The 57,671-nt window shown below is 69.5% G+C and carries 43 protein-coding genes and 27 tRNA genes (2 of these 70 cut by a window edge); 49 read left to right on the plus strand and 21 right to left on the minus strand.

Translation table 11 applies throughout. The annotated features are described in order from the left end of the window. Positions 1 to 895, minus strand: the 5' portion of a protein-coding gene (locus ACFQ4H_RS00215; RefSeq protein ID WP_377565441.1) for a glycosyltransferase. Its footprint begins 281 nt before the window's first position; only the first 895 of its 1,176 coding nucleotides appear in the window; the start codon lies at positions 893 to 895; its stop codon lies off the left edge, out of view. A gap of 27 nt (positions 896 to 922) precedes the next feature. After that, positions 923 to 1,792, minus strand: a complete 870-nt coding sequence (locus ACFQ4H_RS00220) for a TauD/TfdA dioxygenase family protein (protein WP_377565444.1) — start codon at positions 1,790 to 1,792, stop codon at positions 923 to 925. A 233-nt stretch (positions 1,793 to 2,025) separates the two neighbouring features. Here ACFQ4H_RS00220 and ACFQ4H_RS00225 point away from each other — a divergent pair, with 233 nt between their 5' ends. From ACFQ4H_RS00225 to ACFQ4H_RS00370, 30 genes are all read left to right on the plus strand, one after another. Further along, positions 2,026 to 3,492 (plus strand): methyltransferase, encoded by a 1,467-nt coding sequence (locus tag ACFQ4H_RS00225; protein WP_377565447.1) that lies wholly within the window; start codon positions 2,026 to 2,028, stop codon positions 3,490 to 3,492. Further along, positions 3,477 to 4,682 carry a glycosyltransferase gene (locus ACFQ4H_RS00230; RefSeq protein ID WP_377565450.1) on the plus strand — a complete coding sequence of 402 codons (1,206 nt, stop codon included), beginning with the start codon at positions 3,477 to 3,479 and terminating at the stop codon, positions 4,680 to 4,682. Before ACFQ4H_RS00225 ends, ACFQ4H_RS00230 begins: the two co-directional genes overlap by 16 nt. A gap of 513 nt (positions 4,683 to 5,195) precedes the next feature. Next, a tRNA-Trp gene (locus ACFQ4H_RS00235) sits at positions 5,196 to 5,268 on the plus strand. A 124-nt stretch (positions 5,269 to 5,392) separates the two neighbouring features. After that, a tRNA-Ala gene (locus ACFQ4H_RS00240) sits at positions 5,393 to 5,465 on the plus strand. Positions 5,466 to 5,603: 138 nt separating this feature from the next. Continuing rightward, positions 5,604 to 5,676: transfer RNA gene (locus tag ACFQ4H_RS00245), tRNA-Glu, on the plus strand. A gap of 5 nt (positions 5,677 to 5,681) precedes the next feature. Continuing rightward, positions 5,682 to 5,758 (plus strand) — tRNA-Gln (locus ACFQ4H_RS00250). A 179-nt stretch (positions 5,759 to 5,937) separates the two neighbouring features. Next, positions 5,938 to 6,014: transfer RNA gene (locus ACFQ4H_RS00255), tRNA-Leu, on the plus strand. A gap of 2 nt (positions 6,015 to 6,016) precedes the next feature. Next, positions 6,017 to 6,091: transfer RNA gene (locus tag ACFQ4H_RS00260), tRNA-Thr, on the plus strand. Positions 6,092 to 6,096: 5 nt separating this feature from the next. Further along, a tRNA-Gly gene (locus ACFQ4H_RS00265) sits at positions 6,097 to 6,167 on the plus strand. Positions 6,168 to 6,203: 36 nt separating this feature from the next. After that, positions 6,204 to 6,647: an HNH endonuclease gene (locus tag ACFQ4H_RS00270; RefSeq protein ID WP_377565453.1), complete on the plus strand. Its 444-nt coding sequence runs from the start codon at positions 6,204 to 6,206 to the stop codon at positions 6,645 to 6,647. A gap of 41 nt (positions 6,648 to 6,688) precedes the next feature. Next, positions 6,689 to 6,759: transfer RNA gene (locus ACFQ4H_RS00275), tRNA-Gln, on the plus strand. A 6-nt stretch (positions 6,760 to 6,765) separates the two neighbouring features. After that, positions 6,766 to 6,842: transfer RNA gene (locus ACFQ4H_RS00280), tRNA-Thr, on the plus strand. 78 nt (positions 6,843 to 6,920) lie between these two features. Beyond that, a tRNA-Met gene (locus tag ACFQ4H_RS00285) sits at positions 6,921 to 6,993 on the plus strand. Positions 6,994 to 7,202: 209 nt separating this feature from the next. Beyond that, positions 7,203 to 7,277 (plus strand) — tRNA-Leu (locus ACFQ4H_RS00290). Positions 7,278 to 7,291: 14 nt separating this feature from the next. After that, a tRNA-Ala gene (locus ACFQ4H_RS00295) sits at positions 7,292 to 7,364 on the plus strand. A 107-nt stretch (positions 7,365 to 7,471) separates the two neighbouring features. Continuing rightward, positions 7,472 to 7,545, plus strand: a tRNA-Arg gene (locus tag ACFQ4H_RS00300). Positions 7,546 to 7,550: 5 nt separating this feature from the next. Next, positions 7,551 to 7,627, plus strand: a tRNA-Pro gene (locus ACFQ4H_RS00305). A 1-nt stretch (position 7,628) separates the two neighbouring features. Further along, positions 7,629 to 7,703, plus strand: a tRNA-Pro gene (locus ACFQ4H_RS00310). 5 nt (positions 7,704 to 7,708) lie between these two features. Beyond that, a tRNA-OTHER gene (locus tag ACFQ4H_RS00315) sits at positions 7,709 to 7,795 on the plus strand. Between the two features lies 1 nt (position 7,796). After that, positions 7,797 to 7,868 (plus strand) — tRNA-Lys (locus ACFQ4H_RS00320). Positions 7,869 to 7,913: 45 nt separating this feature from the next. Then, positions 7,914 to 7,986: transfer RNA gene (locus ACFQ4H_RS00325), tRNA-Lys, on the plus strand. Positions 7,987 to 7,988: 2 nt separating this feature from the next. Continuing rightward, positions 7,989 to 8,067, plus strand: a tRNA-Met gene (locus tag ACFQ4H_RS00330). A gap of 1 nt (position 8,068) precedes the next feature. Beyond that, positions 8,069 to 8,140 (plus strand) — tRNA-Val (locus ACFQ4H_RS00335). Positions 8,141 to 8,153: 13 nt separating this feature from the next. After that, a tRNA-Glu gene (locus tag ACFQ4H_RS00340) sits at positions 8,154 to 8,232 on the plus strand. A gap of 1 nt (position 8,233) precedes the next feature. Next, positions 8,234 to 8,306, plus strand: a tRNA-Asn gene (locus tag ACFQ4H_RS00345). A gap of 4 nt (positions 8,307 to 8,310) precedes the next feature. After that, positions 8,311 to 8,381 (plus strand) — tRNA-Val (locus ACFQ4H_RS00350). Positions 8,382 to 8,403: 22 nt separating this feature from the next. Further along, positions 8,404 to 8,476, plus strand: a tRNA-His gene (locus tag ACFQ4H_RS00355). A gap of 5 nt (positions 8,477 to 8,481) precedes the next feature. Beyond that, positions 8,482 to 8,566, plus strand: a tRNA-Tyr gene (locus tag ACFQ4H_RS00360). A gap of 1 nt (position 8,567) precedes the next feature. After that, positions 8,568 to 8,640 (plus strand) — tRNA-Arg (locus ACFQ4H_RS00365). A gap of 6 nt (positions 8,641 to 8,646) precedes the next feature. Then, positions 8,647 to 8,720, plus strand: a tRNA-Cys gene (locus tag ACFQ4H_RS00370). A gap of 101 nt (positions 8,721 to 8,821) precedes the next feature. On the opposite strand, the gene ACFQ4H_RS00375 is transcribed toward ACFQ4H_RS00370, so the two are convergent. Next, on the minus strand, positions 8,822 to 12,814 hold the full coding sequence (locus ACFQ4H_RS00375; protein ID WP_377565456.1) for an amino acid adenylation domain-containing protein: 3,993 nt from the start codon (positions 12,812 to 12,814) through the stop codon (positions 8,822 to 8,824). Positions 12,815 to 13,472: 658 nt separating this feature from the next. Here ACFQ4H_RS00375 and ACFQ4H_RS00380 point away from each other — a divergent pair. The 7 genes from ACFQ4H_RS00380 (at position 13,473) to ACFQ4H_RS00410 (ending at position 22,451) form a co-directional block, all read left to right on the plus strand. Next, on the plus strand, positions 13,473 to 14,519 hold the full coding sequence (locus ACFQ4H_RS00380) for a UbiA family prenyltransferase (RefSeq protein WP_377565461.1): 1,047 nt from the start codon (positions 13,473 to 13,475) through the stop codon (positions 14,517 to 14,519). A 13-nt stretch (positions 14,520 to 14,532) separates the two neighbouring features. Further along, on the plus strand, positions 14,533 to 16,203 hold the full coding sequence (locus ACFQ4H_RS00385) for a prenyltransferase/squalene oxidase repeat-containing protein (RefSeq protein WP_377565464.1): 1,671 nt from the start codon (positions 14,533 to 14,535) through the stop codon (positions 16,201 to 16,203). Beyond that, positions 16,200 to 17,486, plus strand: a complete 1,287-nt coding sequence (locus ACFQ4H_RS00390) for an FAD-dependent oxidoreductase (RefSeq protein ID WP_377565466.1) — start codon at positions 16,200 to 16,202, stop codon at positions 17,484 to 17,486. The genes ACFQ4H_RS00385 and ACFQ4H_RS00390 overlap by 4 nt, the downstream gene beginning before the upstream one ends. A 41-nt stretch (positions 17,487 to 17,527) precedes the next feature. Continuing rightward, the gene (locus tag ACFQ4H_RS00395; protein WP_377565468.1) at positions 17,528 to 18,523 is read left to right on the plus strand and encodes an aminotransferase class I/II-fold pyridoxal phosphate-dependent enzyme; all 996 of its coding nucleotides are present in this window, start codon (positions 17,528 to 17,530) and stop codon (positions 18,521 to 18,523) included. Next, entirely contained in the window at positions 18,520 to 19,932 is a 1,413-nt protein-coding gene (locus ACFQ4H_RS00400) for a glycosyltransferase family 2 protein (RefSeq protein WP_377565471.1), read from the plus strand. The genes ACFQ4H_RS00395 and ACFQ4H_RS00400 overlap by 4 nt, the downstream gene beginning before the upstream one ends. Before the next feature lie 64 nt (positions 19,933 to 19,996). Next, positions 19,997 to 21,238 (plus strand): nucleotide disphospho-sugar-binding domain-containing protein, encoded by a 1,242-nt coding sequence (locus tag ACFQ4H_RS00405; RefSeq protein WP_377565474.1) that lies wholly within the window; start codon positions 19,997 to 19,999, stop codon positions 21,236 to 21,238. A 22-nt stretch (positions 21,239 to 21,260) separates the two neighbouring features. Beyond that, on the plus strand, positions 21,261 to 22,451 hold the full coding sequence (locus ACFQ4H_RS00410) for a cytochrome P450 (RefSeq protein ID WP_377565477.1): 1,191 nt from the start codon (positions 21,261 to 21,263) through the stop codon (positions 22,449 to 22,451). A gap of 33 nt (positions 22,452 to 22,484) precedes the next feature. On the opposite strand, the gene ACFQ4H_RS00415 is transcribed toward ACFQ4H_RS00410, so the two are convergent. After that, complete coding sequence (locus ACFQ4H_RS00415; protein ID WP_377565479.1) at positions 22,485 to 25,445, minus strand: helix-turn-helix transcriptional regulator; 2,961 nt, start codon at positions 25,443 to 25,445, stop codon at positions 22,485 to 22,487. Positions 25,446 to 25,750: 305 nt separating this feature from the next. Here ACFQ4H_RS00415 and ACFQ4H_RS00420 point away from each other — a divergent pair, with 305 nt between their 5' ends. Continuing rightward, positions 25,751 to 27,769 (plus strand): TOMM precursor leader peptide-binding protein, encoded by a 2,019-nt coding sequence (locus ACFQ4H_RS00420; RefSeq protein ID WP_377565482.1) that lies wholly within the window; start codon positions 25,751 to 25,753, stop codon positions 27,767 to 27,769. A gap of 58 nt (positions 27,770 to 27,827) precedes the next feature. Further along, positions 27,828 to 28,070, plus strand: coding sequence for a hypothetical protein (locus tag ACFQ4H_RS00425; protein ID WP_377565486.1), 243 nt, complete (start codon positions 27,828 to 27,830; stop codon positions 28,068 to 28,070). Between the two features lie 66 nt (positions 28,071 to 28,136). Here ACFQ4H_RS00425 and ACFQ4H_RS00430 read toward each other — a convergent pair whose 3' ends face one another. Beyond that, positions 28,137 to 28,451 carry a hypothetical protein gene (locus ACFQ4H_RS00430; RefSeq protein WP_377565489.1) on the minus strand — a complete coding sequence of 105 codons (315 nt, stop codon included), beginning with the start codon at positions 28,449 to 28,451 and terminating at the stop codon, positions 28,137 to 28,139. A gap of 101 nt (positions 28,452 to 28,552) precedes the next feature. Here ACFQ4H_RS00430 and ACFQ4H_RS00435 point away from each other — a divergent pair, with 101 nt between their 5' ends. Genes ACFQ4H_RS00435 through ACFQ4H_RS00465 form a run of 7 tightly spaced genes read left to right on the plus strand, consistent with a single transcriptional unit; the run spans position 28,553 to position 39,385 of the window. Next, positions 28,553 to 30,436 (plus strand): TOMM precursor leader peptide-binding protein, encoded by a 1,884-nt coding sequence (locus ACFQ4H_RS00435; protein ID WP_377565492.1) that lies wholly within the window; start codon positions 28,553 to 28,555, stop codon positions 30,434 to 30,436. 32 nt (positions 30,437 to 30,468) lie between these two features. Further along, positions 30,469 to 32,262 (plus strand): SagB family peptide dehydrogenase, encoded by a 1,794-nt coding sequence (locus tag ACFQ4H_RS00440; RefSeq protein WP_377565495.1) that lies wholly within the window; start codon positions 30,469 to 30,471, stop codon positions 32,260 to 32,262. Continuing rightward, positions 32,259 to 35,057 (plus strand): lantibiotic dehydratase, encoded by a 2,799-nt coding sequence (locus ACFQ4H_RS00445; protein ID WP_377565498.1) that lies wholly within the window; start codon positions 32,259 to 32,261, stop codon positions 35,055 to 35,057. The genes ACFQ4H_RS00440 and ACFQ4H_RS00445 overlap by 4 nt, the downstream gene beginning before the upstream one ends. A 20-nt stretch (positions 35,058 to 35,077) precedes the next feature. Then, positions 35,078 to 36,202: a thiopeptide-type bacteriocin biosynthesis protein gene (locus ACFQ4H_RS00450; RefSeq protein ID WP_377565501.1), complete on the plus strand. Its 1,125-nt coding sequence runs from the start codon at positions 35,078 to 35,080 to the stop codon at positions 36,200 to 36,202. Next, positions 36,199 to 37,581, plus strand: a complete 1,383-nt coding sequence (locus tag ACFQ4H_RS00455) for a hypothetical protein (protein ID WP_377565504.1) — start codon at positions 36,199 to 36,201, stop codon at positions 37,579 to 37,581. Before ACFQ4H_RS00450 ends, ACFQ4H_RS00455 begins: the two co-directional genes overlap by 4 nt. After that, positions 37,578 to 38,552, plus strand: a complete 975-nt coding sequence (locus ACFQ4H_RS00460; protein WP_377565507.1) for an ABC transporter ATP-binding protein — start codon at positions 37,578 to 37,580, stop codon at positions 38,550 to 38,552. Before ACFQ4H_RS00455 ends, ACFQ4H_RS00460 begins: the two co-directional genes overlap by 4 nt. Positions 38,553 to 38,554: 2 nt before the next feature. Further along, positions 38,555 to 39,385 (plus strand): ABC transporter permease, encoded by an 831-nt coding sequence (locus ACFQ4H_RS00465; RefSeq protein ID WP_377565510.1) that lies wholly within the window; start codon positions 38,555 to 38,557, stop codon positions 39,383 to 39,385. Between the two features lie 114 nt (positions 39,386 to 39,499). Here the strand turns inward: ACFQ4H_RS00465 and ACFQ4H_RS00470 are convergent, their stop codons facing one another. From ACFQ4H_RS00470 to ACFQ4H_RS00490, 5 genes are all read right to left on the minus strand, one after another. Further along, positions 39,500 to 39,760, minus strand: coding sequence for a hypothetical protein (locus tag ACFQ4H_RS00470; RefSeq protein ID WP_377565513.1), 261 nt, complete (start codon positions 39,758 to 39,760; stop codon positions 39,500 to 39,502). A gap of 193 nt (positions 39,761 to 39,953) precedes the next feature. After that, entirely contained in the window at positions 39,954 to 40,862 is a 909-nt protein-coding gene (locus tag ACFQ4H_RS00475; protein WP_377565516.1) for a hypothetical protein, read from the minus strand. Between the two features lie 138 nt (positions 40,863 to 41,000). Beyond that, the gene (locus ACFQ4H_RS00480; protein WP_377565519.1) at positions 41,001 to 41,189 is read right to left on the minus strand and encodes a YbdD/YjiX family protein; all 189 of its coding nucleotides are present in this window, start codon (positions 41,187 to 41,189) and stop codon (positions 41,001 to 41,003) included. Next, positions 41,186 to 43,363, minus strand: coding sequence for a carbon starvation CstA family protein (locus tag ACFQ4H_RS00485; protein WP_377565522.1), 2,178 nt, complete (start codon positions 43,361 to 43,363; stop codon positions 41,186 to 41,188). Before ACFQ4H_RS00485 ends, ACFQ4H_RS00480 begins: the two co-directional genes overlap by 4 nt. Positions 43,364 to 43,492: 129 nt before the next feature. After that, positions 43,493 to 43,723 carry a DUF3311 domain-containing protein gene (locus tag ACFQ4H_RS00490; protein WP_377565524.1) on the minus strand — a complete coding sequence of 77 codons (231 nt, stop codon included), beginning with the start codon at positions 43,721 to 43,723 and terminating at the stop codon, positions 43,493 to 43,495. 148 nt (positions 43,724 to 43,871) lie between these two features. Here ACFQ4H_RS00490 and ACFQ4H_RS00495 point away from each other — a divergent pair, with 148 nt between their 5' ends. The 3 genes from ACFQ4H_RS00495 to ACFQ4H_RS00505 are packed head-to-tail and all read left to right on the plus strand — an operon-like array spanning position 43,872 to position 46,317. Then, entirely contained in the window at positions 43,872 to 45,425 is a 1,554-nt protein-coding gene (locus tag ACFQ4H_RS00495; protein ID WP_377565526.1) for a sodium:solute symporter family protein, read from the plus strand. After that, positions 45,422 to 46,027: a SigE family RNA polymerase sigma factor gene (locus ACFQ4H_RS00500; protein WP_377565529.1), complete on the plus strand. Its 606-nt coding sequence runs from the start codon at positions 45,422 to 45,424 to the stop codon at positions 46,025 to 46,027. The genes ACFQ4H_RS00495 and ACFQ4H_RS00500 overlap by 4 nt, the downstream gene beginning before the upstream one ends. Continuing rightward, entirely contained in the window at positions 46,024 to 46,317 is a 294-nt protein-coding gene (locus ACFQ4H_RS00505) for a hypothetical protein (RefSeq protein ID WP_377565532.1), read from the plus strand. The genes ACFQ4H_RS00500 and ACFQ4H_RS00505 overlap by 4 nt, the downstream gene beginning before the upstream one ends. 537 nt (positions 46,318 to 46,854) lie before the next feature. On the opposite strand, the gene ACFQ4H_RS00510 is transcribed toward ACFQ4H_RS00505, so the two are convergent. The 11 genes from ACFQ4H_RS00510 to iolB all read right to left on the minus strand — a co-directional run. After that, positions 46,855 to 47,124 (minus strand): DUF6289 family protein, encoded by a 270-nt coding sequence (locus tag ACFQ4H_RS00510; RefSeq protein WP_377565535.1) that lies wholly within the window; start codon positions 47,122 to 47,124, stop codon positions 46,855 to 46,857. Between the two features lie 189 nt (positions 47,125 to 47,313). Further along, positions 47,314 to 48,114 carry an HAD family hydrolase gene (locus tag ACFQ4H_RS00515; protein ID WP_377565538.1) on the minus strand — a complete coding sequence of 267 codons (801 nt, stop codon included), beginning with the start codon at positions 48,112 to 48,114 and terminating at the stop codon, positions 47,314 to 47,316. Further along, positions 48,111 to 49,004 carry an inositol monophosphatase family protein gene (locus ACFQ4H_RS00520; RefSeq protein WP_377565541.1) on the minus strand — a complete coding sequence of 298 codons (894 nt, stop codon included), beginning with the start codon at positions 49,002 to 49,004 and terminating at the stop codon, positions 48,111 to 48,113. The genes ACFQ4H_RS00515 and ACFQ4H_RS00520 overlap by 4 nt, the downstream gene beginning before the upstream one ends. Beyond that, complete coding sequence (locus tag ACFQ4H_RS00525; RefSeq protein WP_377565544.1) at positions 49,001 to 49,771, minus strand: HAD family hydrolase; 771 nt, start codon at positions 49,769 to 49,771, stop codon at positions 49,001 to 49,003. Before ACFQ4H_RS00525 ends, ACFQ4H_RS00520 begins: the two co-directional genes overlap by 4 nt. Then, on the minus strand, positions 49,768 to 50,928 hold the full coding sequence (locus tag ACFQ4H_RS00530; protein ID WP_377565547.1) for an ABC transporter ATP-binding protein: 1,161 nt from the start codon (positions 50,926 to 50,928) through the stop codon (positions 49,768 to 49,770). Before ACFQ4H_RS00530 ends, ACFQ4H_RS00525 begins: the two co-directional genes overlap by 4 nt. 2 nt (positions 50,929 to 50,930) lie before the next feature. Next, on the minus strand, positions 50,931 to 52,751 hold the full coding sequence (locus ACFQ4H_RS00535) for an ABC transporter permease (RefSeq protein WP_377565550.1): 1,821 nt from the start codon (positions 52,749 to 52,751) through the stop codon (positions 50,931 to 50,933). Positions 52,752 to 52,788: 37 nt separating this feature from the next. Beyond that, positions 52,789 to 53,985 carry an ABC transporter substrate-binding protein gene (locus tag ACFQ4H_RS00540; RefSeq protein WP_377565553.1) on the minus strand — a complete coding sequence of 399 codons (1,197 nt, stop codon included), beginning with the start codon at positions 53,983 to 53,985 and terminating at the stop codon, positions 52,789 to 52,791. Positions 53,986 to 54,115: 130 nt separating this feature from the next. Next, a complete protein-coding gene (locus ACFQ4H_RS00545; RefSeq protein WP_377565556.1) occupies positions 54,116 to 54,754 on the minus strand; it encodes a DUF47 domain-containing protein in 639 nt (212 codons plus the stop codon). After that, a complete protein-coding gene (locus ACFQ4H_RS00550) occupies positions 54,754 to 55,722 on the minus strand; it encodes an inorganic phosphate transporter (protein ID WP_377565560.1) in 969 nt (322 codons plus the stop codon). Before ACFQ4H_RS00550 ends, ACFQ4H_RS00545 begins: the two co-directional genes overlap by 1 nt. 6 nt (positions 55,723 to 55,728) lie before the next feature. Continuing rightward, complete coding sequence (gene iolD, locus ACFQ4H_RS00555) at positions 55,729 to 57,585, minus strand: 3D-(3,5/4)-trihydroxycyclohexane-1,2-dione acylhydrolase (decyclizing) (protein ID WP_377565563.1); 1,857 nt, start codon at positions 57,583 to 57,585, stop codon at positions 55,729 to 55,731. Then, positions 57,582 to 57,671: the end of a 5-deoxy-glucuronate isomerase gene (gene iolB, locus ACFQ4H_RS00560; RefSeq protein WP_377565566.1), read on the minus strand. Its footprint extends 753 nt past the window's final position; 90 of the gene's 843 nt are visible here — the last part of the coding sequence; the start codon falls outside the window, past its right edge — the gene reads right to left on this strand; the stop codon is at positions 57,582 to 57,584. Before iolB ends, iolD begins: the two co-directional genes overlap by 4 nt.

Genomic DNA, 57,671 nt, shown 5'->3' on the forward strand with positions numbered 1-57,671 from the left:
CCACCCGGGGAGCCACGGCAGGAAACGGCAACCTCGGAAACCAACGTACGTTGGGCGGGAGTGGATCGGGCACCAGTTCCCGGTGCCGTACGGCCAGCAGCGCGGGCCGGTCGAGCAACCGGACCGCCTCGACGGCGGTGCGGTAGAACTCCCGGTGCAGGAGTCGGCCCGTACCGCCGGTGATCAGCAGCGGGGGTACGGCGCCGGCCAGCAACTCGGCCGCCTCCGGCGGCACCGCGTGTTCCTCGTGCTGACCGTCGTCGGCCAGCACGAAGCCGGCCAACTGGACACCGGCCGGTGCCGGTGTTCCAGCCCGGTCGAACCAGTCCGGCCACAGGCCGACGTACCGGTCGGCCGACCACATCCAACCTGGCCAGTCCCGAACCCCCGCCAACCCGACCTCGGCGCGGGCGGCGTCGATCCGGTCGGCCAGCACCTCACCGTAGAGCCAGCCCACCCGGGACAGGGCCTGGAACTGGAACGGAGAGTGCGCCAGGCAGACCAGCGGCGCGCCCGTCGCCTCGGCTGCGATCAGCGCCGACTGACCGGAGATCGGTGCCCCGACCAGCACCGTGTGTCCGGGCCGGTGCCGGCGCAGCAGCTCCCGGCACTCGAAGCGCAGCTGGGCGAAGAGGCCGGTACGGTCGAAGTGGTGGCGGAACTCCCCGATCTCGGTCGCGTCGGCCTGGTCACCCGCGTCGGCGAGGTAGTACTCGTACTCACTGATCGTGTCGATCGGCACGAACCCGATGCCGGCGGCGTCCACCACCGGTCGGTAGTACTCGTGGCTGAGCACCGTCACGTCGTGTCCCCGGGCCCGCAGCGCCCGGCCGACGCGTACGAACGGCAGGACGTCGCCATCCGTACCGTGGATCACCATCAGGACGAGCGCCACGGCCAGGCCCCACCGATCGCCAGCAGGTCAGTACGGTTCAACGGCGTTGACCCGGGTCGGCCAGTAACGCTGGCCCGGGGCGGCCTGGTAGTGCTCCCAACGGGGCGGGTCACCGGTCGGCACGTCCCCCAGTACGGTCACCCGCTGTCCCCGACGGCGTTCGGTGTAGTCGTTGACCGCATAGTGCTGGGTGACCCGGTTGTCCCAGACCGCCACGTCACCGGGACGCCACCGGTAGCGGCACATGAACTGCGGCTGTTCCGAGAAGTCGAACAGGTAGTCCAGCAACGCGTCGCTCTCGTTGCGGCTCAACTGCGGCACGTGTGAGGTGAACAGACGATTGACGTACAGGCTGCGACGGCCGGTCCCGGGGTGCACCCGGACGACGGGATGCTCGGCCCGGCTGCTGAACTCGTCGCCGATCCGGATCACGTGCACGGCGGTCAGCCCGTCGAGCAGGTCCCGCATCGGCGCGGAGAGCTGCTCGTAGACCAGGTACTGGTTGGTCCACATGGTGTCGCCACCGGTGCTCGGGCAGTCGACTAGCTGAAGGATCGACGCGATCGGCGGGCTGGCGTGGAAGGTCATGTCGGTGTGCCAGACGTCCACCTTCCCGCCGTTCTCGGAGTCGATGATCACGATCTCCGGGTGACCGTCGAGTCGGGGCAGGTACGGATGCAGCTCCACCTCACCGAACCGGCGGCCGAACGCGACGTGCGCCCCGGGCGGCAGGCCCTGCTGACCGGCGATGAAGATGACCAGATGCTCCAGGAGCAGGCGGTGCAGCTCGGCGAAGTCCTCGTCGGACAGGTTCGCCAGGTCGACACCGTGCACCTCCGCACCGAGCGCCCCGGACACCGGCCTGACCTCGAACCGGGTGGTGGCGGGAACCGACATCTTCTCCCCCGCTCTCGGCGAATCCTCAACGAAGGTCCTGGTCAAACCGCAACTTGGCGGCCACGCACCAGGGCACTTGGCTTCGGAAGTATTCCAGAGCCGGGGCGGGTCCGACCAGCGCCCTGAACGAGGATTTTCGATGTACCTGGAGCTGTTGACGTGTCCCGGACACGCTGGCAACATCGATCGCGCTCGGAGCCACCGCACTGAGCGCATTGGAGTAATCCGGGCCGATGAGCGGGGTCGCCGTGATCACACTCTGCCTGTACTACGACGACGTCCAGAGCGCATCGGACTGGCTGACGCGGGCGTTCGGGTTCCAGGAACGGGCCCGGCGCGGCACCGCGGGCCAGGTTACCCACGCCGAGACGGAGCTGGCCGGGCTGCGGGTCGTGCTGGAACAGCGCAACCCTGCCGACACCTCCGTACCACCGGCACGGATCCAGCTGACCACCACCGAGCTGGACCTGGTCCATCGGCGCGCGCTCGACGCCGGTGCCACAGTCGTCGAGGCGCTGACCGACAGCCGGGCCCCCGGCGACCGGGGCTTCACCGTCGCCGATCCCGGCGGATACCACTGGACGTTCGTGACACAGCCCGCCGAGCCGACCGGCAACGACGCCACGGCCGGTGCCATCGGTCAGCTCGGGCAGCTCACCGACCTGGCCACCCCGTCCGCCGTACGGGTGCTGGCCACGTTGCGCGTACCCGACCTGATCGACAAGGGCGTCACCGAGCTGACTGCGATCGCCGACGCCTGTGACGCCGACCGCGACGCACTCGGCCGGCTCCTGCGCTACCTGGTCCATCGGCAGGTGCTCACCGAACCGGCCAGCGACGTCTTCGCACTGACCGAGATCGGACGACTGCTGTGTGAGCAGGGGCCTGCCGGACAGCGCGCCTGGCTGGACCTGGACGGTCTGGGCGCCCGGATGGACCTGGCCTACCAGGGGCTGCTCCACTCCGTACGGACCGGGGAGCCGGCCTACGCGACCGTGCACGGCCGTACCTTCTGGGCCGAACTGGACGCCGAGCCCGGCTACCGGCGGTACTTCGACGAACTCATGATGACCCAGCAGCACCTGACCGCCCCGCAGGTCGCCGACCTGTACGACTGGAGCGGGGTCACCCGGGTCTACGACGTCGGTGGCGGCAGTGGTGCCCTGCTGACCCAGTTGCTGCACAGCCATCCCCACCTGCTCGGCACCCTGGTCGACCGGCCCAGCGCGGCGCGGGCCGCTGCGGACCGCATCGCCGCCATCGGCCTGGCTGATCGGGCGGAAACCGTCGCCGGGGACTTCTTCGGGCCACTGCCCACCGGCGGGGACGTGTACGTGGTGTCCCGGGCACTCACCGACTGGAACGACCGGGACGCGACCACCATCCTGCGCCGGTGCGCCGAAGCCGCCGGGGCCCGGGGGCGTGTCCTGATCGTCGAGGTGCTGCCCACCGAGCCGTACGTGCCGCACCTGTCACCGTTCGACCTGCAAATGTTGATCGTGGTCGGTGGCCGGGAACGGGGACTGGCCGACTTCGAGGCGCTGGCCGGACGGGCCGGGCTCGTCATCTCCCAGGTGGTCCGCGGCCGGGACGGGCTCACATTGATCGAGTGTGTTGCCGCCCCGGTGTCCGACGACGTTCCCGAAGCCACCGAAGTGGAACCTGCCACGACGGCAGGCGGCCCGTGCGCATCCTCCTGACCAGCCAGCCCATCTACTCGCACCTCGTACCGGCCCTGCTGCCGTTGGCTCGGACCGCGCAGGCGCTCGGGCACGACGTCGCGGTCGCCACCGCCGCTTCGATGGCCGACGAACTGGCCCGGGCCGGGGTTGCGCACCTGCCGCTGCCGCACGTGCCCGGCCAGACCGAGCTGCGTACCGATCCTCGCCTGGCCGAGCGGTTCGGCCTGCCCCAGCGGTTGATGGCACCCGGTCGGCATACCGTCGAGCCAACGGTGTGGCAGCAGATCGCCCGGGCGTACGCGGGACCGATCGCCGGATGCTTCGCCGCTGACCTGTTGGACGCGGCACGAGACTGGCGGCCGGATGTGATCGTCCGGGAGCCGGCAGAGTACGGCGGCTATCTCGCTGCGGAACGACTCGGCGTTCCACATGCGACGCTGGACATCGCCCCGTTCGCCGCCGAGGACCTACCCCATGTCGTCGACGTCCTCGACGAGCAGCGGGCGGCGCTGGACCTGCCGCCGACGGGCGACGGCTGGCATCCGCATCGCCATCTACGCGCCGGGCTCCTTCCCGAGACGTGGTACCCGCCGTCGCTGCGGCCCGCCTCCGCGCGCTACTACCGGATGCCCGCGTCCGCCGCCGAGCCGGCGCTGGACCCGTGGTACGCCGAACTGCCCGACGACCGGCCACTGGTGCTGGCCAGCCTCGGCTCACTGGTGCTCTCCCTGCCCGGCATGGCCGAGGTGCTGCCCGCCGTAGTGGCCGCATTGGGTGAACTGCGGTGCACGGCAGTGCTTTCCCTGGGGGGCCGTACAGAACTGGCCGAACTGATCGGCAGCCCGCCGAAGAACGTACACCTGACGCCGTTCGTCCCACAGCGGACCGTCCTGGCCACCTGCGATCTGTTCTTCACCCACGCGGGCTTCAGCTCCACCCGGGAGGCCGTCACGGCCGGGGTACCGATGGTGGCGCTGCCGGCCGTCGCCGACCAGCCAGCCAACGCCCACCGGATCGCCGAACTCGGTCTCGGGCTACGGCTGGACCTCGAGGAGCTGACCGTGGCCGGAATCGTCGATGCCTGCCAACGGGTGCTGGTCGAGCCGGCCTACCGCTGGCGGGTACGGGCCATGCAGCGCCAACTGCTGACCGGCCCGGGGTTCGAACAACTCGTCGAGGACCTGGCCGGGCTGGTCGGCCAGCATTGACGCTGGATCCCGCCGGTGACCATCAGCCGACCGGTCGAGTGAGGCATGTTAGACCAACTGGTGCATGGCGGCCGACGCTGCCTTTCCCGACCTGGCCGGAATCGCCGACACGCTGACCTGTCTCGCTGATTCCCTTCCGCCAACACCTTGTCGAACGTCAATAGGTAATCACGTCAGAACTGCCCAACACGGCCAGCCGGGCGCACCGCCGACCACAGTGCCCCCAGGTTCGCCGGGTAGTAGGAAATAAACCCGTTGCCCTGCCACCACCAACCACCTACCGTCATTGGCAACACCAGCACCGAAGGAGCAACCAGCCATGATGCACATCCAGCCCACCACACCGAAGCGACCCACATCGCTCGGTCAATGGTGCGCCATGAGCATGGCCAAAGCCGAAACCTTCGTCGACAACTACAAGCTGGGCAGGTGGCGCGGCTAACGCACCCAACCGCGAAGCCGCCGCCCACCCAACAGGGACCGGGCGGCTTTTTCATTACCCGACAACTGCATGTGGGCGTAGCTCAGAGGCCAGAGCGCCGGTCTCCAAAACCGGATGTCGCAGGTTCAACTCCTGCCGCCCATGCGTAAGCCCCGACTTCGGCCGGCGGCCTTGATGGTTCTCAATTCCACAGCGGATGGCACACACGACGACACCCGGGCCGGCGGCAGCACCACCACGCCGCCGGCCGGGGTGTCGACCACCAAGCGGGCCTGTAGCTCAGTTGGTAGAGCGCCGCCTCGGCAGGGCGGAAGTCGGGGGTTCGACTCCCCCCAGGTCCACGCAGCGGTGCGCCGTGAACAGGTCGGGCTGACCACCCGGCCGGCGACTGTCACCGCCCCGCAACGGCAGGCAGGCAACGCACCTGCACTGCTCACCCTCTCGGCTGAATGGCAGCGCAACCGAGCATCAGATCCGACCGGCCGTTGGAGCAGCGGAACGCTCACCTGGCTCTCAACCAGGAGATCACGGGTTCGATCCCCGTACGGCCGACACCTTCCGGGATGGGCTGCTGGCAGGCCCAACGAGACTTTGGATCTCGGCACAGACGCAGGTTCGATTCCTGCTCCCGGAGCTTCCTGTTCTCCGTTGGCTCACCTGGCAAGAGCGGTGCCGGCCGGTTGACCCCGCGCCGGGCGAGTGCCGCAGACGAGGCCCGACCCAGCGCGCGGCGTAGGGCTGGCCCCGACTGCGGTGCGGAACATCGGGAGACCACGATGCGGGGCTTCAAGTCCCGGCCCGGAAACAGGTCATGCTTCGGTAGCCCAACGGCAGGAGGCAGCGCGCTCAAACCGCGCACAGTGTGCGTTCGAATCGCACCCGAAGCACCACCACCGTCGTGGCTCAGATGGTCAGAGCGCGGTCCTGGTTACGACCGAGGCCCCCGGTTCGAGTCCGGGCGACGGTTGTCATGCGGCTGTAGCACAACGGCAGTGCGGCTGCTTGCCATGCAGCAGACCGGGGTTCGACTCCCCGTAGCCGCTCTCACCCAACGACACCCCCACGAAAGGAGGGACCTGGTGGACGCCGTACTCGTCGTCAACGCCGACCTCGGGCCGCTACACCGGGTCCCGGTCAAACACGCGATCCGGATGCTGTGCCGCCGAGTCGCCGAAATCCACGAGGCAGAACCCGACCGGCTCATCGGCGTCTTCCCGATGCCGCGGGTGGTCCGACTCGTCCGGTACGTCGTCACCAGATGGCGGTACACCAACGGCCCTGCCTGGTCCCGGGCCGGGGTCCTCGCCCGCGACAACCGCCAGTGCGGCTACTGCACCGCGCCCGCGACCACCGTCGACCACATCCTGCCCCGCTCCCGGGGCGGACGGAACACATGGCAGAACACGATCAGCGCCTGCTACGGCTGTAACCAGGCCAAGGGAGACCGGACGCCGGTCGAGGCTGGGATGCCGCTGCGGTTCGCCGTGTCGGTCCCGACCTGGGCCGCGTTGGCGCAGCACTGATCGTCTGGGCCGGCGGATCCACGGGGGTCCGCCGGCCCCTTTCCCGGATCGTCCAACGGCAGGACGTCTGACTCTGACTCAGAAAATCGAGGTTCGAATCCTTGTCCGGGAGCGCAATGCCGGTGAAGCACGACAGGCCGTGCACTCGACTTGTAATCGAGAGGTTAGCGGGTTCGAGTCCCGCCACCGGCTCCAAGCCAGCGCAGCACGACAGGTGGTGCACGCCCTCGTAAGGGCGAGGTAGGCGGTTCGAGACCGCCCGCTGGCTCGCTGGCCGACGTAGCTCAGCAGGTAGAGCATCCGGCTCATAACCGGAAGGTCGCCGGTTCGAGACCGGCCGTCGGCACGTAACAGCACCACTCGCCCGGGTAGCCCAACGAGCGGACGTAAGTAATGTTCCGCTTTACATGTTCGGCTTTCTTCGCCGCCGCTCGCTAACGTTCCTGATCGACATGGGCGTAATAGTAGCGACGGGTTGCCCCGCGATTTTCAGCAGGATCAACATAAGGCACAACCACAGCAGTATCGCCGTTCTCATTCCCAATCCATTCCTATGCCCGGCTAGCCCAATTGGTAGAGGCGTCTGCCTTAGAAGCAGAAATGGTGGGGGTTCGACTCCCTCGCCGGGTACGCAGCAGCACCACGGGCTCGTAGCTCATCTGGTAGAGCACCGCTCTTGCAAAGCGGAGGCAGCCGGTTCGACACCGGCCGAGTCCACTGGCCGCAAGATCGGCCGATGCTGGCGTAGCCCAGCAGCAAGAGCATCCGGTTGTCAGCCGGAGGGTCTGGGGTTCGAGTCCCTCGACCCCTTCCGGCGGGACCACGCCCTGGTAGCTCAGTGGAATAGAGCGCCTGGCTACGAACCAGGAGGCCGCAGGTTCGAATCCTGCTCGGGGCACGTATCGGGATATGGCGCAGTCAGGGAGCGCGCTGCACTGGGGGTGCAGAGGTCGCCGGTTCGAACCCGGCTATCCCGACCAGCGGGTTGTAACTCAGCTTGGTCAGAGTGCGCGGTTTGGGGCCGCGAAGTCGCAGGTTCGAATCCTGTCAACCCGACTTGTGGAAGGTACCGGCCCATGGGGGCCAGCCGGTCTTGAAAACCGGAGGAGGGGTAACGCCCTGGCGTTCGACTCGTCTACCTTCCGCCAAGCCCCCGTAGCTCAGAGGAAGAGCAGCCGACTTTTAACCAGCGGGTCGGGATGTCGGAATTCCCCGGGGGCACTTCGCGGCATGTACGCCAGGTTCGATTTCTGGATGCCGCACCACGCGCCGTTAGCTCAGGGGTCAGAGCAGCCGACTCTTAATCGGCGGGGCGACCGTTCGAATCGGTCACGGCGTACTTGCGGGGTGGAGGAGTTCGGTCGTCCTCGCCGGGCTCATAACCCGGAAATCGCGGGTTCGAATCCCGCTCCCGCCACCAAGCCCCGGTAGCTCAGCGGGAGAGCACCGTCTCGACAAGGCGGGGGCGGCTGGTTCGACACCAGCCCGGGGCACGTAGATCACCTTGGCGCGGTGGACGAACAGGAAGAGTCACCTGCCTTTCAAGCAGGACACGTTGCGGGTTCGAGTCCCGTCCGCGCTGCCATTCCGGTGTCGCCCAGTTGGTAGGGCAAGCGGCTGTTAACCGCCACGGCGCAGGTTCGAATCCTGCCACCGGAGCAATGCCCGTGTAGCTCAGCGGTAGAGCGCCGGTCTTACACACCGGGTGCCCAGGTTCGATCCCTGGTACGGGCACTGGCCCTCATGGGCCGTAGTTGTGGCTGTAGCTCAGCGGTCAGAGCGTCCGGTCGTGGCCCGGAAGGTCGCGGGTTCGAGTCCCGCCAGTCACCCTCGTGCGGGTGCGCCGACGTCGGAGAGTCGGGGCCGGCGGTAACCCGGCCGCACGCGCTGAGGGGGTTCGAATCCCTCCACCCGCACCATGTCCTCGTAGCGCAGCGGATAGCGCACCAGGTTCCGAACCTGGGGGTCGCTGGTTCGAGTCCAGCCGGGGACACGTCACGGTCGTATGCCCGAGTGGTCAGGGAGCGGTCTGCAAAACCGCGTACCGGGGTTCGATTCCCCGTACGGCCCCCAACGTCTGCCATCCTCTGTGGAACGCCCGGACGTCAGGCTCCGGGCTGCGGCGGTGGCCCGCTCCGGCTTCGGCATGCCTTGGTCAGGCTCGGCAGAACGGCTCAGCCCCGGGATCGGGCCTTCCGCCGCCGGCTGGCCAGGATCGGCCCGACCTGCGCGACGACGCCGGGACGCATCATGTGCTCATGCCGGCAGGCGATCTCGCACTCCTCGATATGCCCGCGGACGTGTGGCCGCCACGTCTCGACGGTCTGAAGGTTGACCGGCTGACTCAAGGTCGCCGAGAAGAACAGCAGGTCGCCGCCGAAGGGTTCGGGGCGGTAGCGGCGGCCGGCCGACAGGTTGTTCGCGGTCACCTTCAGCAGGGCGGTAACCCGTTCCTCGCTCCAGTCGGTCAGTGCCCCACCCGCCCGGCGGATGATCTGCACCACCCGCTCGTCGTCCAGTGATTCACCGTCGAGCAGCTTCGGGTCGTACCCGAAATCGGAGAGTACGACGTCGAGCAGGACCCGTCGGTGCTCCTCGGTGTGCAGTTCCGGGTCGCTCGGGTACGCGTCGAGCAGTGCCAGCAGCTCCACCTCCGCGCCCCGGCGTTCCAGCTCGGTGGCGGTGGCGTAGGCGATAATCCCGCCCAGTGACCAGCCGAGCAGGTGGTACGGCCCGCCGGGGTGTAGCGCGATGATCCGGTCGGCATAGCCGGCGGCCATCTCCGCCACGGTTGCGGGCAGCGGTTCCGGGCAGGTCAGACCGGGTGACTGCAGCCCGTAGACGGGATGGTCGGCGTCGATGTGCCGCAGCAGTACCGAATAGCACCAGCTGAGTCCGGTCACCGGCGGCAGGCAGAACAGCGGGACACCGGCACCCCCGCTACGCAGCGGCAGTACCCCGTCCAACGCGCCCGGACCGCTCTGCCGGTCGACCCGGGCGGGTGTGACCGGGCCGGTCCCGGAGCCACCCGGGATGATGTCGCAGCCGGTCAGTCGGCTGGCGAGTCCGGCCACGGTCGGCCACTCGAAGACTGCTCGAAGGTCCAACTCGACCGCGAACACGGTGCGGATCCGGCTGGCCAGGCGGGCCGCATGCAACGAGTGCCCACCCAGGTCGAAGAAGCTGTCGTCCACGCCGACCAGCGGCAGGTCCAGCACCTCGGCGAAGAGCCCACACAGCACCACCTCGTGGCGGGTACGTGGTGCCCGCCCGGACACCGTCGTGGTGACGGCGACGGCCGGCAACTCGCCACGGTTGACCTTGCCGTTCGGCGTCAACGGCAGTGCCGGTAACACCACGAGTGCCGCCGGCACCATGTAGGCGGGCAGCCGGGTGGCCAGGTACGCCCGTACGGCGTTCGGGTCCGGCTCCGGCCCGCCGGCCTCGGGCGCGAGGTAGCCGACGATCCGCTGTTGGTGGCCCTGGTCCGCCCGGACGACCACGGCGGCCTGGGCCACCTCGGGATGCCCGGTCAGCGCCGATTCGATCTCGCCGAGTTCGATCCGGTTGCCCCGGATCTTCACCTGGTCGTCGGTCCGGCCGACGAACACGAACTGCCCGTCGGGCAGCTGACGCATCCGGTCACCGGTGCGGTACATCCGGCTGCCGGCGGGGCCGTACGGGTCGGGAAGGAACTGTCGCGCGGTGAGCCCGGGCCGGTTCAGATAGCCGTGGGCCAACTGCGTACCGGCAAGGTACAGCTCGCCGACCGCCCCGACCGGCACCGGTTGGAGCGCCTGGTCGAGCAGATAGGCCCTGGTGTTCCAGGCCGGCCTGCCGATCGGCACGCCACCGGCCGGATCGCCGGGCTCATCGCCGGCCCAGGCGGTCACCGCGACCGCCGCTTCGGTCGGGCCGTACAGGTTGTGCAGGCCAGGTCCGACAACCTCCGCGTACCGCGCCGCCAACTCGGCGGGCAGCATCTCCCCGATACACAGGGTCCGGCGCAGCGTCGGGCAGCTCGCGGCCCCGGGCTCCTCGAGGAACTCACGCAGCATCGACGGAACGAAGCCGGCGGTGGTGACCGCCCCGTCGCGGATCAGGTCGGCGAGGTAGCGCGGATCCCGGTGTCCGTCCGGCCGGGCCAGCACCGTGCCGGCACCGACCAGCAACGGCCAGAAGAACTCCCACACGGATACGTCGAAACTGGCCGGTGTCTTGATCAGAACCCGGTCCGCCGGGGTGAGTTGGAACCGGTCCTGCATCCACAGCAGATGGTTGACCACCGCCTGGTGCGGGACCACGACGCCCTTGGGTCGTCCGGTGGAGCCGGACGTGTACAGGACGTACACCGGGTGTTCCGGAGCGAGCGGTCGACACCGGTCATCGTCGTCCGGGTCGCTCGTCGGTTGTGCTGCCAGCGCCTGCTCGGTAGTGGCCAGGTCCAACACGATCGGCTGCGGCCCGACTCCGGGCAGCTCGACCATGGCGGCCCGGGTGGTCAGGATCTGCTTCGGACGGGCGTCGTCGAGCAGGAAGGTCTGCCGGTCGGCTGGTTGAGCGAAGTCCAACGGCAGGTAGGCGGCACCGGACTTGAGGGTCGCCAGCAGTGCCACCACCAGCTCGATCGACCGGGGCACCGCGACCGCCACGACATCGCCCGGTCCGGTGCCCCGGTCGATCAACTCGTACGCCAACCGGTTGGCCCGGGCATTCAGCTCGGCGTAGGTCAACGTCACCTCCCCGGACGTGACCGCCGACGCGTCGGGCGAACGCCGTACCTGTGCCGCCAACAGTTCCGGGAGCACCGTACGGGGCACCGGGTGCGTGGTGTCGTTCCAACGTACGAAAATCTGTTCCCGTTCGGTGGGGTCGAGCAGCTCCACCGCATCGATCCTGCTGTCCGGCAGGGCGCACAGCGTCTCCAGTAGTCGAATGAATCGATCCTGGTGCGTGGCGATCCCGGCGAGGTCATAGAGTTCGGGATTGGCGGTGAAGTCGATCCGTACCTGGCCACTGGTCAGATCGCCGTAGACGTCGATCGAAAGGTCGTCGACCGGCCCGGATTCGAGAACGTGCGCCACGGTCGGTAGGCCCGCCATCGGCTGTTGGTAATCGAAGGGCATGAGGTTCACCGACGGTCCGTACAGCCGATGTCCGGTGCCGGTCGCCTTGAGGTCGACCCGTAGATCCTCCAACCGGTAACGCTGGTGCCGCAGCAGTTGGCGGACTTCGCTACCGGTCTGCTCGGTGATCTCCGCAAAGGTCATCGTGGGCGCTACCGGTAGACGCAACGGGAGGATGGTCATCATCATGCCCGGCGTACGTTTGGCCAGTCTGCCCCAGCGCCCGGTCACGGGGAACCCGAGGATCACATCCGATGCCCCGGTAAGCCGGTGCACGTAGACGGCCACCGCAGCGACGACCGCATTGGACCAGGTCCCGGGGGGCAGCGCCGCACGCAACCGTTCGATGCTGGCCGCAGGAAGGTCCACCCGTCGGCGTAGCACGCGGTGCGACGCCGGCGCCTGTCGGCCCGACAGGCCTACCGGTTGCGGCCGGTCGGCGAACCTGGCCAGCCAGAACTCCCGGTCCGCCGCGAACCTCTCCGACGCGCGATACGCCGCTTCCTCCGCCCAGACCTGGGGCAGCGACCCGAGGACGGTCGGTGGACAGGCAGCGCCGGTGAGGGCCGCCGCGTAGATCTGCGTGGTGCGCGCGGTGAAGAGGGAGAACGCGTACGCGTCCAGAATCAGGTGGTGGAAGCGCAGATAGTAGAAGTGCAGATCCTCGGCGATTCGCAACAGGGCGACCTGCAACAGTGGGTCATCGATGAGGCTGACCGGGCGGGCGAGATCGTCGGCCATCCAGGATCGTGCCGCCGCGACCGGGTCGGACTCACCACTCATGTCGATCACGGCTACCGGCAGGTCGACCTGCCGGCCGATCGACTGCCAGGGATCGCCACCCTCCTCGCCGAAAACCAGTCGAGCGGCCTCCGATTCCATGACTGCCCGGCCCGCCGCGCTTTGTAGCAGCGGCAATACGATCGGCCCGTGGATTTCGGTGTAGCCGCCAATGTTGTAGGCCGGATTCGCCGCATCCAACCGTTGACCGAACCAGATACTGGACTGGGCGGTCGACAGGGGCCAACGAGAGTCAGACACGATAATCCACCTCGCGCTCGCGGACACCCCAATTCCCCGAATGCCCGAACGGGTACACGGGGATCCTGTCCATTCGAGAAGTCCGCGTCAACCCCGACCGGCGGCGACGTCACCGACGGGACGGATCAGCCGGCCACCGTACACGCGCCTGTCATGACATTCGCGCCAGCCTCACCACCACAGCAGGTACGTGAACGCTTGCCCAGCGAGACCGAACTGACCGAGTTCGTTCACATATGCGCAGATTGCGTTAATTGGCCACCGACGATGGATGTGCCAACTTTCCAGCGACTGACACCTTTCGACATGACTCACAATGCTGGGCACCAGTTGCCGGAAACAGCCAAGATAGGAATGACCCGACCAGAAAGCAGAAGATCAACCCCGCCAAATGTCATCTTTACCTCGCATGGCCACGCTGGTAACATCCTTGGCATTCGAAAAACGGGCCAACGCCTAAACAATTCTTCAGGCAAGGGCGGTAACAGGTGGCCGTCATTATCGGGTCAGATAATCAGGACCTCACGAAAACCTTGACACAAAGCAATTCGGCTCGCCTGTCCCACAGCAATACAAACCTTTACCGTCCCATTGAATCGGAAACCTCTGCGACAACAATTTGGCCGTCAGGTGGCACCCACGTGTCACCGAGCCGGTGATGGTGCCGCCCCTCCGCCGACACGTCCTGCACGCGCACCTGCGGACGTGGCGGCCGTACACCCTCTGGTACATCGGTCTGGTCGGCCTGGCCGGGGCCGGCGTCACCGCCGGTCGGCACGACTGGTGGCGACTGGTCGCTGCCTGGGCCACCCCGACGATCGGTTGGATCGGCGGCCACTACCTGAGCGACTACTTCGACCGGAACCTGGACGCGATCAGCAAGCCACACCGACCCATCCCGTCCGGGCAGCTCTCGCCCCGGGCCGCACTGATCTGCGGAATCGTCTGCCTGGCCGGGGTGGGTGGGTTGTCCATCGCCGGCTCCTGGTACGCCGTGCTGATCGCCGTGCTGGCCGCCGCCTCGATCGTCGCCTACGGCCGTGGGCTCAAGGCCCGTGGGCTGGCCGGCAACGTCGTCCGGGGGGCACTGGGCACACTGACCCTGCTGTACGGAGCGGCGATGGTCGCCGCACCGGCACAGTGGACGCTGGTGCCCTTCGTGTTGACGTTCTGGGCCCATGACATCTCGTCCAACCTGGTCGGAACCCTGCGGGACGTGACCGGTGACCGGGCGGGTGGCTACCGGACCGTGCCGGTACGACACGGCATCCGGGTCGCCGTCCTCACCGCGCTGGCGTGGTACTGCGTCGCACTACTGGCGGCCACCCTCGGGGGCTGGACCGTCGAACACCAGCCGGCCCGGACGGCGTACCTGGTCGCACTGGTCCCAGCCGTCGCACTGGGCCTGGCCGCCTTCCGGAGCCTGCTGGCACAGCAGCACCGACTGTCGATGCGTACCGCGCTTCGGGCACACGAGTTGCTCGTGTTGGAACGGGTCTGGCTGGCCGCCACGGTGGTCGGCCTGGGACTGGGCATGACCTTGGCCGGGCTGCTGCTGGCACCGGCGTTGGCCATGACCTGGTGGACGCAGTCCAACCTGCGGGCCGGCTACGAATTCGGTCCGGCATCGACCGGGGGGACCCGGGTGCCGACCGAGGAGGCCGCTGTCCGCCGGTCACCGCACCAACCGTCCACTCCCGACTGAGAGGGAAACCGCAATGCCGTCCTTACTCATCGACCGGGTCAGTCGGGCCATCGAGGCTGGTGCCGAGGAACTGCTCCGACACCAGCGGCCGGACGGGGCGTTCGTCGACGACCCACCGGGTTCGATCCTCGGCACGGCCGGCGCGATCACCGCCCTGCACCGGGCCGATCCGGCGGGCTCCTCGACCCTGGTCGGCCAGGGCGCCGCCTGGCTGCGGGCGCACCAACGAGCCGATGGCGGCTGGGGCGGGGTCGTCGGCGCCGACAGTGAGTCGGTCGCCACCGCGTTCGCCACCGCCGCCCTACGGATCACCTCGGCCACCGACAGCGCCGAGGCGGTACGGGCCGGCCGACGAGCGCTGGCCGCGTTCGGTGGAGTCGCTGCGGTAACCGACCTCGCGGTCAACCATCTCTGCCGGCAGTTCCTCTCGCTGGCCGGACTACCCGAGGCGGGACGGCTGCGCCGGCTGCCGCTGGAGATCGTACGGTTCGACGACCTGCGACGCCGACGGATCTCCTTCCGTACCGCACCGTTCGTCGCGTTGGCCCTGATGCAGACCCGCACGCTGCCGGCCGGTCCACTACGGCGGGCCAGCCTCCGTCGCGCCCAGCCGGCAGCACTGCGACTGCTCGAGGCGATCGACGAACACGAGGGACACACCGGGGACTTCAGCGAGGACCCCTGGCCGGCGGCCCTGGTCTGCCTCGGCCTGTCCCACGCGGACCTGGCCCCCCATCTGGTCTCGTCGATCGTCGGCTTCCTGCGGCGGTCGGTACGCCCGGACGGCTCCTGGGACGCGGTCACCAACCTCGACCTGACCCGATCCGCGTTCGCCGCCACCGGCCTGATCGCCGCCGGCTACGGCAACGATCCGCGCCTCGCCCGTACCCGGGAACTCTTCCACCGCTGCCAACAGCAGCAACCGTTCACGGTGCTCGGTGTCCCCGCCGGTGGCTGGAGCTACTGCTGTGCCCGGGGCTGGCCGGTCACCCTCGAATCAGCCGAGATCGTGGCCGCGCTCACCGGCTTTCCCGATCACGGCAACGACCCGGCCCTGCGGCGAGGGGTGGAATGGCTGCTCGACCGGCAGGACCAGCGGGGGTCGTGGAGTCTGTGGGTCCGCGACACCAAACTCGCCAACGACGGTCCCTGTCCCGGCATCACCAGCCAGGGAATCGTGGCACTACGCGACGCCGGGCACGGCCCGGACAGCGCACCGGTCGCAGCCGCCGCCCGGTGGCTGCTCACCCGGCAACGCCCGGACGGGACGTTCGAGAACCTGTGGTACCGGGACTTCACCTCGGGCACCGCCATGGTCCTCGACGCCCTCGCCCACGCCGGCCACGGTGCCCATCCGGTCAGCGTACGGGCCCGCGACTGGCTGTTGCGTACGCAGCTCGACGACGGATCCTGGGGATCCGGCAACTCTCCGGCCGGCTCGGTCGAGGAGACCGCGTGGACGGTCCACGCCTTGCTGGCCTCGGGCTCCACCGCCGCCGACGAACCGATCCAACGCGGCGTCGGCTGGCTGCTGGACACCCAGCAGCCCGACGGTGCGTGGCCGGCCGCCCGGGTGTGCGCCTACATCCGGCAGCACATGCACTATCCGAACGGGGCGATCACCCGTGGGCTCGCGCTACGGGCGCTGTCCGCCTACCGTATCCGCGTCCGGGGTAACGTGTGACCGGCGTCGACGTGGTGGTGTGTGGGGCCGGCGCCGGTGGTCTGGCGGCTGCCCAGGCGCTCGGCCGGCTCGGGCTGGCCGTACTGGTGCTGGACCGCCGGGCGGCCCCGGCCGAGGTGGCCAAGGGCGAACTGCTCCAACCCGAGTCGGTACGCATCCTCGACGAATGGTCGGCCCTGCCCGCGCTGCGGGCCGGTGGTGCCGTCGCCGTGGACCGACTGGCCATCCGGGATCCGGCCGGGACGATGCTGCTCCCCCTGGACTACACCGACCTGCCCGGCGAGTACCACCAGATCCTGTGCACCGAGTATCCGAACCTGCTGCGTGCCCTGGCCGACGGGCTGGCACCGACCGTGGAGGTACGCCGGCCGGCGCTGGTCGAAGGCGCACTACGTGACGAGCAGGGCCGGATCAACGGCGTACGGGTGGTCGAGGCCGGCCGACAACGGGACATCCGGGCCCGGTTGGTGATCGCCGCCGACGGAATGTCCTCCCGGCTACGCAAGGCGGCCGGCATCCCGATGCGTCGGCAGCAGTACGAGCACCGGCTACTCGCCTTCGAGGTACCCGCTGCGCCGGCCGACGCCGAGGTCTGCGCCTACCTCACCGACCGGGGTCTCCGGTTGGTGTACCCGCTGCCCGGTGGCCGCAGTCGGCTCTACGTACAGGTGCGACCGGAGGAGCTGCGGGACGGCACGATGGCGGACCTGACCGGCTGGTGCGACCGGTTGCTGAGCGAGATGCCCGCTCTCGGTCCGCTGGCCGGACCGCTACGGGCCAGCCTGTCCCGACGCCAGACGTTGACGATCTGCCGGTTGCGTACGCCGCAGCTGTCCGCCCCCGGGCTGGCCCTGGTCGGCGAGGCCGCGCACGCGGTCCATCCGATGGCCGCCCAGGGCATCAACAGTTCGCTGGCCGACGCACAGGCCCTGGGCACCCTGATCGGGGCGCTCGACGACACCGGTCCCACCACGCTGGACCGGGCACTCCGGGACTACCAGCGGATCCGGCTGCGCCGGCTCGACCACACCGCGACGGTCAGCCACAACGCGGCACGGATGCTGACCACGACCACGGGCCCGGCCCGGATGCTCGGGCGTCGGATGATGCGGCACACGGCCGCGAACCAGCGCCTGCTGCGGCTGACCGCCGGCAACCTGTCCGGGGTCGACCTGCACCCGCTCAGCGCTGTCGACCGGCTCTATCAGCTCGGTCTGCTGACCGACCGGCGTGCGAACGCGACCCCTTCCCATCCGGCGAGAAACGGCGGTGAACCCAAGTGAGTCCGGCCCCCGACGCGGTGGATCGCGTCAGTGACCTTTCGATGAACGAGACACCCTATCCTCCGCTGCCGAACGTACGGCGGATCGTCGAGGACGGGGCGGGTCGGATCAACCGGTATCCCGACCACGCCACCGGTGCGCTGCTGGCGGCGCTGTCCGCCCGGCTGGAGGTGCCGCAGGCACAGATCGTGGTCGGGCCGGGTTCGGCCGGGCTGTGCCAGCACCTCATCCAGGCGCTCGGTCCGCAGCGCGGGGAGGTCGTACACGCCGCGCTGTCGTTCGAGGCGTACCCCCTGCTCATCGCGAACGCCGGGGCACGTCCGGTGCCGGTGCCGCTGGCCGGCTACCGCCACGACCTGGCAGCAATGGCTGCCGCGGTGACCCCCGACACGCGTTGTGTGCTGTTGTGCAATCCCAACAATCCGACCGGCGCGGTGCTGCACCGAGCCGAGATCGACGAGTTCCTGGACCGGCTGCCACCGGAGGTAATGGTGATCGTCGACGAGGCCTACCGGGAGTTCGTCACCGACCCGGACGTGCCGGACATGGTGCAGCATGCGAAGGGGCGGGAGAACGTCTGCGTGCTGCGTACCTTCTCCAAGGCGTACGGGCTGGCGGCGCTGCGGGTCGGATACGCGGTGGCACCGCCGGGCGTCGCCACCGCAACCCGGATGCTCGGTGGGGTCTTCTTCCCCAACAGCTTCGGCCAGGCGGCGGCGGTCGCCTCACTCGACACGGTCGCCGAGGCCGAACTGGCGACCCGCTGCGCCGAGCTGGCCAGGTACCGGCAGCAGCTGACCGAACGGCTGCTCGGACTGGGCCTGCCGGTGGCGCCCAGCGAGGCGAACTTCGTCTGGCTTCCCCTCGGCACGGACGCGGAGCCGTTCACCGAACGGTGCCGACGGGCGGGCATCCTCGTCCGTGGATATCCCGGACTGGGCGTACGGGTAACCGTCGGGGACACCGGGGCGAACGAACGGCTGTGTGCCGTGGCGAGTAACTTCGTCTCGACCGGCCTGTCGGCGGTGGTGTCGTGACCGACGCCAACATTCCGACCGACGCCAACGTTCCGACCGACGCCAACGTTCCGACCGACGCCAACGTTCGGACGGACGGGCAGCCGGGTGGCCGGCCCCGGCTGAGCGTGACGATCCCGGTGTTCAACAACGGGCACCTGCTGGCGATGGCGCTCGACGCCCTCACCCGGCAGAGCATGCCACGCGACGAGTTCGAGGTGATCCTCGTGGACGACGGCTCCGAGCCGTCGCTCGAGCCGGTGGTCGCCCCGTTCACCGGAACCCTGCCGCTGACCTACCTTCGGCACAGTCCGAACCGGGGCCGGTCGGTCGCCCGCAACCGGGCCATCGCCGAAGCCCGGGGCGACGTGGTGCTCCTCCTCGACGCGGACCACTGCGCGCATCCGGATCTGCTGCGCCGGCACTGGGAGTTCCACGCCGCCCGTGGGCTACGCCCCGGTGTCCTGTTGGGCCGCAGCATCGTCGTCGACTGGGCAGCCATCGACGCACTGAAACAGGGCCGGAATCCGGAGCCGCCCATGCTCGGCGACTACCGTGAGGACGTACGGGACTACCTGTTCGCCTCCCCGCATCGTCGTCGCGACTTCGCCCGCGCCCCGTGGGTGTACGCGCACACCAACAACGCCTCGGTCGACCGGGCCACCCTGTTGGCGGTCGGTGGCTTCGACGAGAACCTGGTCACCTGGGGTGGCGAGGACAACGAGCTGTTCTACCGGCTGTTCCACCACCATGGTCGGGACCCCGACCTGTTCGCGATCGGTGACGACGCGATCACCTACGATCTGCCGCACTTCCGGTCCTGGCGGGTGCTGATGGCCCAGCTCGCCGAGAACGTCAAGCACATCGCCCGCAAGCATCCCCGTTACGACATCGAGTTCTTCGGTTTCCCTGGGCTCTGGTCCAATGCGGTACGACGGATCGCCTGGTTCGAGGACGCGTTGGACGCCTCCCGGGCCCATGGACTGGGTCGGGTCGACCAACTGCCCACCGCCTACCAGCGGGAGCTGGCCGGCAAGAACTGCCTGTTGATCGGGCACGGCGCCAGCAAGCTCGACCTCGGGCCGGACTCGGTCACGTTCGACCACGACGCCCCGGCCGGTGCGGGCAACCTGCACCTGGCCGGCCTGCTGACCCCGTTCGAGGACGCCCGGTTCAGCCGGGTGGTCAGCGTCGACCTGTGGCGCTTCCTCACCCCCGAGGACCTCGGCGGATTCCTGGAGGAGGCGATGCGGCTGGCCGGCCGGGTGGACTTCGTCTGCACCGACCTGGGCATCCCACCGACTGCGATGCTGCCCCTGCCGTTCGTCAGCGACCTCGCCTTCCTGCGTACCACTGTCGAGCCGTATCTCCTGGTCGGGCAGACCAGCGCCGGCGGCTGCGAGATCCTCACCATCGCGGGGACACGCTGATGCCGATGTCGCACCTGGACGGTCCGAGCGGATCGGGCAGGGCGACGGCCCGTTGGGAGCAGCCATGCGGGTGCTGATGGTCACCTGGGGTTGGCCCTCGCACTTCTACCCCCTCGTGCCACTCGGCTGGGCGCTGCGGGCAGCCGGGCACGAGGTACGGGTGGCCGGGCAGCCGGCCCAGGTGCAGGCGATCGTCACCGCTGGCCTGCCCGCCGTACCGGTCGGTGCCGACCTCGACTTCGCGGAGGTGTTCGGCGGTCAGGTCGGCCGGGTCGCCAGCCGATCCGGCGACGCCGGGAGCCGATCTGGCGACGCCGCCAGCCCGGAGACGACCCGGCCCCACTCCGGGATCGACGTCGAGCCCGTGGTGACCCCGGACGGTGGTGTGGTCCGGTTCGCCGACGCCATGCTCGACGACCTGGTGGCGTACGGCCGGCACTTCCAGCCGGATCTGATCGTCTACGAGCCGTTCAACCTGGCCGGTTCGCTGGCCGCCGCCGCACTGGGCGTGCCCGACGTACGGCTGCTGTGGGGGCCGGACTCGAGCATCGAACTCGACCTCGACGAGGACCTGATCCTCGGGCCACGGGCGGCGCGGCTCGGCATCGACCGGGTACGGCTCACCGGGACACTGACCCTCGACCCGTGTCCGGCCCCGATGCAGGTGCCGATCGACGCGCCCACCCATCCGATGCGGTTCGTGCCTTACAACGGCACGGCGGTGGTGCCGGCCTGGTTGCGGGAGCCGGCGACCCGGCCCCGGGTCTGCGTCACCTGGGGCACCATGATGGCGGCCCTCGGCCTGGCCGACCTGGTCGGCGCACCCAGGGTGGTGCATGCGCTCGCCGCGCTGGACATCGAGGTGGTCGTGGCGCTGGCGGCGACACAGGTCGCGGCGCTCGGCGACCTGCCGGCGAACGTACGGGTCGCTCGGTCCCCACTGGCGCTGCACCTGGTGCTGCCGACCTGCCAGGCGCTCGTCCACCAGGGCGGTGCCGGCACGACCATGACCGGCCTGGCCTGTGGTGTCCCGCAGTTGGTGTTACCGCAGGTCAGCGATCAGCATTTCAACGCCGACCGGCTGGCCCGCACCGGCGCCGGCCGGCAACTGGCGGCCGACGAGGCCGAACCGGACGTGATCCGGGACCGGGTGGTGGACCTGTTGGAGCGCGACCAGTGGCGGGACTCGGCCCGGGAGATGCGCCGACGGTTCGAGGCCCGGCCCAGCCCGGCCGACCTGGTTCCGGTACTCGGGCAACTAGCGGAGACCGCCCACGCGGCGGGCGTACCGACCCAGCTCATCTGACACGGCTACTCCGGAGGACCCCATGACCGACCAAGCACCCCTGTCGTATCCGGTCGCGCCCTCACCCTCGATCTACCATCCGTCACCACAGCTGACCGAGCTACGGGAACGGTGCCCGGTGACCCCGGTGGTGATGTCCGACGGGTCGCCGGCGTGGCTGGTCACCCGGTACGCCGACGTCCGCCAGGTGCTCACCGACGCACGCTTCAGCCGGGCGGCGGCGCGGGGCGACGACGCACCGCCCAAGGAACTGGGCGCGTTGGAGACCGAGTCCCTGATCGGCATGGACCCGCCGGAGCACACCCGACTGCGCCGGCTGGTCGCCCGGGCCTTCACCCCCCGGCGGGTCGAGCAGTTACGCCCCTGGGTGGCCGGTCTGGTCGACGAGCTGATCGACCGGATGACGACCCTGCCCCGCCCGGTCGACCTCGTCGAGCACTTCTCGACCCCATTTCCGGTCCAGGTGATCAGCGAGTTGCTCGGCGTACCCGAGGCTGACCGGCAGCACTGCAAGGCCTGGTCGGACACGATGATGGGTGACTGGCAACGCGACCCGGAGGGCACCCAGGCGGCCCTCGACGGCTTCGCGCGCATGATCGCCGCCAAACGCGCCGAGCCGGCCGACGATCTGATCACCGCGCTCATCCAGGCCCGTGACGAGCACGACAAACTGTCCGAGCATGAGCTGGTGTCGGTCTGCGTCGGTGTGCTCATCGGCGGTCACGAGACCACCACCAATCAGATCAACATGTCGCTCCTCACGTTGATGCACCATCCCGACCAGCTCGAACGCCTGCGGGCCGACCCGGATGGGATCACCCCGGCGGTCGAAGAGCTGATCCGGGTCATCCAGCTCGGTGACACCGGCGTGATGCTGCCCCGGATCACCACGGAGGAGGTGGAACTCAGCGGCGTCACCCTGCCCAAGGGCGCCGCGGTACTACCGGCGTTCGTGGCCGCCAACCGGGACCCGGCGGTCTTCCCCGACCCGGACCGGCTGGACCTGTCCCGCCCGAGCAACCCGCACCTGGGGTTCGGTGCCGGAGTCCACCACTGTTTGGGTGCCCAGCTGGCCCGGCTGGAGTTGCAGGAGGCGCTGCGTGGACTACTCACCCGGTTGCCCGGACTGCGGGTCGCGATTCCTGATGCCGAGCTGCGCTTCAAGTCCGGGCTGGCCGTACGTTGCCTGGAGGCGCTGCCGGTGACCTGGTGACCGCTGCGGGCCACCCGGCACCCCGGCAGGTTCCTATTCCTCGACGACACAACCTCTTCGACAGCGACCCGGCTGGGGTGGTTGCCCGCCCGTACCCGCCCCCGGGGACGGCCCGGCCGGGTCGCTGTCCGGCCCGTCCAGGTACAGGCCGACCGCAGCCCGGTTGGGCACCCGCAACTTCGACATGATCCGAGCGACGTGACACTCGACGGTACGTGGACTGACCACCAGCCGGCTGCCGATCTGCTGGTTGGTCAGGCCGATGGCGACCAGCTCGGCGACCTGCCGCTCGCGGCGGGACAACACGCCCGCCCCCGTCGAGCGGGGCAGCTGGGCGGCCAGTCTACGTTGGGCGATTCCGGCCTGCTGGGCCAGCCAACCCGCACCACACCGGGTGAACAGCTGCTTGGCCGTACCGAGCTGCTGACGCGCCGAGGCGGTGTCACCGGTGGCGGCGTACGCCTCGGCCAACTGCAACCGGGCCTGTCCTTCGCGGACCGGGGTGCCCGCCCGGGTGAAATGCTCGACCGCCGGCAGTGCGTGGCCGATCGCGTCCGGCGGTGTACCGGCCCGAAGTGCGAGCCCCGCGCTGGCCAGTTCGACGTACCCGAGCTGGGAGGCGACGTCACCGGCCAGCGTGCGGGCCCGGTCGAGTCGCGGCGGTCCGATGGCCGGCTCACCGGCCACCGCCCGGAGCGCGAAGGTGACCGCGCTGGCCGGGCCGATGGTGGTCTCCGGACCACCGGCCATGTCGGTCAGTACCGACCACCCGCCGGCACCGTCGCCGACCGCCAGGCACGCCTCCGCGACGTGGGTGCCCGCGATCGCCCGGTAGAGCGTCGAGCGGGGCGCGGCAGTGAGTCGCAGTCGGTCCAGCACCTCGGCCACCGCCTTCGGCCCCGACTGCCAAAGCAGCGGTATCAGCCCCACCGCTGTGGCCAGCGACAGGCTCTCCGCGTTCTCCTGCGCGCGGGCCAGCTCCTGTGCCTCGACGGCGTCATCCAGCGCCTCGCCGACCCGGCCCCGGCCGGACTGGACCACGGCCCGAGCGGTCAGCAGGTGCGGCACCAGGTGGGTACGGCCGTACCGTCGCGCGATCCGAAGGCCTCGTTCGGCATGTCGCAACGCCTCCTCCCGCCGGTCCACGAAGTGCTCCACCCAGGCAAGCACCGCGAACACCCCGAGGTCGTCGCGCAGGTCGCCCTCCTCGGCCTCGTCGATGACGGTCGCCGCCGTGGTGATCTCCTCCCGGGCCTGGGCCAGCGGGCCACCGGCCAGGGCGCAGGCGGCCAGCACGGTGTGTGCCGCCGCCAGGATGCCCCGTTCCTGCGCTATCGGGGAACGTACGGCGGTCCGGGCGTGGCTACTGGCCGCCGACCAGATCCCCTCGTGCATCTCGTTGATCGCCAGTTCCAGTGCCAGTTCGGTCCCGTCACGGTCCTCGCCATCCAGTTCGTCGAGTTCCCTGGTCAGCAGGGCCCGGGCCCGAGCGTGCTGGCCGAAGAGGCGTTGCACCCCGGCCAGCTTCCAGATCGCCGCGTACCGGTCGGTCGATCGCTGGTCGGCCAACTCCGACAGGACGGCGCGGGCGTCGTCGAGCTGACCGGACAACCGCAGCGCCTCGGCGTAGCGCAGCCGCAGCTTGGCCCGTAGTTCGACGAGGTCGACGCGGTCCGGCAGCGCCCCGAGCGCAACCCGCAGCCAGCGTGCGCTGGTGGCGGGTGCGGTGCCCAACACCCCGCTGGCCGCCCTGGCCAGGGTTCGCGCACCCGGGACGTCACCGGTCCGGATGCCGTGCACGAGATGATGGGCGAGCTGGACGGGCAGCACCCCGCACCCCTGTAGGTAAGCCGCTGCTCGGGCGTGTGCCCGGATCCGCCAGCCCGGACCGGACAGCCAGTAGGCGGCCATGCGAACCAGCGGATGCCGGAACCCCAGCCGCCCGTCCACCTGTCTGAGCAGGCCCCGGCCGGCCAGCACGTCAAGAGCAGCAGCTGTCCGATGTGTTGGTTGCTCTGCCACGTGGGCGAGCGCGTCCAGACTCAGATTCGGCCCGAGCACTGCCGCTGCCTGCAGTACCTCCCGCTCGACCTGTTCCAGGCAGCACAAATCTGTTTCGATGGCCCGGCGGACCATCGAACCTGGATTCACCTCCGGTAAATCCCCTCCGGCCAGCGCGTCCAGACTCGCCGGGTCGAGATTGTCGAGAATCTCCAGGTAAAGCGGATTCCCGCCGGCAAGCTGCTCCAGCAACCGACTCCGGGCGGCCTCATGTACCTCCAGCCAGGAATCCACATCGGCTGTGGACAGCGGAGACAGCGACAAATGCAGCGGTGGCGGATCGGCTCGGCCGATCGCCTCGGTTAGCCGCTGCGGATACTGCCCGCACCGGACGGTAAGCACAAATACCAGCGGCCCCACCGGTGGATGTCGCAGAATATACGCCAGCAAATCGATGGAGGCGCCGTCGGCCAGGTGCACGTCGTCAAAGAGCAGCACCGCACCGGCGGGCTGAGCCGCCACCGCCAACAGGCTGCATACCCTACGGTGCGTCCGGAACTGCTCGGCGCGGTCGACCGGCCCACGGGAGGCGATTTCCACACAGGTGGTCAACGTGGCCAATGGCCCGATCCCGGGGTCGGTGGCAGCACCCAGCACGTCGAGGAACAGTCCGTACGGGACCTCCCGCTCGAACTCGGTGGCCCGGCCGGCCAGCACCCGCGTTCTGCGTCGACGCGCCCGGTGTGCGTACTCGGTGAGGAGTCGGGTCTTGCCGATGCCCGCGTCCCCGTCGACGACCACCACCCGGGCCGAGCCGCTGGCCGGCCCGAGCAGCTGCGTCATTCGGGCCAACTCTTCGTCACGACCAATCAGTGGTGAATTTCCGCCCGGGCCGGACGTGTCCTGAATTGACCGCACGGCAGGATGAGATGACTCCGACACCAACGAACCTCCGAGAGGGAATGGATGGCGGTGCCGGACAGATAACCCCATTTGCGCCGCGCGCGGTAGATCGAAAGTTCCAGAAGTAGATTACTCCAACGGCTGATTGACAGATGGACACGTATACGCCATCTGCACGCCGCCGGTGACAGCATCCGTAAAACTACGTAATCGCGCCACGACTGCTTGTGCGATTCACCCGGCTCCAGGAAAAGTCTCCGTTGCCGCCGGTCCGTCCCACCGTACGGCTGCTGGGAGGCCCCGATTTCATGAACCAGACGTCTCCGCCATCGACCGCGCTTCAGGCTCGTCCCCGACTCCGGGACGATGTGGTCTGGCTAGAAAATGATCAAGGTGTGTACGTACGTAGCGCCCACGCGTCGATGGTGCTCAGAGGCAGCACCGCATACCAGTTGATGTCGACCGTGAGTCCGCACCTCACCGGTGAGCACACCGTCGCCGAGCTCTGCGACGGGCTGCCGCAACCACAGGCCACCGCGGTGACGAACCTGGTGCAGGCGCTACTGGACCGGGGCATGGCCCGGGACTTCCAACATGAACGGGAAGCCTCCCTACCGGCGGCGGTCACCGCACGGTTCGCCACCCAGATCGCCTTCCTCGGCCACTTCGTGGACGATCCGGTCGCCCGGTTCCGTCGGTTCCGTGCCGCGCGGGTACTGCTGGTCGGCGCCGGCCACGCCCTACATGCACTCGGTACGGGCCTGTTGGACAACGGCCTGGCAACGGTCCGGCTGACCGCGGCGACAGCGGTCGAGTCACAACGGACAGCGCTGGCTGCCGCAGCCGAGCCGCTGGCGGCGATGGTCGTCGTCGCCGACACCGACGACGTCGCCGGCCTGGACCTGGTCGTCTACTGCGCGGACGACGCCGATCTCGCCCAGGTACGGACGTTGGCCGAGCGTTGCCGGCAGGCGGGCGTACGGTTCCTGCCCGCGGTGCTGCGCGGTCGACGGGCGGTCCTCGGCCCGCTGGGTGAACCGGGTCCGGCGGCCTGCTGGCTCTGTGCCCAGCTGAGGATGACCGCCAACGACCCGGTGGAGGTGGCGGCGGACACCTGGCGGGGCATGGCCCTGGGCCGGACCGGCACCGATCCGTCCACGGTGACCGAGGTGGTCGCCCGGATGATGGGCAACGCCGCCGCGTTCGACGCGTTCCGGCAACTTACCGGCGTCGTCGCCCCGGACACCGCAGGTGCGGTCCTGGTACAGGACACCGTCACCCTCGAGTCCAGCATCTCGCCGGTACGGCCCCACCCGCACTGCCCCGTCTGTGCCGGCACCCGTACCGCACCGACACCGGCCGGGGCGGAACCGGACGCCGGAGCCCGGGCGACGGCCAGCGACGAGGAGCACTACCGGAGGCTGAGCACGCTGGTCGACCCGACGGTCGGGGTGTTCGGTCAGTTCACCGACGACGAACTGCGACAGTCACCGCTGCCCACCGCGCGTCTGCGGGTCGGGCCGCCGACCGCGCTGGTCGACGGGGGGCGCGAGTTCGTCGCCTTCGACATCGAGACCGTGCTACAGGCACGCCTGGGTACGTTGCGGACGGCGCTGGGCTTCTACGCCGACCGGATGGCCACCGTCGAGGTCCGGCAACAGCCACCGGCCGGGTCGCAGATCGCACCCGACCGGCTGGACACCTGGGCCGGACTTTCCCTACCGGACAGCGGCTGGATCCGGGGCACGTCCCTGCTGACGAACGAGGACCGGTACGTGCCGGCAGCGGCGGTCTTCCCGTACACCCAGGCCAACCGGGACCGGGCGTACGACCGCACACCGGCCGGTGTCGGCGTCGGTCCGGACACCGATGCGGTGACCACCGCCGGTCTGCGTAGCGCCCTCGCCTACCGGGCGCTGGACGCGCTGGTACGCGGGCAGGTCGGGGTCGCCGCGCTCGATCCCGCCGGGCTCGGTGCGGACGGACGACTGGGTTTCCTGCGCGACTGCCTCGGCCACCTCGGCCACCGGGTGGTACTCCGGCTGGTCGACGGCGACGGTCCTGTTCCGGTGGTGCTGGCCGCCCTGGCGGACACCCCGGGCTGGCACGTCGGCTACGGCGCGAGCCGGTTGGACGCCGCCGGCCAGGCCCTGCGGAATCTCCTGGGCGTCGCCCAGTTCACCGCTGCCGGTGACGGCAGCGCACCGGATCTCGGCGACCCGCTCTTCACCGGGCTACCCCTGGTGATCGAGCCGACCCGGGACGGCGTCCCGGCCGAGCGCGACCCGCTGGACCGGGCAGCCCTGCTCGACGCGGTCGCCGCCACCGGCGATGCGATCTACGTAGCGACCACCCCGTACGACCTGGCCGAGACCAACAGCTACCTGGTCGGCCGGGTCCTGCTGAGCCGGTGAACCGGTGACGGGGCGAGACCACCCAGTGGGGGCATACGGGCCGAGAGGAGGTGAAAACATGCTTACTGGACAGCTGAAGAACGACCTGCTCCAGATCGAGGCCGAGACCTTCGAAATCGTCGACCTCGCCAGCACGGCGCAGGACCTGGCGACCGTGCCGGTCGACGCCGAGATCGGCATCATCGCCGACGGCGAGTACGCCGCTGCGGCGTGCAGCTCTAGCTGCTCCTGCTCGAGCTGCTGCTCCTGCTCGACGTCGAGCTGCTGCAGCACCAGCACCAGCACCTCCAGCTGCGGCTGATCGTGTGACGGGCGGTAGCCGCCGCCCGGCACACCAACCGCACGGTAGGAAGCACCACAACCCCGGTCAGGGAAGCCATGCCCGTATGCCCCCACTGGGTGGCCTGGCCACCGTCCAGTTCGACAACGGTACTGCGGCAGTGATGCCGCGGGAAGGCAGGGATCGGATGGCAATTCTCAAGGAAGAACTGCTAGCGCTGGAGACCAGCACGTTCGAGATCTGCGACGTCGCTGACACCGGAACCGATTTGGCCACCATGGCCGACGCCGTCGTCGCCCCGATCGACGCGGAGTTGGCCGCGGCCTGGTGCAGCTCGAGCTGCTCCTGCTCGAGTTGCTGCTCCTGCTCGACGTCGAGCTGCTGCAGCTCGTCGACGAGCACCGGCTGCGGCGGCTGACCCGGAAAGCCTGCCGGCGTACCACACGGACGCCGGCAGGCCCTTCCCAGCCTTCGCACCGCCGACGACCCGGAAGTAGGTAACCATGAGTTCCAGCACGGCACCGGCACCGGCCACCGCCGGGGTGGTCGCCAGTTATCTGACCGAACGCGTCGGCACGCTGCCGGTCGAGGTCCGGGTCGACGTCGACCACCTCGGGCTGCGCAACCACCTCACCCGGGTCGACGATCCGGCCGACGACCGGGACCCGACCACGGCACTCACCCTTCCGGTACGCATCTACGGCCGCACCGCGATCGTCGGTCCGGTCGGGGCGGCCGGACGGCCCTGCGTGCACTGTCTGGAGCGGCGCTGGCAGGAACTGCGACCGGAAGAGGAACGACGGGCCCTGCACCGGGGTCAGGCGATCGGCACCGGGGTGATCCCGGCCCTGCCCACCGCGCTGGACCGACTCTGGCAGGTGGCCCGGTTCCTACTCGTCCAACCGCCGACCGCGCCGGACACCGCCCTGGTGTACGAGGTCGGACTGGACAGTGCCCGGGTCCGGCCCCACCTGCTGCTGGCCGACTCGCTCTGCCCCCGGTGCGCCACCCCCGAGCCGGACAGCCGGGAAGCCGCCACCCTCGCCCTGCAACCCCGCCCCAAGCCGGCACCGGACCGGTACCGGCTACGGCCGGCCAGCGACTACCCGTTGACCGGCTACGTCGACCCGGCCTGCGGCCCACTGGGCAGCATGGCGATGCGGCTGTACCAGTTCAGCGCGACCGCCCCGGTCAGCGGCCTGTTCCGGGTCCGCAGCAGGTACGACCTGCACGAGATGTGGTGGAGCGGGCACGCCGACAGCTTCTCCGACAGCGAGCGGTACGGCATCCTGGAGGGCCTGGAACGGTACGCCGGGCAGCAGCCACGCTCCCGGGCGGTGACCGTCCACGACAGCTTCGCCAACCTCGCCCCGGACGCCCTCGACCCGCGTGACTGCGGGGAGTACCGGCCCGGGTTCTACTCCGGACGGCACCACTACCAGCCGTTCACCGAGGATCTGCGGATGCCCTGGGTCTGGGGCTACTCGCTACGTGACGACCGACCACGCCTCGTACCGGAACAACTCGTCTACTACCTTGACCGCAATCCCGGTCAGACCAACTTCGTACAGGAATGCTCCAACGGCTGTGCCAGCGGCAGTTGCCCCGAGGAGGCACTGCTGTACGGCCTGCTGGAACTGGTCGAACGGGACGCCTTCCTGCTCTGCTGGTACTCCGCCCACCCGCTTCCCGAGATCGACATCCGGTCGGTACGCGATCCCCAGGTCCACTTCATGCGGGAACGGGTCGGCCTGCTCGGCTACGACGTGCGCCTGTTCGACCTGCGGGCCGACCTGCCCGTACCGGTGGTGATGGCGCTGGCCATCCGGCGCGACGGTGGCCTCGGTCGGCTGTGCTTCGCCGCCGGCAGCGGGCTGGATCCGGAGGACGCGGTCCGGGCCGCCCTGTGTGAGACGGCCTCCTACGTCGCCGGCTTCGACGAGCGCGTGGCCAACCGGCTCGACGAGGTACGGGGCATGGTCACCGACTACGAGCGGGTCGGCGAACTGAGCCACCACGCCCTGCTCTACGGGTTGCCGGAGATGGCACCCCACGCGCAGTTCCTGCTCGACGATCCGACCAGCCATCCGATCGACGAGCTGTACGCCGACTGGCGTGCCGCGTACCGGCCGGGTGACGACCTCACCGAGGATCTCCGCTACCTGGTGGACGCGGTGGCGCAGCGCGGCAGTGACGTCCTGGCCGTGGACCAGACCTGCCCCGAGCAGCGCAGGTCCGGGGTCCACACGATGGCCGTGATCGCGCCGGGACTGATCCCGATCGACTTCGGTTGGGCCCGCCAGCGGGTACTGCACCATCCCCGGTTCGCCGGCTGGCTACGCCGTACCGGCAAGACACCACACCTGCATCCGCACCCCTTTCCGTGAGTTCTCAGCCCGTACGTAAGCAGGTGAGCCAGATGACGCTGGAGACCATACCGACGCAACCGAGCACGGCACCGGCGACGGCGGCGCGATCGGCCGTGACAGCCGCCGCGCCGCCGGATCCGGTCGCGGTCGGATCCGCAGCCGAGATCGTCCGGGGGTACGCCGAGGGGGTGTTCACCCGCGGCAGCCAACCGATGATCCCGGCCGGTTTCAAACCGGACTGGGTGGACGCGCCCTCGAAGTACAAGACCTACCCGGACGTGCCGCGGCTGGCCGCGCCCCGGTGGTCCGGCTCCCGGCTGGGTCGGCTGCCGGAGCTGCTGGCCGCATCGGACCCGGGGCATACGGATACCGGGGACGCCACCGGTCCGGACGGTTCCCCCTGGCGGGCGAACGAGGTGAGCGCGCTGGCCGCACTGGCGTACGGTGTCCGCGACCGTCGACTCACTCCGAACTGGAACCAGGACCTGCCGGACCGGCTGCGCTTCCCGGGCGCGATCTGGGGTCGAGCCACCACGTCGGGCGGTGGGATGTACCCGCTGGAGATCTACTGGGTCGTGGGTCCGGGGTCACCGGTCCGCCCCGGGGTCTACCACTACCACACCGGACACCACGCCTGGCAGCAGCTGGCCAGCGGTGACCACACCGCCCCGGTACGGTCCGCCTGTCTGGGTGCGCCGGACGCCGAGCGGGCCGGGCAGTACCTGGTGGTCACCAGCCGGTTCTGGAAGAACTCGTTCAAGTACCACAACTTCTGCCTCCACGTCGTCACCCAGGACCTGGGCGCGCTGCTCGGCTCGTGGCACCTGATCGCCCGGGGACTGGGGCACCGGTTGCGTCCGGTGCTGTGGTTCGCCGACGAGCCGATCAATGAGCGGCTCGGTCTGCGTACCGAGGAGGAGAGCGTGCTGGCGGTGGTGCCGTTGACCGGCGGCGACCCGCCACCGCAACCGGCCGCGCTGCCGGCCGACGACGTACGGGCGGTCGCCTTCGAACGCTCCCGTCGGCTGCTGCGGCTGGACCGGCTGATCGAGGTGCACCGGGCCACCCTGGTCACCGAGGACCAGCCCCGGCCCGCCACGCTCCCCGCTCCCGCCGAACCGGCGCAGTCGGCGGCCTCCGCCGAGCAGGCCCTGCCACTGCCCGAGCTACCCGACCGGCGCTGGCAGGCCGACCTGACCGAAATCCTGGCCCAGCGTCGATCCAGCTTCGGTCGGTTCAGTCGGTCCCGCCGCCTCGACGCCGCCGAACTCGGCGGAATCCTGTCCACCACCGCAGCCGCCCGGCACTTCCCCGACGACCTGGCCGGACCGCCGGACCGCTCTCCGCTGACCCGGCTGCATGTACTGGTCAACGACGTTGCCGGGGTCGAGGCCGGTAGCTACACCTTCGACTCTGACGCGGGGCTGCTCACCCCGCACCAGATCGCGCCGATGACCCGGATCCTGCAACGGGCGTACTTCCTCAAGAACTACAACCTGGAGCAGGTGGGCGCGGTCCTGGCGATCTCCGCCCGATTCGACGCCGCGATGACCCACTACGGCCCGCGCGGCTACCGTCTGGTCAACATCGAGGCGGGTGCCGTCGCACAGGTCGCCTACCTGGCCGCCGCCGCACTCGGCGTGGGCTGCGGCGCGGTGCTCGGGCTCGACAACGAGATCCTCGACGAAGCCCTCGGGTTGACCGGCACTCCGCTACGTACCGTCCTGTTCGTCCTGCTGGGCTACGACCGGGCCGACACGGGCACCTTCGCCTATCCCGTCCTGCCGGCCGCCGCGGTTCCACAGGCCGGCACCGATACCGCCACCGCCGGGAGGATCAGTTGACCGTCACCGTCATGGACCGGAACCGGCCGGCCACTGCGCTGGTCACCCCCGGGCGTTTCCTCGTCCGGGTGGGTGGCCTGCCGCTGGCCGCCGCCGAGGCGTTGACCTTCCCCCGTACCGCCGACTGGGCCGGCCGGACACTCGACCTCGCCGACGGGCTGCGCCAGCAGGGCCAGCAGTTGGCTGACCTGCTGGCCGAGGCGGTCGCCGAGCACATCGACGTGCCGGAGATCCGGGCCAGGCTGATCAACCTGCGCCGGGACGTGTTCAACGGCCGGGCACCGCGCGACGCAGATGCGGCCCTGGCGCTGCTGTCGTCGGCCGCGCCGGCCATCACCGACACCTACCGACGGTGGGTCGCCAGCCGGGAGCGCCACGCCACCGAGTTGGCCGCCGGCAGGGCGCTGTTCGACGCGGAACTCCCGCAGCGCCGGGCCGCACTGCGCGCGCTGGCCGTCACCCCACAACTGCGCCACGGGATGTTGCTCTCCTCCCGGGTGCTCGACCGGCAACTCGGCGGCTATCTCGGCGCCGGGGACCGCCTCGGCAAGCGCGACCGCCGGATGGAACGGTCGCTGGTCGAGTACGTCTACCGGGCCGCAACCAAGACCAGCCCGTTCTCCACCTTCACCACCATCTGCGACGGGGAATTCACCGGCACCGGGACGACGCCGCTGGCACTGGACCGGCGGGCACCCGACGGCCACCACCACATCCGGCTCAACGTGGCCGCGCTGGTCCGGCTGGCCAGCGCCGTACTGTCCCGCACCGACCTACGGGCGGAGCTGCCGGTACGGCTGGTCACCGGGCTACGGCCGGGCACCGAGCGGATGTCGTACCTGCGCCGTAGTCAGGTCGCCACCCGTGGCGGCGGTGGGCCGGTGGAGCTGGACCTGATCCACGAGAACCTCTTCCACCTGCCGTCCAGCACGATCCTGCGGGACCTGACCCAACTGCTGGTCGGCGGGCGTACCCTGCCGCTGCACGAGGTCTCCGCGGCGCTGGTCGCCCGGGACCCCGACGACCGGGGTCCGGACGACGTCGACAGCTACCTGGACCACCTGCTCCGGCTCGGTGTGCTGGTCGCCCCGGCGCTACGGGTGGACATCCACGCCCCGGATCCGCTCACCCCGTTCCGGATCGCGGTCCGGGCCCTCGACCGGCCGTGGAGCATCGCACTGGCCGAGCGGCTCGACGCCGTCGCCGAGCGGCTCGACCGGTACGCCGGAGCCGACCTGGCCGGACGACGTGAGCTGCTCGACGAGGTCGGCGCGCAGCTCGGCGCGGCCCTGGAGGAGCTGGACTCCACGCTGGTACCGCCGGAGACGCTCCTCTACGAGGATGTGGCGCTGCCCGGGTCGGTACGGGCCGACCGGGGCCAGTGGGACGGGTTGCTGGTCGACCTGGCGGCGGTCGCCGGCATCCTGCCCGTGTTCGACATCTCCATCGCCCGCCGGCTGGTCACCAAGGGCTACTTCCGCGCCCGGTACGGCGCTGGTGGGCAGTGCGACGATCTGCTCACCTTCGCCCACGAGTACCAGGACGACTTCTTCGACCACTTCGTCTCCAGCCAGCTGCGACGCCGGCCGTTCGACGCCGACAACCGGTACGTACGCCAGTCGAACACCTTCCAGCTCAACGAGATCGATCAGCTCGACGACGCCCGGGACCGGGCGGCGCAACTGATGAACGCCGCGTACGCCGAACTGCCGGCCGACGCCGAGGAACTGGTCCTCGACGACGACTTCTTCACCGAGCTACGCGGCCGGGTGCCGGAGACCCTCGGACCGGTCGAGGCGCATGCCTTCTTCCTCCAGGTGGCCGCGACCGCCGACCGTCCGCTCGGGGTGGTCAACAAGGGGTTCACCGGGCCGGCGCTGATGCTGTCCCGGTTCGCCCACTGTCTAACCGGCACGGGTGGCGAACTGCTGGCCCACTCGCTGGCCTCCGCCCAGCCCGACGGGGTGGTCTTCGCCGAGCTCAAGGGCGGGTACGAGGCGTCCAACCTGAACCTGCACCCGGCCGCCACCGACTACGAACTGGTCTGCCCGGGGGACGTCAGTTCCCGGCCGGTCGAGCAGCAGATCCCGATCGACGACCTGGTCCTCTACGACGACCCGGTGCAGGACCGGCTGGTGTTGCGTTCCCGCCGCCTCGACGTCGAGGTGGTGCCGATCTACCTGGGATTCCTGCTGCCGATGGCGCTACCCGAGGTGCAGCAGGTGTTGCTGACCTTCTCGCCGACCGGGATGGCGGCGCTGGACCTGTGGGCCGGCACCACCGTGCCGCTGCCGGAGGAGGGGATCGCCGGCTACCCCCGGATCCGCTACCGGGACGTGGTGCTCCAGCGGCGGATGTGGAAGGCACATCCGGCCTGCCTGCCGACCCCGGCGGCGGATGCCCCGGGTAGTCAGGTGCTGCTGGACTGGGCGCGTTGGCGGCGCGAGCACGGGCTGCCCCGCCGGGTGTTCGTCACCCCGGACGGTGGCGGTCGGCTGGCCACCGCCGGGCCGGGCGGTGGTGGGGGTGCCGGCTTCGGCTCGCACAAACCGCTGTACGTCGACTTCGACAGCTACTTCTCCCTGCTGCTGTTGGCCTCGGTGGCCCGGAACGCCAACCGCCGGCTGGTCTTCACCGAGATGCTGCCCGACCACGACCAGCAGCCGCTCACCGACGACGGCCGGGCACACGTGTCCGAGCTGGTCCTGGCCTTCAACGCCAGCCGGGAGGGCAGCGGGTCACACCGAGCCGCGCCCGGGTCGACGCATCAGCGACCGGGCGTCCCGACGTCATGACCGAGCGGAGACAAGAACCCATGACCGAGTGGATCGGACTGCACATCTACTACGCCAGCAACGCCAACCCCCTGCTGTTGCAGTGCGTGGGGCCGCTGGTGGCCCGGTTACGGGAAGCGGGCCTGATACGACGGTGGTTCTTCATCCGCTACTGGGTCGAGGGACCACACGTACGGCTGCGGCTGCTGCCGTCCACCGGGGCCGACGCCGAAACGGTCCGCTCGACGGCGCTGGAGGAGCTGCGGGCGTACCTGAAACGACGCCCCGCGCTGTACGACGCAGCCAGTGCCGACACCGGCGACCTGTACCACCGGATGTTCGTCGCCGAGTACGGCGAGGAAGCCTGGCAGGAGAAGTACGGCGACACCGGCGCCATGCCGTTCCGGCCCAACAACAGTGTCTGGGAGGAGCGTTACGAACCCGAGTACGACCGGTACGGCGGACCGGCCGGCATCGAGTTGGCGGAACGGAACTTCGAGGCGTCCAGCGACCTGGTGCTGCGTCTGCTGGCCACCACCAACACGCACGTCCGTACGGTGCTGCTGGGCACCTCCGCCCAGATGACCGCGACGATGTGCTACGCCTTCCTCGGACGGGACGACCGGGTGGTCCGGTTCCTGGAGAACTACCGTGCCTTCTGGGAGAACACCTACCAGGAGCAGAGCGACGCCTTCCACGACCGGTTCGACCGGTCCTTCGAACAGGTGGCCGAACTGCTGCGCCAGCACCTTTCCCGGTTGGGTGGAGCGGCTGCGGATCCCGACACCGCCCGGCTGACCTCGATCGAGCGCGGCTGGCTACAGCATTCCGTCGAGGTACGTGACGAGGTGGTCAGGCTGGCCGACGCGGGCCAACTGGTGTTCCGTCGGGGCGGCCCGGACGCCGAACCGACCATCGTCACCGACCACGAGACCGCCTTCACCGTGCTGCTCAGCTCGTACGTGCACATGACGAACAACCGGCTGGGGGCCAGCATCCTGGACGAGATCTACCTGTCGTACCTGATGGGGCGGGCGCTGGAGGGGGCAGCGGATCCCGAGGCCGGCCCGGCGGGTCCCGAGGCCGGCCCGGCGGATCCCGGGTCCCGCCCGCCGGAGGAGTCGGCGGCGCGGGACGACGAGGTGGCCGCGGCGGCTGTGGCATGACCGAGTTGGCGGAGGGCCCACCACTGCTGCGGCACCCCGACGTCGTGATGGGCGCGCCCCTACGCCGCGGCGACACCGTCGTGCACTACGTCAAGGATCCGCGCACCGGCTGGTACTACCAGATGGGTGCCCGGGAGTTCTTCCTGCTCTCGCAGATGGATGGCCGGCGTACCCGGGCGGAGATCGAGGCCGCGTACGCCGAGCGGTTCCGCCGCCGGCTGACCGACGCACACTGGGAGTCGCTGCTGCGGATGCTGCACAGCCGTCACCTCCTCGTCGATCCGGACGCCACCGGCACGGGCGACACCGGGGCCGACCCGATCGCCCAGTCACGGGTACGGGCGGAGACCGAGCGCCGGTCGGTACGACGACGGCTGATGTACGCCCGCTTCCCACTGTTCAAACCGGACCGGTTCCTGCGGTGGCTGGCCCCCCGGGTGGGTCTGCTCTACTCGCCGTGGTTCGTCGTTCCGGCCCTGGTTGCCTCGCTGATCGCCCTCGGCATGGCGATGGCCGACGTCGCCGCACTGTGGTCGGCCTCCCGGATGAACGTCGGGCATCCGCTGGCCGTGGTGTCGTTCGGCACCACCTGGCTGGTCATCGCGTTGCACGAGGCCGCACACGGGCTGACCAGCCGCCGCTATGGCGGTGCGGTTGCCGAGATGGGGGTGCTCTGGCGGTTTCCGCTGCTCACGCCGTACTGCAAGACCGACGACGTGGTCCTGTTCACCCGGCGCCGGCACCGGGTCTACACCGCCTTTTCCGGGGTCTTCGTCAACCTCCTGGCCCTGGTGCCGTTCACCGTCGCCTGGCACGTCACCACACCCGGTACCCACGGGCACGCGCTGGCCGGATCACTGCTGCTCTACGGTGGCCTTGCGACGGTCTCCAACCTGCTGCCCGTGTTCCGGTTGGACGGCTACTTCATGCTCAACCACGCGGTCGGCCTGGCCGATCTGCGGGCTGAGACGTACCGGTTCTGGGGCGCACTGGTACGCCGGCAACCCACCGGTTCCTACCGTCGTGGGGACCGGGTGCTCTACACGCTCTACGGCTGCGCCGTCTTCGGGACGCTGACCGCTGTGCTGGTCGGCATCGTCGGGGTCTGGTACTGGAGCCTGGAGCGGTGGATCGGTCCGTTCGGCGCGGTGGCGGTGCTGGGCACCGAGGCCGTGCTGGTCTTCTTCGGCATCAGGTTCCTGATCCGCCGTCGGGCCAGGCGTCGCGCGGCTGCGCAGGAAGCCGCCGTCGCTACCCGGCCAGCGGTCCCCGCCACCGGGGATGCGACATCCCAGGCGGAGCCCGCCGTCAACGAGAACACCGCCGCTGCCGGAAAGGAACCGGTAGCAGCCAGCGCACCGACAGGAGGTACGGTGTGAGCACCCCGAATCCGGCCGCCGTCATCGAGATCACCGGCCTGACCAAGACGTACGGTCCGACCGTGACCGCCGTACGCGACCTGGACCTGCGGATCGATCCCGGGGAGGTCTACGGCTTCCTCGGCCGAAACGGCGCCGGCAAGACCACGACGATGCGGATGCTGGTCGGGCTGATCAGGCCGACCGCCGGCACCGGTACTCTCCTCGGCCGGCCGCTCGGTGACCCGGCGGCACTGGCCCGGGTCGGTTCGCTGATCGAATCCCCGGCGTTCCATCCACACCTCTCCGGCCTGGACAACCTCCGCCTGCTGGCCCGCTACCTCGGCATCCCCGACGCCTCGGTCGACACCGTACTGCGCCAGGTGGACCTGGCCGAGACGGCGGTCCACCGCAGGTTCCGCACCTACTCGCTCGGCATGAAACAGCGCCTGGGCGTCGCGGCGGCCCTGCTGGGTGACCCCGACCTGCTGATCCTGGACGAGCCGACCAACGGCCTCGACCCGGCCGGGATGGCCGCGATGCGCGACCTGCTCCGGTCACTGGCCGCCGACGGACGAAGTGTGCTGCTCTCCAGCCATCTGCTCGGCGAGGTCGAGCAGGTATGTGACCGGATCGGCATCCTGCACGAGGGTCGCATGGTGGTGGAGGGCACCCTGCCACAGATCCAGGCGAAGCTGGGTGGTGCCGCCAGCACCGTGACCGTACGGGCCCGGCCGGTGGAAGCCGCACTGGCCTGCCTGCGTTCCCTGCCGGACCTCGGGGCTGTCCGGGTCGGGGGCGACCGGATCGAGATCGACGTCGACCCCGGCCGGGCGGCGGAGATCAACCGTGCACTCGTCCTGGCCGATGTCGCCGTCGACGGTCTCGCCACCGCGCGACGCTCGCTGGAGGACGCCTTCCTCGGGTTGACCGAGATGCCGACAGACGACGACGCCGAGCGCCCGTCGCCGATGACCCTGGTGGAGGTGTGAGGATGGTCCTCCGAGTGCTGCGGGCGGAACTGTTCGCGCTGCGTCGCCGCCCGGCGGTGTGGGTGCTGAGCGCTGTCTGGGCGGTGCAGATCGTCTGCTTCGCCTATCTCGTCTCCTACCTCGTGTGGCGCAACCTGCACACCGAGATGTCCCCCTCCGATGCCGCCGCCATGCACGCGGACCTGATGCCGGCGAGCGTGGACCACACCATTCTGGGCTCGTTGCCGGTCTGGGGCGGCCCGGTCATGCTGATCCTCGGCGCGTTGGTCGCCGCCGGCGACTACCGGTGGGGCACCTTCCGGACCGTGTTGTCCCGGGTCGCGGCCCGTACGCCGTTCCTGGCCGGCCGGTTCCTCGCGTTGGCTGTGGTGATGCTGCTGATGTCGGTGCTGACCCTGCTGGTCAGTGCGCTGAGCAGCCTCGCCGTCGCGTTGGTCGAGGGTGCGTCGGCGGCCTGGCCGGGAGTCGACCGACTGCTGGTCTCGCTGGCGGCCATCTGGCTGATCACCATGGCATGGGCCTCGGTCGGCTTCGCACTGGGCCTGGTGACCCGCAATCTCGCTGCCTCGATCGGCGTGGGGCTGGTCTGGACGCTGGCGGTGGAGAGCATCGTCAACGGCCTGGGCGGCATACTGCCGTTCCTGGAACCGATCCGTGCGGTCGCGTTGAGCACCAGTACCGGCTCGGTGGCCGCTGCCCTGGGGGCCAGCAGCAGCGGGTTCGGCGTCGCTTCGGTGACCACCGGGCCGGTTGCGGCAACGGTGCTCGGGGCGTACGTGGTCGCCGGCTTTCTGATCACCGCTTTTGTCTTCCGTAGTCGCGATCTGACCTGACCTGACCTGACCTGACCTGAACTGACCTGGCCTGAGCTGACCTGACCTGACCTGACCTGACCTGACCTTGGCCTGTGGCGGTGGCCGCTGACGACCACCGCCACACCGACGACCTCAGGCCCGCGTCTTCACGATGAACATCCAGAAGGGTCGCGGCGGGTAGTAGTTGTAGTCGTACGCCACGAAACACGGTCCTGGCGACGTCCATGAGCTGACGTACGAAGGCCGGGCCGCATTGCAGGCCGTCGGCGTCGAGTAGCGCGGGCTCGGGTAGTCCGCGTAGGCAGGGACAGCCGTACCCAACACCAGTCCGGCGGTCATCGCCGCCGCAGTGACGAGGCTACGGACGCGCGGACGACGCAGGATCTTCGCCATTCGGTCTCCCCTTCTTCGCAACGCGGTCCGTCCAGGGACCGAGAGGTAACAACCTGTATAGAGATCCGGCCGTCCACGGTCATGTCCCACTTGTGTGTAGGCCGCTGGCTGCACAGGTCGGCGGCGGCGCGCGGCCACCGCACGCGTGCACGGCCACCGCACGCGATGGACGCGTAGCAGCTCCAGAGGAGCCTCAGGATCCGGTCACCCAGACCCTCACCTTCACGTACGCCGGATTCGCCGTCATGTCCTTCGCGGTGAACTGCACGTACGACACCTTGCTGGGATCGGAGGGCTCCCTACGACAGTACGTCCTGGGCGTGGTGAAGAGGTCCAGCTTCAGGCCGTCCCATCGGGTCGCGTCCGGGTCACGGCAGCCCCGATAGCTCAGGTCGTCGCTGTCGGTCCACTGGTACCAGTTGATCTGGTGCATGTTCAGCTGGAAGGTCAGTTCGCCGAAGCCCGCAGCACGCTGCAACCGGGGCGCCGGCAGAAACTGCACCGCGTCGGTGTCGTAGAGCGTCCACTCCGGGGTGCCGGCCGGCACCGCCGGAGCGTGGACCACCGGCGGCGGCATGACGGTCGGCACCCCCTTCGTGGGATCGGCACCGGTCTGGCCGGGTTGGACCCCACGGGTGACGACGTCAACCGGCGGCGTGCCGGCCGTGGAGTTGACGTTGGTGGCGACCGCCGTGGGTGTACCGGTCGGCTGCGCCGGGATGCCGTCCGTACCCGGCGTCACGGACCCGGTGGCCGCCAACTGCGACGTCCGATCCCGCTCTCCCGCTCTGTGCCGGTCGGCGACCTGCCACCCGACCACCACCAGGGCTGCGATCAGGATGACGGCGCTTCCCGCCACGAGCCCTCGGCGTAGGCGGGCCGCACGGGTGAGCGGGGGACGTGCCGGGGCGTCGTTGGCGGCTGCCGTAGCCGACGGTTCGGGCACGAGCATCCCGACGAGTACACCGATCGCCGCGATCACCGCGCCGATCAGGCTGACGAGCTCGTTTGCGCCCTTCACCCCGAATCGCCACACGACGATCACGAGTCCGACCGTAGCGATCGTGGCCAGGAAGATCAGAATCCGGCTTCGGTTCGTCACAGATCTCATGATGGCGGGCCGCGCCAAGTCCAGCGTCCCTCGACCCATACCGATATGGCGGCCAGCCGTCCGGTCCGGCGGTACCCGAAGGTACGGCCGGACCGGACCGCCCGACTCAACAACAACGGACCGCCTGGCTCAACAGCACCGGATTCCGGGCTGGTCATCCCGGCGTCGGGCCCGCTGCCGCTCGAACTCCCGTCGGGTCAGCAACGGTGCACCACCGCCGTGGTTCCGGTGCCGTTGGACGTAGTGGTCGTACGCGGACTCGCCGGTGAGTTCGCGCAGGTACCAGTGCACCGCCCTGAGCACCCGCAGCAGCCTCATGAGCCGGAGGCAGCCGGGCCGACCGGCGGCTTCCGGTCAGCACCACTGTCGCTGCCACCACCGGCGCCAGAACCGGCTGCGGCCAGCGCCAACTCGCGCCGTTCCGCCGCGGTGGGAATCAGCCCCGCCGGGGCGACGATCCGCGACTCGACGTACGGTGCCTCCGTGGTCGGCAGTGGCTCCCGGGCCCGGATCGCCCGCACGCACACCACGCCGGCATTGGCGATGACCAGGATGACCAGCACCGCGAACAGCGCCGCCAGCACCCCGTCGACGGTGGAGTTCAACACCACCGCCTCCATGTCGGCCGTGTTCTTCGCCGGGGCCAGGATCCTTCCCTGCTCCAACGCGTCGGCGTAGCGCTCCCGCTGGGCGAAGAATCCGATCCTGGGGTCGGTCGAGAACACCTTCTGCCAGCTCGCGGTGAGCGTCACCGCGACGTCCCAGGCCAGCGGTATGGCGGTGACCCAGGCCCACCTGAGGCGCCCGGTCTTGATCAGAACCGTGGTGGCGACGGTCAGGGCGATCGCCGCCAGCAACTGGTTGGCGATACCGAACAACGGGAACAGCTGGTTGATCCCACCCAGTGGATCGGTGACCCCTGCGTACAGGAAGTAGCCCCAGGCCAGCACCACCACCGCGCTGGTCCCCCACAGTCCGGGCTTCCAACCGACCCGACTCAGCGGCTTCCACACGTTGCCGAGGGTGTCCTGCAGCATGAACCGGCCGACGCGGGTGCCGGCGTCCACCGTGGTGAGGATGAACAGTGCCTCGAACATGATCGCGAAGTGGTACCAGAACGCCTTGAGCCCGGCACCACCGAAGACACTGGAGAAGATCTCCGACATACCGACGGCCAGGGTCGGCGCTCCCCCGGTGCGGGCGATCAGTGAACTCTCCCGGACCGCAGCGGCAGCACCGGTCAGGTCCTCCGGTGTGATGGTGAAGCCGAGTTGGCTGACCGCGTCGGCGGCGCTCTGCGCGGTGGTGCCGAGTACGCCCGCTGGCGCGTTCATCGCGTAGTACAGGCCGGGGTCGAGGATACAGGCGGCGATCAGCGCCATGATGGCGACGAAGGACTCCATCAGCATCGCCCCATAGCCGATGAGCCGAACCTGCGACTCCTTCTGGATCAGCTTCGGGGTGGTGCCGGAGGCGATCAGCGCGTGGAATCCCGAGAGGGCCCCGCAGGCGATGGTGATGAAGACGAACGGGAAGAGCGCCCCGGAGAACACCGGGCCGGTACCGGTGCTGGCGAACTCCGTCACCGCCTCGGTACGCAGCACCGGTGCCGCGATGAGCACGCTGACCGCCAGCAGCCCGATCGTCCCGATCTTCATGAAGGTGGAGAGGTAGTCGCGTGGGGCCAGCAGCAGCCACACCGGCAGGACCGAGGCGAGGAACCCGTAGCCGACCAGGCAGATGACGAGGGCCTTCGGGGACAGGGTGAACGCCGAGGCGAGGCTCGATCCCTCGATCCAACCGCCGGCGGCGATCGCGCCCACCAGGAGAGCACCACCGAGCAGCGATGTCTCGATCACCCGTCCTGGTCGCAGTACCCGCAGGTAGACACCCATGAACAGGGCGATCGGGATGGTCATCGCAATGGAGAAGGTCCCCCACGGCGACTTGGCGAGTGCATTGACGACGACCAGCGCGAGGACCGCCAGCAGAATGATCATGATGGTGAACACGGCGATCAGCGCGGCGGCCCCACCGATCGGGCCGATCTCGTCACGGGCCAGTTGCCCGAGGCTGCGACCGTCGCGGCGCATCGAGATGAACAGCACCACCATGTCCTGGACGGCCCCCGCGAAGATGACCCCGATAATGATCCACATCGTTCCGGGGAGGTAGCCCATCTGCGCCGCCAGCACCGGCCCGACCAGTGGACCGGCTCCGGCGATGGCCGCGAAGTGGTGGCCCAGCAGCACCCGGCGGTCCGTCGGCTGGTAGTCGGTGCCGTCCTCCAGGCGCTCGGCCGGGGTCGCCCGACGGTCGTCGACGCGTAGCACGCGTCGACAGATGAAGCGCGCGTAGAACCGGTACGCGATGGCGTACGAGCCGAGCGCGGCGACCAACAACCACATCGCCGACACCTGCTCGCCTCGGGACAGTGCCAGCACGCCCCAGGCTGCGGCACCGGCGACCGCGACCACGGTCCAGACGAGCACCGATCTGAGGTTGACTCTGGGGCGAAGCGCCCGGGGACTGGTCATAGCGGTCCTCCGCTGTCGGGGGTGGGCAGGGTGCGGCGCGCCACGTGGGTATCGGTCACGTCGCGGGAACGGGTTGACGATCGGCTATCGCCGGGTCGGGTCGGCGCTGGTGCGTTTCCGTCCGTAGAGGAGCAGGTATGCGGCGATCATGCAGAGAACACTGAGTGGCACCCACAGAAACTGGTACCAGTAGAAGAACGGCACCCCCACCAGGTACGGCCGCTCCCGGGCGTACCACGGCACCCACAGCAGCGCGGCGACCGGAGCGGACAGAAGGCCGCCGGCCGCCAGTCGCCGTACGCCAACTCCGATCATTCGTCCTCCCCACCGCCAGGGTGCTGGTCCTGTCGGAGAGTTGCCGTTGACGCCGATTGGTTTACCGCAGATTTCGACGAAACTTCCTGTCATCGAAATCGATGCCATCGGCAACATAGACGTGGACCAGCAGAGCAGGTGGTGACGGATGACCGATGCAGCCACGGTCGCGGCCTTCGTGGCCGTCCTCGGTGTCACGTCGCTGCTGGCCGTCGCCGCCCGTTGGCTGCGCCCCCGTGACGAGTTGCCGACCCTCGAGAGCTGGGCGGTGGCCGACCGCCGGTTCGGCCCGGTCCTGACCTGGTTCCTGCTCGGCGGCACCATCTACACGGCGTACACCTTCGCCGCGGTCCCGGGACTGGTGTACGGCGTGGGAGCGCTGGGCTTCTTCGCCCTGCCGTACACGATCATCGTGTATCCCCTGGCCTTCCTGCTGTTACCCCGACTGTGGACGGTGGCCCGACGACACCGGTACCTGACCGTCGGTGACTTCGTCCACGGCCGGTACGGCTCGGCGATGCTGGCGCTGGCCGTCGCCGTTACCGGCATCCTGGCCACGATGCCCTACATCGCGTTGCAACTACTGGGCATCCGCGCCGTGCTGGACACCGGTGGTCTCTACCCACCCGGCCTGGCCGGCGACGCGGCGCTGGTAGCGGTCTTCGCGATCCTGGCCGTGGCGACCTACCGGCACGGCCTGCGGGCACCGGCCGTCATCGCCGTGGCGAAGGGGGTGGCCATCTTCGGCTCGGTGATCGCGGTCGTGCTGCTCGTGCTGTCCCGCCTCGGCGGACCGGGCAGGTTGTTCGACGCCGGTCGGACCGGGGATGAGGCTGCCTCCCCCGTGGTGCCGCTGTCCCTCGATCCACAGTTGTTCCCGGTATTCGCCACCCTGGCCCTGGGGTCCGCGATGGCCCTGCTGATGTACCCCCACGTACTCACCTCGACGTTCGCCGCGTCGAGCGCGGACACGCTGCGCCGTACGACGATCGGCCTACCCGCGTGGACCGCGGTGCTCGGCCTGTTCGGGCTGCTCGGCATCGCCGCGCTGGCCGCCGGGGTGCCGGCCCCGCCGGGCAACGCCGAGACAGCGGTTCCCCTGCTGGTACGGGATCTCATGCCGGCGGCGTTGACCGGGCTGATCCTGGGTGCGCTGGCGGTGGGCGCACTGGTGCCCGCGTCGGTCATGTCGGTTGCGGCCGCCACGTCGTTCGTGCGGAACATCTACGTCCAGTACTTCCACCCCACTGCCACTCCCAAGCACCAGATGCGCGTCGCCCAGGTCGTCTCGGTCACCGCCAAGCTGGGCGCGGTCGTCTTCGTGTTCGGGCTGCGCAACCAGGCCGCCATCAACCTGCAACTGCTCGGTGGGATATGGATCCTGCAGACCTTCCCGGCCGTCGCCATCGGCCTCTACACCCGATGGCCGCACCACCGGGCGTTGCTGGCCGGATGGCTCGTGGGCATGGTCAGCGGCACCCTCATGGTCGTCTGGGGAGGCTTCGGCTCGGTCGTCTCGGTCGAACTGGGCGGCCAGCGGGTGCAGGTCTACGCCGCGCTCGCCGCCCTGGTGTTGAACCTCGCGGTCACCGTCGCACTCACTCCGCTGCTGGACCGGTTGAGGGTTCCCCGTGGCGTCGACCGCACCGTCCTCCCCTCTCCGGCGGGGCCGCTACCGGCGCATCGGACGAACCTGACATGACCCACCTCCGCCAGCAGTCCGCCCGCACCCGGGTACCGCCGGTACCCCGTACCGCCCCGGACGCCACCGTCGACGACCGGCACGATCCGGATCCGACCGTCGGCGACCTGCAGGATCTCGACCGGGAAGCCGCTCTCGTCCGGCTCTTCGACCTGCACTACACCGCCCTGCTCCGGCTGGCGGTGCTGCTCGGGGCGGACGACGCGGAGAACGTCGTCGCCGAGGCGTACTGCCAGCTGTATCGCCGCTGGCAGCGGTTACGCAATGCGGACGCCGCGCTGGCCTATCTGCGCTCGGTGGTCTGCAACCTCACCCGGATGCGTCTACGCCATCTCCAGGTGGTCCGTCGACACACCGAGCCGGTCACCGACTCTGCCGCATCTGCGGAGAGCATCGCACTGCTCCAGGACGACCATCGCGCCCTCGTCGAGGCGCTACAGCGCCTTCCGGAACGGCAACGGGAAGCGCTGGTCCTACGCCACTGGCTCGGCCTGCGGGAGACCGAGATAGCCGCAGCAATGGGAATCTCGGTGGGAGCCGTCAAGTCACACACCGCACGTGGCATCGCGAAGCTGACCCGGCTGCTGGAGGCCCGACGATGACCAGCGGTCCAGCCGGCACGGAACAGCGGCTACGGGAGGCCCTCGATGCCGTCGCCAACAACGTGCACGCCGCCCCCGACGCGTATCAACAGGTCCGACGGGAGTGGCATCGCCGGGAACGGCGACGTCGTCTCATCCTGGCCATCCTGATCGCCGTTGTCTTCGCCATCGCAGACGCGATCGGTCTGTGGGCGCTGAACCAGACCCGGGTCGACGCTCCGGTCATCTTCAACGGCCCCGGCTCGGTCCAGCCGCACAAGAATCCGGCCGACGGCATCAGCCAGCCCTGACGCCAGCGCTTCCCTCGACCCGTTCCGCGACCAGTGTTGGGTCTGGGCCGCCCCCCTGCCTTGACACGACCGGGCTGCCACCAGGCGCTCCGATGCTCCCAGATGACTACGCTCGCGCCTGTCGGGTATCCGGACGTTGCTCGGGCACTACGCCGTCACCGCGGTGGTGACGGTCGACTGGACGGCTGTCCCAAAGGATCGGTACCAAGATGTTCGTGTTCTTCTCGAACCGGCTGGGATGCCTCGGATCGCTACTGGTGTCGCTTTTGTTGACCGGACTACTTGTCCTGCTGTTCTACGTCCTGTGGTGAAACCGATCGGCACGTTTCGCTGAGATTCCGACTTTCTGCCGAGAGTCATTCGGGACAGAAACGTTGGAACCAGAAAGCACCTCGTATCACCCACCGCCGAATTCACCGCCCGTCAAGAGGATTGCCGGCAGGACGCGTGCCGTCGCCCGGTTGCGGTGATGGCCGCCATCGCGACCACCACCGTAACGTCAGGGCCGCATCGGCCCCCGACGGGCGGCCCTGCCGATCAGACCGGGTCGTTGCACTTGGCGGTCGTGAACTGCAACCAGCGGCTGGTGGTGCCGAACGTGTCGGTGGTGCCGTCACAGAACCGGGTGTGGCCACCGACGACGGTCTCCATCGAAGCCGAACTGTAGTAGGTGTAGGTGCACTGGTAACCGTACTTGCAGGATGGGATGGCCTGAGCCGGCGTCACCGGACCGAGCATGACGGCGAGCCCGGCACCGACGGTGGCCGCGACGGCAACCCGGCGCCGCAGAGTCGTACGACGAAACACTGAACCTCCCCAGAGAGATATCGGCACAAGGCGATGGATCACATCGTCGGACAGCAATACGGCATGACGCAATGGTCATCCGGATGTCGTTTTCGGAACCACTGGCGAGTCGCACCAGAAGCTGATGATCGACAATGAACAATGCCAATTCTCGTGGAAAGTCCGAGAAACGACGGTGTTCGTCTCATGTCAGGCCAGTGCGCCGATGTGCGACACGACGTCGGCAACGGCCCCCTCGTCACACCGGCCGACCACGACGGTCGCCGCCGCGCAGGCGTCCGGATGTCCGCCGTACACCGCAGCGGCGAGCCCGGCCACGGCGAACATGGGGATGTCGTTCGGGTTGTCGCCCACCGCCGCAACCTCGTCCAGCGGCACCTGGCAGTGTCGGGCCAGCCAGGTCAACGCGGTGCCCTTGTCCGTCCCGGCCGGCAACAGCTCGACATAGGTGGGCTCGGACACCAGCGTGGTCACCCCGGGCAGGGCCGCCCGCCCGGCGACACCGCCCGCCACCATCGAACTCGCGCAGATCACCATGGCCTTGCTGACGCCCCCGGTGGGAAGGTCGTCCCAACTGGTCACCGGCTCGATGGTCAGCCCGTCCCGGGCCGCGTACGCGTCCAGCAACACCGACTCCGCCACCCGGTACGCCCGCCCACCCACGAAGGCGACGCCGGCCGCCTCCTCGGGCAGGTCGTCCAGCAGGCGGCTCACCCCCACCCACGCCGATGTCGACAGTCGCCGGTCGAGCAACACCTCACCGGTGCTCAGGTCGCACACCTGTGCACCGTTGAGCAGGATCGCCGGTCCGGTCAGCTCCAACTCGGCGTAGTACGGCGCGGCCGACTCCCTACTACGGCCGGTGGCGATCACGACCTGTCCCCCGTCCTGGCGGAACCGGTGCAGAGCCGCGCGGCTGCGGGGCACCATCCGCAGCGAACGGTCGACCAGCGTGCCGTCCAGGTCGGTGACGATCCACCGGTAACTCACCACGTCACCTCGTGGGTCTCCGTGAACGCGTCGAGGATGACGCCACCGACCGGATCGAGCGTGCCGACGGTGGCCAGGTAGCCGGGGCCCTGCCAGGACGGCGTGCCCGGGCCGCAGGCCGGTCCACGGGGCGAGGCACCGGCCGGCCCGCCCGTCGGGCTGTCGTCCATCCGGTCGATCGGGCGCAGGCCGAGAAAGCGACCACCGGCCTGCCGTACCAGCAGACTGCCGGCGGCCAGATCCCAGGCGCTGACACTGAGGCCGAGCGCAACGTCGACCCAGCCGGCGGCAACGTGCGCCAACGACAGCGCGGCGCTGCCCGGCCGACGGGTGGTACGGAACTCGGTGATGAACCGGCCCAGCCGGGCCAGGGCCAGATCGCCCTCGGCGCGCAGCTCGCGCGGGTTGGGATAGCTGCTGACCAGCAGAGCCTCGGTTTCCTTCGCCGCCCCTTCGCTCCGCAGCGGCGTCCCGTTGTGGAACGCGCCGGCCGGGCCGGCGGTGAAGAGGTCCCGGCGTACCGGGTCGTAGATCGCTCCGGCGACCACCACGTCATCCACCACCGCCGCCACCGAGGTGCAGAAGAACGCCAGTCCGCTGGCGAAGTTGGCGGTACCGTCGATCGGATCGACGTACCAGTGCACCCGGCCCGTCCCGACGGCGCCGCCCTCCTCGCCGACGATGCGGCTGTCCGGCACGGCGTCCAGGATGACGGCGCGGATCGCTGCCTCGGCCGCCCGGTCGTGCTCGGTGACCGGATCGTGCCGGTCGCGTTTGAAGTCCATCTCCGGCCGGGACCGGAACGCGGCTCGCAGCTGGTCGGCGACGCAGGTCGCGGCGCGCTCCGCCACCTGCGTCAGTTCGTCGCCGAGCGCACCTTCGACTGTCATACGTATGCCCCCTTCAGCAGCACCAGCAGTTCCGCCGGGTCCGCGACCACCGCATCTGGCTCGGCGGCCACCTCGTACGGCAGATCGTAGGTATCCCGTGCGGTCATCAGAATGGTCGCGCCGACACCCGCTCGTCGCCCGCACAGCACGTCGCGGTCGAAGTTGTCACCGACGTACCACGCCTGCCCGGGCTGCACTCCGAGGCTGCGGCAGCCGATGCCGATCATGTCCGGATGCGGCTTACGGATGCCCAGTTCGTCGCTGTAGATCTGCAGGGCGAAGTGCTTCTCCAGGCCGGCGTGGGCCAGCCAGTCCCGGTGGACCACACCGGAGAGGGCGTTGCTGACGACCCCCACAGGCAGCCCTCGCCCGGTACACCAGGCCAGCAGATCGACCAGTCCGTGCCGGGCGCGCCGTTCCGAACGCAGTTCGCCCATCCGCCGGCAGAGCAGCCAGGCCTGGCTGGTCACGATCGCCCGGGCCTGGTCCGGCCAGTCCCCCGCCACGAAATCGCGCCAGAACATCACCGGGGTCAGCTCACTCGGCGTGGGCATCCTCGACATGGCGTTCTTCCAACCGGAGTCGGCAGCGGCACCGGCCAGGATGTCGCGGCGTACCGCCGTGGTGTCGAACTGCCGGCATCCACAGCCATCCAGCAGCGCGTACACCTCGGCCGCCAGGTCGTCGGCCCAGTTGGCCCGGTGCACCGTCTGGACCACCACGCCACCGAAGTCGAGTAGCAGGGCCCGGGGTGGGGTCAGGGTCATCGCACCCCGCCCGTGGCCAGTGGATCCGCAGCGTCCGGCCGCCCCTGGTCGACCACGTCCCAGTCGGCCCGGCGTCGGCCGTCCGCCCCGAACAGGTGCAGGTCCGACCGGGCCACCCACACCGTCATGGTGCTGCCGGGCAGCGCCTCGAAGGCCCGGAACGTGACCGCGAACAGTTCCGTGTCCCGGCAGCGTAGTTGCACGGTCCAGCTGGAACCGGTCGGCAGTACGGTCTCCACCTCGGCCGACGTCCGCCACACCCCGGCCGGGACGTCCGCTGCGTCAGCGGCCAGCCGCAGGGATTCGGGGCGGACCCCGACCGTGCCGCCGCCGGGCGGTCGGCCGGTGACCTCTGCGACGTAGCTGGCCAGATGCGCACCGAGCCCGTCCCCGCCCCGATCAGCCATCGGAACCAGGTTCATCGGCGGGCTGCCGACGAAGGCGGCCACGAAGACGCTGGCTGGACGTTCGTAGATCTCCATCGGCGGCCCGAGTTGCTCGACGACACCCTCGTTCATCACCGCCACGTGCGTGGCCATGGTCATGGCCTCCAACTGGTCATGGGTGACCAGCACGACGGTGGACCCGGAGCGCTGATGGATCCGCTTCAGCTCGGCCCGCATCTCCAGACGCAGCCGGGCGTCCAGGTTCGACAACGGTTCGTCGAGCAGCAGCACCTCCGGGTCCACGGCCAGCATCCGGGCCAGTGCGACGCGCTGCTGCTGCCCACCGGAGAGCTGCGACGGGAAACGCCTGGCATAGTCGGCGATGCGCAACAGCTCCATGGCGGAACGCACCCGGTTGTCCCGCTCCGGGCCGGGCACCTTGCGCATCCGCAGCCCGAACTCGATGTTGCGGGCCACCGTCATGTGCGGCCAGAGTGCATAGCTCTGGAACACCAGCCCCATACCGCGCTTCTCCGGCGGCACGTACACACCCTGCCGTACGGAGTCGAGCAGCTTGGTCCCGACCCGGATGTCGCCCGCCGTCGGCTGCTCCAGCCCGGCGATCATGCGCAGGGTGGTGGTCTTGCCGCATCCGGAGGGGCCGAGCAGGCACATGAACGCACCGTCGGGGACGACCATGTCCAGATCGCGTACGGCGTACTGCCCGGACAGGTAGCTCTTGCTGACGCCGGATAGTTCGATCAGGGGCATGTCTAACCTCCCAGCCCACTGGAAAGATTGGTCCTGGTGACCCGCTGGGCCAGATAGGTCACCGCGAACGAGACCAGCGCGATGACCAGTACCGCCGCGTTGGCCTGCTGGGTGTAGCCGTAGTCCACGAGGTGGATGGAGAGCGTGGTGAGCAACGGCATCCCCGCCGTCGCCAGCATGATGACGATGGACAACTCCTTGATCCCGGAGATGAACGGCAGGACGACACCGGTGGTCAACGCCCCCTTCTGGATCGGCACCACGATCCGCCACAACCGTCGGAACCAGCCGGCTCCGACGACCTGTGCCGCCTCTTCCGGCTCCCTGCCGAGTTGCATCATGGCGGCGATGCCGGACCGCGACGAGTACGGCAGGTGGGTCACCACCATCACCAGCACCAACAGGGTCACCGTGCCGTACAGGGCGGGTATCGGACCGCGCGGTACGGCGAACAGCGTCAGGTACGCGGCGGCGAATGCGATTCCCGGCACCAGGTACGGCAGGAACGACACCTGCCGCAGGAGTCCCGAGATGCGTGGGCTACCGGAGCGCACCACCACGTAGCCGACGAGCAGCCCGAGCAGCCCGCACAGCAGTGCGGACAGGCCGACGATCCGGACACTGTTCCACATCGCCTCGTACAACTCGCCACCGCGGAGCAGCCCGTGCGGGAAGCCGACCGCCTCGGGGATGTCGGCGGCCAGCCAGAACCGGAGGGTGAAGTTGTCGGCCCGGAACACACCCGGAGCGTGGGTGACGGTGGACAGCAGCAGCGTGACCAGTGGCACCACCACACTGACGACGAAGACGCCGAGCCCCACCCCGTACGCGGGCCAGCGCCAGCGCCGCAGGTCGGTGGCCCGGTCCAGACCGCCCTTGCCGCCGATGGTGACGAACCTTCGCTGCTCTCGCACCAGGCGCATGTCGAACAGCACCACCAGCACGCCGAGCAGGACGATGACCGCACCGATCACCGCAGCGACCCCGGAGGACCGGGTGTGGATGCTGCGGTAGAGCGAGGTCGACAGCAGCGAGTAGTCGGTCGGCAGGCCGAGGATGTACGGCGTACCGAACGTGCCCAGCACCCGGCCGAAGATGAGCAGCGTCGCCGAGGACAGCGACGGCAGCAGCAGCGGCAGCACCACGTTTCGCATCGCCTGTCCCCGGCTGGCGCCCAGCACCCGGGCCGACTCCTCCAGCTGCGAGTCCATCCGGCGCAACGCGTTTCCGAACAACAGCAGCACGAACGGGTAGTAGTGCAGACCCAGCGTCACGATGATCGGCACCGCGCCGTACGCCAGCCAGTTCGGCGTGGTGATGCCCCAGCTCTCCAGATAGCCCGGTGTCCCACCGGAGCTGCCGTTCTTGAACAGCGTCAGCCAGGCCAGCGCGAACGTCCACGACGGCAGCATGTACGGCACGACCAGTGCACCGGCGAGGAACCTGCGACCCGGTACGTTGGTCCGGGTGACCAGCCAGGCCATCGACCCGCCCAACACCACGGCGAACAGGATCACCCCGATGCCGACCGTCAGGGTGTGCCAGAGCGGCTCCCAGAACAGGTCCGTGCTGATCGGTGAGCGGAACACGCGCCACAGGTAGTAGCTGGTCGCGCTCCCGACCGACGCACCGGCCCGCAGGTCGTCGCCGTACTGCACCCGTACGGCGTCGGACACGATCGCCACCAGCGGCGCGATCACCAGGTAGGCGAAGGCCCCGATCAGCAGCACCCCGATGATGGTGGTCGGCTCGGCCAGCAGCACCCGAGCCCGATAGCGCAGCCGGCCACGCCAACCGGTAGCGGGCGGATCGATCACTGACATCTCGTCGTCCTCCCCAGCAGCAGCACCCGGACCACCGTCAGCCGTGCTTGACGCGCCAGAAGTCCTGGACCGTCTGCGCCTGCTGGTAGTCCTTGAGCAACTGGTCCGACCGGACGGCGAACAGCTGGGTGTCCCAGTTGGTCAGGCCGGGCGGGTTGTTGGAGCTGGCTGGTACGGCCTTGTTGCCGGAGATGCCACCGGAACCCATTTCGTGGACGATGCCCTCCTGGGTCATCACGAAGTGGATGAACAGCTTGGCCGCGTTGGGGTGCTTCGATCTGGTGGCGATCGCACCGTACTTGTCGTAGGAGAAGCCGACCCATGGCGAGAGTCCTTCGCAGACCGCCATCCGGTAGCCCTTGTCGGCCACGTCGCGGAACTTGGCGATGGACAGCAGGCCGATCCGGGGCTCCTTCTGCTGTGGCGCGGCGACTGCGGCGGTGGTGTCCTCGTCGGCCTTGGTGAGCACCGGCTTGTTGCCTGCCAACCGCTTGATCCACTCCCAGGACGCGTTCTGCTCGGTGGTCTGTAGCGCGGATCCGGTGTGCTTCTGGTAGTCCTGTGCCAGGCTGTCGGCACCGTGGTTGGTGGTCTGTGAGAGCCACTGCATCAGGGTCGGTTTACCCAGCGGGTCCTGCATCACTACCTTGCCGGCCCAGGCCGGCTCGGTCAGCTCCCACATGCTCTTGACGGGACAGCCGTTGGGGAACAGGCCGGTGTTGTACGCCCACACGTTGGCCTTGGAGAGCACCAGCAGTGGGTTGCGGTTCGCGTCGGGAATGTCCTTGGCCAGGTCGGGCGGAATCCACGTGCTGACCACGTTGCGCGGCAGCAGCTCACCGACGAGCACCGGCCCGTCCTCGAACAGCGTCACGTCGATGGTGACGTTGTCGGCCTGGTTCTCGCGGGTCATCTTCTCCGCGGTGTCGCCGCTCTTCGACTTCACGCCCTCGGCCTTGATGCCGTACTTCGCCTCGAAGGCCTTGGCGACCTCGACGATGTCGCCGCTGGAGTCGTATGCCAGGACGCTGCCCTCCTTCCTGGCCGCTTCGACGAGGGCGTCGAGGTCGAACGAGGCCGCATCCTCGACGGCGGCGGTCGGCAGTGGAGTGTCGCTACCGGCACCGCTGCTGGAGGGGGCACAACCGGCTACGCCGATAAGCACGATTCCGGTGAGGAGCACCGCCGGCAGCCGGCGGGCGAGCTGGTACGAACGCAGTGAATGCCTGCTCACGGTGCAAGCTCCTTCGCTCGTCGGGTGCCTGGAGCACCCGGTGGGGGTGCGACCCTCGGCCGCGTGCCAAGAGCGTATCGCCGTTCATCTTCTTGTCAAGACATATTCACTTTCGATTAACCTGCCGGCTCTACAAAGTACGCTTGAGCATGGCGTCGGCCAGTGCGTCCGCCGCCTCCCCCAGCCGCAGCCCGACCACGTCCAGGCGGCGTAGCAGCTCCCGCCGCTTCAACACGGCCGCGTCGACCCCACCGGACAGCAGGACCGTCAGACAGATGCCGTACCGGTGCCGGACCTGACCGGCCCGCTTGTGCGCGGCCAGCGCCGCTTCCGGCACCTCCTGTGGTCGGGGCAGGATCCGGTTCACCGCCCGACGCAGGTCCTGTAGGCCCAGATTGACCTGCTCCAACAGGGCAACCGCGTCGCCGTCCAGCCGCACCCCGTAAAGGTCGGTCTCCCGTACGTAGTCCCGTAGATGGTCGAGTACGTCGTCGATGGACCGGGACAGCCGGAACAGGTCCTCCCGGTCGATGGGCGTGGTCAACGCGGCGGACAACTCCGGCACCAGCCGGGCCCGGTGCGAGTCCCCGAGATGCTCCACGTCGGACATCAGCGCCCTGGCCCGGGCCGGCTCGACGTGACCGCTGGTCACCCCGATCGCCAGGGACACCCCGTCCAACGTCGCGTCGATCTGCTCCACCAGCAGTCCGACGATCCGCCGATGTGACCGGCCGGCGAGGTCGTCGAGGAGACGGCGCAGGCGGGACATCAGGTGACCCCTCTGAGCAAACCACCCATCACCAGCCCGGTCAGGAGGCTGGCCGGCAGGGTCACCAGCCAGGCCACGAGCACCGGCAGGGCGAACTGCCAACGTACCCGCCGCACACCCTGACTCGCCCCGGCACCGACCAGGCCGGCCGCCATCGACTGGGTCATGCTGACGGGTGTGCCGACACCGGCACTGCCGAACACCGCGACGGCCGAAGCCAGTTCAGCCGAGACCAGACGCCAGGGACGCGCCGGCAGCAGGCCGAAGGTCGCCCCTCGGGCCATCCGCCGCAGGCTGAACAGCGCCCCGGCACCGAACACCCCGGCCAGACCGACCAGGACCGACCAGTGCGGGGTCCGCATTCCGGCCGTGCCGTGCAGCGAGGCCAGCCCGACACCGACCACGGCGAACATCTTCTGCCCGTCGTTGGCGGCATACGCGAGGCTCTGGCCGGAGAACGCGGCGAGGTGCGCGAGCCGTACGACGACCGGTAGCCGGGACGTCGTCGGTAGGCGGCGCGCCAGCCTGCCGAAGAGCAGGCCCAGAAGACCACCGACCAGTGGCGCCGCCGCCGCGATCACCAGCACCCCGCCCAGCGTGTCCCAGGCGGTGTGCGCACCGGCACCGGTGGCGGCACCGGCGAGCCCACCCAGTACGGCCAGGGTGATGCTGGTCGGCACACCACGCCAGGTGAGCACGCCGACCAGCAGCAGGGACGCGGTGACCCCGGCCAACACGACCAGCGGGCCACGCCGGTCGGTCGGATCCAGCAGCCGGTCGGTGAAGGTACGCGCGACGGTCAGCCCGAACAGTGCCGGGCCGGCCGCGACGGCCGCCAGCAGCACCGCCAGCACGGCGTACGGCGGCACCTCGCGATGCCGTACCGCCAGCGCCAGCAGCGCGGCACCGTCGTTGGCACCACACACGAAGACGAACGCCGTGGCCAGCAGCGCGAAGGTGAGGGCCACCGGAATTCACCAGTGGCCGCGCTGGGTCGCCTTGCCCTCGGCGTACCGACGCTGCGCCGCCGGTAGTTGGGGCGTGCTGCCGGTCTGCGCGACCGGCACGTCCCACCAGGCGTCGGATGACGGCCCCGGGTCACCGGTGAGCGGGGTCCGGACGTGGATCACCGTCGTGGTCGTCGCGTCGCGGGCCCTGGCCAGCGCAGCCCGCAGCTCGTCGGGGTCGGTGGGACTGCACACCTGCGCGCCGAGGCTGGCGGCGTTGGCAGCCAGGTCGACCGGCAGGTCCGGCCCGTCGAGCAGACCGGTGCCCGGCTGTCGCGCCCGGTACGCCGTACCGAACCGCTGGCCACCCACCTGCTCCGACAGTGCGCCGATCGAGGCGTACCCCCGGTTGTCGACCAGCACCACGATGAGTTTCACGCCTTCGGCGACCGCGGTCGCCAGCTCCTGCGCCATCATCAGGTAGGAACCGTCGCCGACCAGGACGAACACCTCGGCGTCCGGGACGGCCAGCTTCACGCCGAGGCCACCGGCGATCTCGTATCCCATGCACGAGTAGCCGTACTCGACGTGGTACTGGCCGGGTGCGGTGGCCCGCCACTGCCGGTGCAGGTCACCCGGCATCGAACCGGCCGCGCAGACCATCACGTCACCTGGCTGGACGGCGTCGTTGACCGCCCCGATCACCTGGGCCTGGGTCACCGGACCACCGGTCGCCGCCCGACCGGCATCGACCGCCGCGTCCCAGCCTGCGACCAGCGTGGCGATCCGCTCCCGTCCGGCTGCCGGCAGCGACCAACCGGCCAACTGCTCGGTCAACTCGCGCAGGCCCTCGCGGGCGTCGGCGGTGAGCGCCACCGCGCCGAGCTTCACCGAGTCGAAGGCGGCCACGTTGAGGTTGACGAAGCGTACGTCGGGATCGGCGAAGACGGTCCGGGAGGCGGTGGTGAAGTCGCTGTAGCGGGTACCGATCCCGAGCACCACGTCCGCCTCCCGGGCCAACGCGTTCGCCGCCGTGGACCCGGTGACGCCGACCGGGCCGGCAACGCGGGGATGACCGTGCGGCAGGGCGCCCTTGCCGGCCTGCGTCTCCACCACGGGTACGCCGGTAGCGGTGACGAAGTCGGCCAGGGCCTGCGTGGCACCGCTGTAGATCACGCCACCGCCGGCCACGATCAGCGGTCGGTGGGCGGTCCGCAGCAGCTCAGCCGCCCGGGCCAGCGCCGCACGGTCGGGCCTGGGCCGGCCGATGTGCCAGACCCGGGGGGCGAAGAGTTCATCCGGAAAGTCGTACGCCTCGGCCTGCACGTCCTGCGGCAGGGCCAGCGTCACCGCCCCGGTCTCGGCCGGGTCGGTCAGTACCCGGGCCGCGGCCAGCAGCGCGGCCGGCAACTGCTCCGGTCGGTTGATCCGGTCCCAGTAGCGGCTCACCGGTCGCAGCGCGTCGTTGACCGAGACGTCGTACGACCTCGGGTCCTCAAGCTCCTGTAGCACCGGGTTGGCGACCCGGGTGGCGAACACGTCCCCGGGCAGCAGCAGTACCGGCAGCCGGTTGACGGTGGCCAGCGCGGCACCGGTGACCAGGTTGGTGGCGCCCGGCCCGATCGACGTGGTGCAGGCGTAGGTGGAGGTGCGCAGCCGGGTGCGGGCGTACGCGGCTGCGGTGTGCACCATCGCCTGCTCGTTACGGGCCTGGTGGTACGGCATCCGCGCACCGGCCTGCAACAACGCCTGGCCGAGCCCGGCCACGTTGCCGTGCCCGAAGATGCCGAAGCAACCGGCGATCAGCCGCTGCCGTACGCCGTCTCGTTCGGTCTCCTGCTGGGCCAGGAACGTCACGACGGCCTGGGCCACCGTCATCCTCATCGGTTCCTCCCTCGGTACGAGGTCATCGGTACCCGGGGATCGGGCTGTTGCCGCTGCCACGAGTCGCGGACCCAGTGGTGCGCCGG

It is taken from the genome of Micromonospora sonneratiae (assembly GCF_042679305.1).
Taxonomy (GTDB): domain Bacteria; phylum Actinomycetota; class Actinomycetes; order Mycobacteriales; family Micromonosporaceae; genus Micromonospora_H; species Micromonospora_H sonneratiae.

Coding starts and splice junctions, on each gene's coding strand:
- ACFQ4H_RS00545 (WP_377565556.1), bottom strand. CDS start 54,754: ATGTCCCGCCTGCGCCGTCTCCTCGACGACCTCGCCGGCCGGTCACAT.
- ACFQ4H_RS00470 (WP_377565513.1), bottom strand. CDS start 39,760: ATGGCGAAGATCCTGCGTCGTCCGCGCGTCCGTAGCCTCGTCACTGCG.
- ACFQ4H_RS00225 (WP_377565447.1), top strand. CDS start 2,026: ATGAGCGGGGTCGCCGTGATCACACTCTGCCTGTACTACGACGACGTC.
- ACFQ4H_RS00500 (WP_377565529.1), top strand. CDS start 45,422: ATGACCCACCTCCGCCAGCAGTCCGCCCGCACCCGGGTACCGCCGGTA.
- ACFQ4H_RS00380 (WP_377565461.1), top strand. CDS start 13,473: ATGGTGCCGCCCCTCCGCCGACACGTCCTGCACGCGCACCTGCGGACG.
- ACFQ4H_RS00425 (WP_377565486.1), top strand. CDS start 27,828: ATGCTTACTGGACAGCTGAAGAACGACCTGCTCCAGATCGAGGCCGAG.
- ACFQ4H_RS00410 (WP_377565477.1), top strand. CDS start 21,261: ATGACCGACCAAGCACCCCTGTCGTATCCGGTCGCGCCCTCACCCTCG.
- ACFQ4H_RS00530 (WP_377565547.1), bottom strand. CDS start 50,928: ATGCCCCTGATCGAACTATCCGGCGTCAGCAAGAGCTACCTGTCCGGG.
- ACFQ4H_RS00520 (WP_377565541.1), bottom strand. CDS start 49,004: ATGACAGTCGAAGGTGCGCTCGGCGACGAACTGACGCAGGTGGCGGAG.
- ACFQ4H_RS00455 (WP_377565504.1), top strand. CDS start 36,199: ATGACCGAGTTGGCGGAGGGCCCACCACTGCTGCGGCACCCCGACGTC.
- ACFQ4H_RS00535 (WP_377565550.1), bottom strand. CDS start 52,751: ATGTCAGTGATCGATCCGCCCGCTACCGGTTGGCGTGGCCGGCTGCGC.
- ACFQ4H_RS00220 (WP_377565444.1), bottom strand. CDS start 1,792: ATGTCGGTTCCCGCCACCACCCGGTTCGAGGTCAGGCCGGTGTCCGGG.
- ACFQ4H_RS00395 (WP_377565468.1), top strand. CDS start 17,528: ATGAACGAGACACCCTATCCTCCGCTGCCGAACGTACGGCGGATCGTC.
- ACFQ4H_RS00405 (WP_377565474.1), top strand. CDS start 19,997: ATGCGGGTGCTGATGGTCACCTGGGGTTGGCCCTCGCACTTCTACCCC.
- ACFQ4H_RS00440 (WP_377565495.1), top strand. CDS start 30,469: ATGACGCTGGAGACCATACCGACGCAACCGAGCACGGCACCGGCGACG.
- ACFQ4H_RS00415 (WP_377565479.1), bottom strand. CDS start 25,445: ATGGGGTTATCTGTCCGGCACCGCCATCCATTCCCTCTCGGAGGTTCG.
- ACFQ4H_RS00465 (WP_377565510.1), top strand. CDS start 38,555: ATGGTCCTCCGAGTGCTGCGGGCGGAACTGTTCGCGCTGCGTCGCCGC.
- ACFQ4H_RS00385 (WP_377565464.1), top strand. CDS start 14,533: ATGCCGTCCTTACTCATCGACCGGGTCAGTCGGGCCATCGAGGCTGGT.
- iolD (WP_377565563.1), bottom strand. CDS start 57,585: ATGAGGATGACGGTGGCCCAGGCCGTCGTGACGTTCCTGGCCCAGCAG.
- ACFQ4H_RS00525 (WP_377565544.1), bottom strand. CDS start 49,771: ATGACCCTGACCCCACCCCGGGCCCTGCTACTCGACTTCGGTGGCGTG.
- ACFQ4H_RS00480 (WP_377565519.1), bottom strand. CDS start 41,189: ATGAGGCTGCTGCGGGTGCTCAGGGCGGTGCACTGGTACCTGCGCGAA.
- ACFQ4H_RS00490 (WP_377565524.1), bottom strand. CDS start 43,723: ATGATCGGAGTTGGCGTACGGCGACTGGCGGCCGGCGGCCTTCTGTCC.
- ACFQ4H_RS00505 (WP_377565532.1), top strand. CDS start 46,024: ATGACCAGCGGTCCAGCCGGCACGGAACAGCGGCTACGGGAGGCCCTC.
- ACFQ4H_RS00450 (WP_377565501.1), top strand. CDS start 35,078: ATGACCGAGTGGATCGGACTGCACATCTACTACGCCAGCAACGCCAAC.
- ACFQ4H_RS00495 (WP_377565526.1), top strand. CDS start 43,872: ATGACCGATGCAGCCACGGTCGCGGCCTTCGTGGCCGTCCTCGGTGTC.
- ACFQ4H_RS00435 (WP_377565492.1), top strand. CDS start 28,553: ATGAGTTCCAGCACGGCACCGGCACCGGCCACCGCCGGGGTGGTCGCC.